The 55,825-nt window shown below is 65.4% G+C and carries 59 protein-coding genes and 4 tRNA genes (2 of these 63 cut by a window edge); 40 read left to right on the top strand and 23 right to left on the bottom strand.

What is annotated here, in order from left to right; all coding sequences use genetic code 11:
• Both resB and ccsB read left to right on the top strand, forming a co-directional pair.
• Positions 1-669, top strand: the 3' end of a protein-coding gene (gene resB / locus ACLMAJ_RS34160; RefSeq protein ID WP_412018015.1) for a cytochrome c biogenesis protein ResB. It extends 1,041 nt beyond the left edge of the window; 669 of the gene's 1,710 nt are visible here — the last part of the coding sequence; its start codon lies beyond the left edge, outside the window; its stop codon occupies positions 667-669.
• A 2-nt stretch (positions 670-671) separates the two neighbouring features.
• The gene (gene ccsB, locus ACLMAJ_RS34165) at positions 672-1,643 is read left to right on the top strand and encodes a c-type cytochrome biogenesis protein CcsB (protein ID WP_412018016.1); all 972 of its coding nucleotides are present in this window, start codon (positions 672-674) and stop codon (positions 1,641-1,643) included.
• A 43-nt stretch (positions 1,644-1,686) separates the two neighbouring features.
• Here the strand turns inward: ccsB and ACLMAJ_RS34170 are convergent, their stop codons facing one another.
• From ACLMAJ_RS34170 to lppU, 3 genes are all read right to left on the bottom strand, one after another.
• Positions 1,687-1,911 (bottom strand): hypothetical protein, encoded by a 225-nt coding sequence (locus ACLMAJ_RS34170; protein WP_412018017.1) that lies wholly within the window; start codon positions 1,909-1,911, stop codon positions 1,687-1,689.
• Positions 1,887-2,765 (bottom strand): hypothetical protein, encoded by an 879-nt coding sequence (locus ACLMAJ_RS34175; protein ID WP_412018018.1) that lies wholly within the window; start codon positions 2,763-2,765, stop codon positions 1,887-1,889. The genes ACLMAJ_RS34170 and ACLMAJ_RS34175 overlap by 25 nt, the downstream gene beginning before the upstream one ends.
• Positions 2,766-3,228: 463 nt before the next feature.
• Positions 3,229-3,879 (bottom strand): LppU family putative lipoprotein, encoded by a 651-nt coding sequence (gene lppU / locus ACLMAJ_RS34180; RefSeq protein WP_412018019.1) that lies wholly within the window; start codon positions 3,877-3,879, stop codon positions 3,229-3,231.
• A 302-nt stretch (positions 3,880-4,181) separates the two neighbouring features.
• Here lppU and ACLMAJ_RS34185 point away from each other — a divergent pair, with 302 nt between their 5' ends.
• Positions 4,182-4,790 carry a DUF8020 domain-containing protein gene (locus tag ACLMAJ_RS34185; protein WP_412018020.1) on the top strand — a complete coding sequence of 203 codons (609 nt, stop codon included), beginning with the start codon at positions 4,182-4,184 and terminating at the stop codon, positions 4,788-4,790.
• 246 nt (positions 4,791-5,036) lie between these two features.
• Complete coding sequence (locus ACLMAJ_RS34190; protein ID WP_412018021.1) at positions 5,037-5,240, top strand: hypothetical protein; 204 nt, start codon at positions 5,037-5,039, stop codon at positions 5,238-5,240.
• Positions 5,241-5,258: 18 nt separating this feature from the next.
• Here ACLMAJ_RS34190 and ACLMAJ_RS34195 read toward each other — a convergent pair whose 3' ends face one another.
• Together ACLMAJ_RS34195 and ACLMAJ_RS34200 are read right to left on the bottom strand one after the other, a co-directional pair.
• A complete protein-coding gene (locus ACLMAJ_RS34195) occupies positions 5,259-5,468 on the bottom strand; it encodes a hypothetical protein (RefSeq protein WP_412018022.1) in 210 nt (69 codons plus the stop codon).
• A gap of 142 nt (positions 5,469-5,610) precedes the next feature.
• Entirely contained in the window at positions 5,611-5,820 is a 210-nt protein-coding gene (locus tag ACLMAJ_RS34200) for a BldC family transcriptional regulator (protein WP_378686382.1), read from the bottom strand.
• A 181-nt stretch (positions 5,821-6,001) separates the two neighbouring features.
• Between ACLMAJ_RS34200 and ACLMAJ_RS34205 the strand changes: the two genes are divergently transcribed.
• The 5 genes from ACLMAJ_RS34205 (at position 6,002) to ACLMAJ_RS34225 (ending at position 8,850) form a co-directional block, all read left to right on the top strand.
• Positions 6,002-6,358: a DUF4229 domain-containing protein gene (locus ACLMAJ_RS34205; RefSeq protein ID WP_412018023.1), complete on the top strand. Its 357-nt coding sequence runs from the start codon at positions 6,002-6,004 to the stop codon at positions 6,356-6,358.
• Positions 6,355-7,440 (top strand): L-cysteine desulfhydrase Cds1, encoded by a 1,086-nt coding sequence (gene cds1 / locus ACLMAJ_RS34210; RefSeq protein WP_412018024.1) that lies wholly within the window; start codon positions 6,355-6,357, stop codon positions 7,438-7,440. Before ACLMAJ_RS34205 ends, cds1 begins: the two co-directional genes overlap by 4 nt.
• Before the next feature lie 143 nt (positions 7,441-7,583).
• A complete protein-coding gene (locus ACLMAJ_RS34215; protein WP_412018025.1) occupies positions 7,584-7,805 on the top strand; it encodes a helix-turn-helix domain-containing protein in 222 nt (73 codons plus the stop codon).
• Positions 7,805-8,389: a Clp protease N-terminal domain-containing protein gene (locus tag ACLMAJ_RS34220; protein WP_412018026.1), complete on the top strand. Its 585-nt coding sequence runs from the start codon at positions 7,805-7,807 to the stop codon at positions 8,387-8,389. Before ACLMAJ_RS34215 ends, ACLMAJ_RS34220 begins: the two co-directional genes overlap by 1 nt.
• A gap of 77 nt (positions 8,390-8,466) precedes the next feature.
• On the top strand, positions 8,467-8,850 hold the full coding sequence (locus ACLMAJ_RS34225) for a phage holin family protein (protein WP_412018027.1): 384 nt from the start codon (positions 8,467-8,469) through the stop codon (positions 8,848-8,850).
• Positions 8,851-8,972: 122 nt separating this feature from the next.
• Here the strand turns inward: ACLMAJ_RS34225 and ACLMAJ_RS34230 are convergent, their stop codons facing one another.
• The gene (locus ACLMAJ_RS34230; RefSeq protein WP_412018028.1) at positions 8,973-9,845 is read right to left on the bottom strand and encodes a 1,4-dihydroxy-2-naphthoate polyprenyltransferase; all 873 of its coding nucleotides are present in this window, start codon (positions 9,843-9,845) and stop codon (positions 8,973-8,975) included.
• A 45-nt stretch (positions 9,846-9,890) separates the two neighbouring features.
• Positions 9,891-10,346 carry an SRPBCC family protein gene (locus ACLMAJ_RS34235; protein WP_412018029.1) on the bottom strand — a complete coding sequence of 152 codons (456 nt, stop codon included), beginning with the start codon at positions 10,344-10,346 and terminating at the stop codon, positions 9,891-9,893.
• A gap of 112 nt (positions 10,347-10,458) precedes the next feature.
• On the opposite strand from ACLMAJ_RS34235, the gene ACLMAJ_RS34240 reads away from it, so the two are divergent.
• The gene (locus tag ACLMAJ_RS34240; protein WP_412018030.1) at positions 10,459-14,010 is read left to right on the top strand and encodes an AfsR/SARP family transcriptional regulator; all 3,552 of its coding nucleotides are present in this window, start codon (positions 10,459-10,461) and stop codon (positions 14,008-14,010) included.
• Positions 14,011-14,095: 85 nt separating this feature from the next.
• On the opposite strand, the gene ACLMAJ_RS34245 is transcribed toward ACLMAJ_RS34240, so the two are convergent.
• The 5 genes from ACLMAJ_RS34245 to ACLMAJ_RS34265 form a co-directional block, all read right to left on the bottom strand.
• Positions 14,096-14,935 (bottom strand): ABC transporter permease, encoded by an 840-nt coding sequence (locus tag ACLMAJ_RS34245; RefSeq protein ID WP_412018031.1) that lies wholly within the window; start codon positions 14,933-14,935, stop codon positions 14,096-14,098.
• Entirely contained in the window at positions 14,932-15,915 is a 984-nt protein-coding gene (locus tag ACLMAJ_RS34250; protein ID WP_412018032.1) for an ATP-binding cassette domain-containing protein, read from the bottom strand. The genes ACLMAJ_RS34245 and ACLMAJ_RS34250 overlap by 4 nt, the downstream gene beginning before the upstream one ends.
• Before the next feature lie 136 nt (positions 15,916-16,051).
• The gene (gene menE, locus ACLMAJ_RS34255; protein WP_412018075.1) at positions 16,052-17,188 is read right to left on the bottom strand and encodes an o-succinylbenzoate--CoA ligase; all 1,137 of its coding nucleotides are present in this window, start codon (positions 17,186-17,188) and stop codon (positions 16,052-16,054) included.
• A 363-nt stretch (positions 17,189-17,551) separates the two neighbouring features.
• Complete coding sequence (locus ACLMAJ_RS34260) at positions 17,552-17,944, bottom strand: VOC family protein (RefSeq protein WP_412018033.1); 393 nt, start codon at positions 17,942-17,944, stop codon at positions 17,552-17,554.
• A 35-nt stretch (positions 17,945-17,979) separates the two neighbouring features.
• Entirely contained in the window at positions 17,980-18,873 is an 894-nt protein-coding gene (locus ACLMAJ_RS34265) for a 1,4-dihydroxy-2-naphthoyl-CoA synthase (RefSeq protein ID WP_412018034.1), read from the bottom strand.
• A gap of 114 nt (positions 18,874-18,987) precedes the next feature.
• Here ACLMAJ_RS34265 and ACLMAJ_RS34270 point away from each other — a divergent pair, with 114 nt between their 5' ends.
• The 3 genes from ACLMAJ_RS34270 to menD all read left to right on the top strand — a co-directional run bounded on the left by ACLMAJ_RS34270 (position 18,988) and on the right by menD (position 21,993).
• A complete protein-coding gene (locus ACLMAJ_RS34270; RefSeq protein ID WP_412018035.1) occupies positions 18,988-19,644 on the top strand; it encodes a PaaI family thioesterase in 657 nt (218 codons plus the stop codon).
• An 86-nt stretch (positions 19,645-19,730) separates the two neighbouring features.
• Positions 19,731-20,177 (top strand): DUF6918 family protein, encoded by a 447-nt coding sequence (locus ACLMAJ_RS34275; protein WP_412018036.1) that lies wholly within the window; start codon positions 19,731-19,733, stop codon positions 20,175-20,177.
• 172 nt (positions 20,178-20,349) lie between these two features.
• A complete protein-coding gene (gene menD, locus ACLMAJ_RS34280; RefSeq protein ID WP_412018037.1) occupies positions 20,350-21,993 on the top strand; it encodes a 2-succinyl-5-enolpyruvyl-6-hydroxy-3-cyclohexene-1-carboxylic-acid synthase in 1,644 nt (547 codons plus the stop codon).
• 57 nt (positions 21,994-22,050) lie between these two features.
• On the opposite strand, the gene ACLMAJ_RS34285 is transcribed toward menD, so the two are convergent.
• Positions 22,051-22,275 carry a hypothetical protein gene (locus tag ACLMAJ_RS34285; RefSeq protein WP_412018038.1) on the bottom strand — a complete coding sequence of 75 codons (225 nt, stop codon included), beginning with the start codon at positions 22,273-22,275 and terminating at the stop codon, positions 22,051-22,053.
• A gap of 160 nt (positions 22,276-22,435) precedes the next feature.
• Positions 22,436-23,056 carry a TetR/AcrR family transcriptional regulator gene (locus ACLMAJ_RS34290; RefSeq protein WP_412018039.1) on the bottom strand — a complete coding sequence of 207 codons (621 nt, stop codon included), beginning with the start codon at positions 23,054-23,056 and terminating at the stop codon, positions 22,436-22,438.
• Between the two features lie 82 nt (positions 23,057-23,138).
• Between ACLMAJ_RS34290 and ACLMAJ_RS34295 the strand changes: the two genes are divergently transcribed.
• Positions 23,139-24,173, top strand: a complete 1,035-nt coding sequence (locus ACLMAJ_RS34295; RefSeq protein WP_412018040.1) for an aldo/keto reductase — start codon at positions 23,139-23,141, stop codon at positions 24,171-24,173.
• A 62-nt stretch (positions 24,174-24,235) separates the two neighbouring features.
• On the opposite strand, the gene ACLMAJ_RS34300 is transcribed toward ACLMAJ_RS34295, so the two are convergent.
• The 4 genes from ACLMAJ_RS34300 to ACLMAJ_RS34315 all read right to left on the bottom strand — a co-directional run bounded on the left by ACLMAJ_RS34300 (position 24,236) and on the right by ACLMAJ_RS34315 (position 31,340).
• Positions 24,236-28,495 (bottom strand): bifunctional nitrate reductase/sulfite reductase flavoprotein subunit alpha, encoded by a 4,260-nt coding sequence (locus ACLMAJ_RS34300; RefSeq protein ID WP_412018041.1) that lies wholly within the window; start codon positions 28,493-28,495, stop codon positions 24,236-24,238.
• 248 nt (positions 28,496-28,743) lie between these two features.
• Positions 28,744-29,454, bottom strand: coding sequence for a demethylmenaquinone methyltransferase (locus ACLMAJ_RS34305; protein WP_412018042.1), 711 nt, complete (start codon positions 29,452-29,454; stop codon positions 28,744-28,746).
• 224 nt (positions 29,455-29,678) lie between these two features.
• On the bottom strand, positions 29,679-30,821 hold the full coding sequence (locus tag ACLMAJ_RS34310) for a glycosyltransferase family 4 protein (protein WP_412018043.1): 1,143 nt from the start codon (positions 30,819-30,821) through the stop codon (positions 29,679-29,681).
• A gap of 90 nt (positions 30,822-30,911) precedes the next feature.
• Complete coding sequence (locus ACLMAJ_RS34315; protein ID WP_412018076.1) at positions 30,912-31,340, bottom strand: DUF3592 domain-containing protein; 429 nt, start codon at positions 31,338-31,340, stop codon at positions 30,912-30,914.
• Between the two features lie 76 nt (positions 31,341-31,416).
• Here ACLMAJ_RS34315 and ACLMAJ_RS34320 point away from each other — a divergent pair, with 76 nt between their 5' ends.
• Positions 31,417-31,923, top strand: coding sequence for a DUF2505 domain-containing protein (locus tag ACLMAJ_RS34320; RefSeq protein WP_412018044.1), 507 nt, complete (start codon positions 31,417-31,419; stop codon positions 31,921-31,923).
• A gap of 79 nt (positions 31,924-32,002) precedes the next feature.
• Here ACLMAJ_RS34320 and ACLMAJ_RS34325 read toward each other — a convergent pair whose 3' ends face one another.
• Genes ACLMAJ_RS34325 through ACLMAJ_RS34335 form a run of 3 tightly spaced genes read right to left on the bottom strand, consistent with a single transcriptional unit; the run spans position 32,003 to position 34,216 of the window.
• A complete protein-coding gene (locus tag ACLMAJ_RS34325) occupies positions 32,003-32,440 on the bottom strand; it encodes a VOC family protein (RefSeq protein WP_412018045.1) in 438 nt (145 codons plus the stop codon).
• A gap of 56 nt (positions 32,441-32,496) precedes the next feature.
• Complete coding sequence (locus tag ACLMAJ_RS34330; protein ID WP_412018046.1) at positions 32,497-32,910, bottom strand: helix-turn-helix transcriptional regulator; 414 nt, start codon at positions 32,908-32,910, stop codon at positions 32,497-32,499.
• Between the two features lie 4 nt (positions 32,911-32,914).
• Positions 32,915-34,216 (bottom strand): geranylgeranyl reductase family protein, encoded by a 1,302-nt coding sequence (locus tag ACLMAJ_RS34335; protein WP_412018047.1) that lies wholly within the window; start codon positions 34,214-34,216, stop codon positions 32,915-32,917.
• A gap of 220 nt (positions 34,217-34,436) precedes the next feature.
• On the opposite strand from ACLMAJ_RS34335, the gene ACLMAJ_RS34340 reads away from it, so the two are divergent.
• Positions 34,437-35,522, top strand: coding sequence for a polyprenyl synthetase family protein (locus ACLMAJ_RS34340; RefSeq protein ID WP_412018077.1), 1,086 nt, complete (start codon positions 34,437-34,439; stop codon positions 35,520-35,522).
• Between the two features lie 240 nt (positions 35,523-35,762).
• Entirely contained in the window at positions 35,763-36,644 is an 882-nt protein-coding gene (htpX, locus tag ACLMAJ_RS34345) for a zinc metalloprotease HtpX (protein ID WP_412018048.1), read from the top strand.
• A gap of 53 nt (positions 36,645-36,697) precedes the next feature.
• Here htpX and ACLMAJ_RS34350 read toward each other — a convergent pair whose 3' ends face one another.
• Together ACLMAJ_RS34350 and ACLMAJ_RS34355 are read right to left on the bottom strand one after the other, a co-directional pair.
• Positions 36,698-37,159 (bottom strand): MarR family winged helix-turn-helix transcriptional regulator, encoded by a 462-nt coding sequence (locus ACLMAJ_RS34350; RefSeq protein WP_412018049.1) that lies wholly within the window; start codon positions 37,157-37,159, stop codon positions 36,698-36,700.
• Between the two features lie 114 nt (positions 37,160-37,273).
• Positions 37,274-37,359, bottom strand: a tRNA-Tyr gene (locus ACLMAJ_RS34355).
• A 174-nt stretch (positions 37,360-37,533) separates the two neighbouring features.
• On the opposite strand from ACLMAJ_RS34355, the gene ACLMAJ_RS34360 reads away from it, so the two are divergent.
• The 23 genes from ACLMAJ_RS34360 to ACLMAJ_RS34470 form a co-directional block, all read left to right on the top strand.
• A complete protein-coding gene (locus ACLMAJ_RS34360) occupies positions 37,534-38,025 on the top strand; it encodes a YajQ family cyclic di-GMP-binding protein (RefSeq protein WP_412018050.1) in 492 nt (163 codons plus the stop codon).
• Between the two features lie 122 nt (positions 38,026-38,147).
• Positions 38,148-38,220, top strand: a tRNA-Thr gene (locus tag ACLMAJ_RS34365).
• Between the two features lie 88 nt (positions 38,221-38,308).
• Positions 38,309-38,384 (top strand) — tRNA-Met (locus ACLMAJ_RS34370).
• A 41-nt stretch (positions 38,385-38,425) separates the two neighbouring features.
• A complete protein-coding gene (rpmG, locus tag ACLMAJ_RS34375; protein ID WP_378686333.1) occupies positions 38,426-38,596 on the top strand; it encodes a 50S ribosomal protein L33 in 171 nt (56 codons plus the stop codon).
• Positions 38,597-38,781: 185 nt separating this feature from the next.
• Positions 38,782-39,849 (top strand): fused (3R)-hydroxyacyl-ACP dehydratase subunits HadA/HadB, encoded by a 1,068-nt coding sequence (locus ACLMAJ_RS34380; RefSeq protein WP_412018078.1) that lies wholly within the window; start codon positions 38,782-38,784, stop codon positions 39,847-39,849.
• Between the two features lie 246 nt (positions 39,850-40,095).
• A tRNA-Trp gene (locus ACLMAJ_RS34385) sits at positions 40,096-40,168 on the top strand.
• 29 nt (positions 40,169-40,197) lie between these two features.
• A complete protein-coding gene (gene secE, locus ACLMAJ_RS34390; protein ID WP_412018051.1) occupies positions 40,198-40,587 on the top strand; it encodes a preprotein translocase subunit SecE in 390 nt (129 codons plus the stop codon).
• Positions 40,588-40,772: 185 nt separating this feature from the next.
• On the top strand, positions 40,773-41,570 hold the full coding sequence (gene nusG / locus ACLMAJ_RS34395) for a transcription termination/antitermination protein NusG (RefSeq protein ID WP_412018079.1): 798 nt from the start codon (positions 40,773-40,775) through the stop codon (positions 41,568-41,570).
• A gap of 55 nt (positions 41,571-41,625) precedes the next feature.
• On the top strand, positions 41,626-42,060 hold the full coding sequence (gene rplK / locus ACLMAJ_RS34400) for a 50S ribosomal protein L11 (RefSeq protein ID WP_412018052.1): 435 nt from the start codon (positions 41,626-41,628) through the stop codon (positions 42,058-42,060).
• 102 nt (positions 42,061-42,162) lie between these two features.
• Complete coding sequence (gene rplA / locus ACLMAJ_RS34405; protein WP_412018053.1) at positions 42,163-42,876, top strand: 50S ribosomal protein L1; 714 nt, start codon at positions 42,163-42,165, stop codon at positions 42,874-42,876.
• A gap of 521 nt (positions 42,877-43,397) precedes the next feature.
• Entirely contained in the window at positions 43,398-43,943 is a 546-nt protein-coding gene (gene rplJ, locus ACLMAJ_RS34410) for a 50S ribosomal protein L10 (protein ID WP_412018054.1), read from the top strand.
• Between the two features lie 53 nt (positions 43,944-43,996).
• Complete coding sequence (rplL, locus tag ACLMAJ_RS34415; RefSeq protein WP_412018055.1) at positions 43,997-44,371, top strand: 50S ribosomal protein L7/L12; 375 nt, start codon at positions 43,997-43,999, stop codon at positions 44,369-44,371.
• A gap of 254 nt (positions 44,372-44,625) precedes the next feature.
• A complete protein-coding gene (locus ACLMAJ_RS34420; protein WP_412018056.1) occupies positions 44,626-45,702 on the top strand; it encodes an ABC transporter ATP-binding protein in 1,077 nt (358 codons plus the stop codon).
• Positions 45,703-45,800: 98 nt separating this feature from the next.
• Positions 45,801-46,508, top strand: coding sequence for an MlaE family ABC transporter permease (locus ACLMAJ_RS34425; RefSeq protein WP_412018080.1), 708 nt, complete (start codon positions 45,801-45,803; stop codon positions 46,506-46,508).
• 69 nt (positions 46,509-46,577) lie between these two features.
• A complete protein-coding gene (locus tag ACLMAJ_RS34430) occupies positions 46,578-47,378 on the top strand; it encodes an MlaE family ABC transporter permease (RefSeq protein WP_412018081.1) in 801 nt (266 codons plus the stop codon).
• Positions 47,379-47,412: 34 nt separating this feature from the next.
• On the top strand, positions 47,413-48,762 hold the full coding sequence (locus ACLMAJ_RS34435) for an MCE family protein (protein WP_412018057.1): 1,350 nt from the start codon (positions 47,413-47,415) through the stop codon (positions 48,760-48,762).
• Complete coding sequence (locus tag ACLMAJ_RS34440; RefSeq protein WP_412018058.1) at positions 48,759-49,835, top strand: MCE family protein; 1,077 nt, start codon at positions 48,759-48,761, stop codon at positions 49,833-49,835. Before ACLMAJ_RS34435 ends, ACLMAJ_RS34440 begins: the two co-directional genes overlap by 4 nt.
• Positions 49,836-50,855: an MCE family protein gene (locus tag ACLMAJ_RS34445; RefSeq protein ID WP_412018059.1), complete on the top strand. Its 1,020-nt coding sequence runs from the start codon at positions 49,836-49,838 to the stop codon at positions 50,853-50,855.
• Between the two features lies 1 nt (position 50,856).
• Complete coding sequence (locus tag ACLMAJ_RS34450) at positions 50,857-52,125, top strand: MCE family protein (RefSeq protein WP_412018060.1); 1,269 nt, start codon at positions 50,857-50,859, stop codon at positions 52,123-52,125.
• Entirely contained in the window at positions 52,122-53,366 is a 1,245-nt protein-coding gene (locus ACLMAJ_RS34455; protein WP_412018061.1) for an MCE family protein, read from the top strand. The genes ACLMAJ_RS34450 and ACLMAJ_RS34455 overlap by 4 nt, the downstream gene beginning before the upstream one ends.
• A complete protein-coding gene (locus ACLMAJ_RS34460) occupies positions 53,363-54,604 on the top strand; it encodes an MCE family protein (RefSeq protein ID WP_412018062.1) in 1,242 nt (413 codons plus the stop codon). The genes ACLMAJ_RS34455 and ACLMAJ_RS34460 overlap by 4 nt, the downstream gene beginning before the upstream one ends.
• Before the next feature lie 121 nt (positions 54,605-54,725).
• Positions 54,726-55,511: a hypothetical protein gene (locus tag ACLMAJ_RS34465; RefSeq protein ID WP_412018063.1), complete on the top strand. Its 786-nt coding sequence runs from the start codon at positions 54,726-54,728 to the stop codon at positions 55,509-55,511.
• A 12-nt stretch (positions 55,512-55,523) separates the two neighbouring features.
• On the top strand, positions 55,524-55,825 hold the start of the coding sequence (locus ACLMAJ_RS34470; RefSeq protein WP_412018064.1) for a hypothetical protein. Its footprint extends 460 nt past the window's final position; 302 of the gene's 762 nt are visible here — the first part of the coding sequence; the start codon lies at positions 55,524-55,526; its stop codon lies beyond the right edge, outside the window.

Raw genomic sequence — 55,825 nt, forward strand, 5'->3', positions numbered from 1 at the left:
ACTATCCAGTGGCGTCCCGAGGACGCGCGGACCTTCCTGTCCAGCGGTGTGCTGCGGATCGATCCGCCCGGCGGCATGTACGCCACCGAGGCCGAGCGCCGCAAGAACCAGATCGCCGTCGAGGGCCTGTTCGCGCCGACCGCCCTGCTGCACGGCAACCTGCTGACCTCATCGTTTCCGGTGATGAACGATCCGGCCGTCGCGGTGGACGTCTACCGCGGCGACACCGGCCTCGACACCGGCAAGCCGCAGTCGCTGTTCTCGCTGGATTCCGAGCAGATCAAGCAGGGCAGGCTGACCAAGGAGGCCAGGGTGAACCTGCGCCCTGGTGAATCGACCACCTTGTCCAACGGCGCGAAGGTGACCTTCGACGGCGCACAAGAATTCGTGAACCTACAGGTGTCGCACGATCCGGCGCAGCAGTGGGTGCTGGTGAGCGCGCTGGCCATGATGGCGGGGCTGCTCGTCTCATTGCTGGTGAAGCGGCGGCGCATCTGGATCCGCGTCTACCCCGCCGATGGCGAAGCCGGTACCGTAGACCAACGACGCACCGTAGTAGAGATGGGCGGGCTCGCGAGGACCGACCAGGCCGGCTGGGGTAGCGAGTTCGACAAACTGCGTGCGCGGCTGCTGGATCAGCAGTCCGGTACCGAAAAAACGGGAGAGTGACCATGCCGATCGACGAGAACATCGCGCACTACAGCGATCTCGCCTTCAAGTCGGCGATCGTGGTGTACGCGCTGGTACTCGGGCTGCTCATCGTGCAGTACGCCTCGGCGCGGACACTGAAGGTCGTCGAGCGCGAGCTCGTCACCGCGGGCGGTGTGGTCTCCGATCGCCCCGCTATGCCTGGCCGTATCGAAACGCCGCAGCCGAGGCCCTTCTCGGAGCGTGCGGGCAACATGGCGTTCTCGGTGCTCATCGTCGCGATCGCCCTGCACGTGGCCTCGATCGTGTTGCGCGGCTTCGCAACCCACCGCTTCCCACTCGGCAACATGTACGAGTTCGTCACCATGGCAACCGCGGCGGCCGCTGTCGTCGGCATCCTGTTCCTGCGCGAACAGCGCTACCGCTCGATGTGGGTCTTCCTACTCGTCCCGATCCTGATCCTGATGTTCCTCGCCGGAACCATGCTCTATGCCGACGCCGCCCCCGTCGTCCCCGCCCTGAGATCCTTCTGGCTCCCCATCCACGTCACCATCGTCAGCATCGGCAGCGGCGTCTTCCTGGTCTCCGGCATAGCAAGCCTGCTATTCCTCTTTCGCCTACGCCAACCAGACGGCCAGGAATCCACCAACATCCTCGGCACCATCGCCCGCCGCCTCCCCGACGCCCGAGCCCTGGACCGCCTCGCCTACAAAACCACCATCATCGGGTTTCCATTGTTCGGCGCGGGTGTAATCCTCGGCGCGATCTGGGCCGAAGCGGCATGGGGCCGTTTCTGGGGCTGGGACCCGAAGGAAACCTGCTCATTCATCGCCTGGGTCCTCTACGCCGCCTACCTGCACGCCCGAGCCACCTCCGGCTGGCGCGACACCAAGGCCGCGTGGATCAACGTGGCCGGTTTCGTCGCGATGCTTTTCAACCTCTTCATCATCAATATCGTGATCAGCGGGCTGCACAGCTACGCGGGGTTGAACTAGACGGAGAAAGGGCGCTCTGACCTGGAACGGAGAACTGAACTGGTCAGCAGCCGAAGGTGTTGTGGGCGCGGGTCTTCCACTCCTCGATCAACTGGCGTGCTTGCCGATCGAACTCCCCGCGGTCGGTGTCGGGCCAAGTGTCTGGATCAGTGTCGAGGCCGCGTTCGGTGACGAACCGCATGAAGTGGGTGGAGCTGGCTTTGCTCCGTGCCCGGATGAATTCGCGTTCTTCCTCGGTGATGTTCACAGCGTCTTCATCCCGTGCCATGTCGACCCTCTCATCAGATCGTCGCCCAATTTCGGATTGTCACCTGCGAGCATGACCAATTCCTGTGGTGAGGGAAACCCTGTCGACGGTCCGTCGAATCGGGTCCTCATGTCACGAAGCAACGCCGCGTCCCTGTCGCTGATCGGGGCGTCGAGCTCATCGAGGAACTCACCGATCCGCGCCTTCATATTGCCGATCGATGTCGCCAGATTGTGGGGGTCATCGTCCCAGTCATAGCCCGCCTTGGCCCATGCGGCGCCGCCGTCTGCCAGCGCCGCGGTCACCAGGATTCGGTCGGCTCCCGAGCGCCGGAAGTACTCCTCGGTGGAGCCGGAGAACGCGGTGGAGAACCCTTTGCCCCGAAAACCGTCGTTGAGCTCGGTCAGGTTGTTTTTGACGACGAGTCTGCCGCGGTCGTCACGATAGAAGCTGTAGAGCACTGATCCGGCGTCGGCGCCGTCGGCGTCTCGGAGCTGGCCGGTAAAGCTTACTTCGGCGGGCTTGATACGGCCGTCGTCGTAGATCCAGCTCTCTTCATGCCAAGCGGCGACGTCCTCGAGGTGGTACGGACCGTACTGGTGTTCCAGGCCGCGGAATGCCACCGTCAGGTCGTAGTCGTCGAGATCACCGCGCAAACCGCCGTCGACCAGCTCGCCCAGCGGCGGCATATGCGACAGATCGGTGGTCGGTGTCCGGGGCCGCGCGGCGTCTGTAAGTCCATCTCCGTCCATCGTGCCGGAGACCTCGCGCGCGCCGTGACCATCCTCGACGCGGGCCTCACGCACCGTGTCGGTAATGGTTTCAGTGTTCTTGTTCGTCCACTCACTCTCGGCGTGTGTCCAGCGGTGCAGCAACGCGGCCAGGCCATTACGAATCTGGCGAAATAGTTCACCGCCTGCTCCGCCTTCTATGGCGACCTCACCGATGTTCGTGTCAGCCCGAGAGCCACGGTCCGACGTGCCATGCCTATTCGATTCCTTCGATCATGCTAACGATCGGGCATCGATATTTCGGTGGCATCGGCCTGTGCGGTAAGGGATTTCATATCTCACCATCGCGACCTCGGAAAACAGCACGCCGCTACCCTCCTGGCAACGGGCTCGGACGAGCGAGTATCGCAGTCGAGCACTACCGAGCGCCGACGTCGTTCCGATTGATGGATCTCGGCGCGAATCGTTGTGAGGCGCGCTGGGTAGGGCTGGATTGTCTCGTCCGCCACGGATACGGTTGTCGGGGCTGATAATTCGACAAATTGCATTATCAACGGCAATGCCAGGGATAACGCCGGTAGGTGGTGCTACCTCTGACGGTCTGTACTCAGACTCGTGCGACGCACACCACGAATTTGCGTTCGTGGTAGACGATTCCGCGGTCGCCCTTCGAGCAGGTGTTGACGTCGATGGTGTTTTGTTTGACTTCCACGACCCGGGCTCCGTCGTGGGAGCCAGGGGTGGCGCAGTCGATGCGCTTCGGGTTGTCGGGGGTGAGTTCCATGCAACCGCCTACCACCCAGTCGATGTCGAGGCAGAGGGCGGAGTCGGGGGTTTGGTGGAAGGTGCGGTCGGCATCGGTCGGGCATTGGGCAGCTTTAGCGATGATCTTGTAGGCGGAATTCGCACTGCCGCAGGCGGTTTTGCCGAGGGCGGTGGTGTCGCCCGCACCGGTCAACTCGACGCAGTCGCCTGGATTGATGTCCAGCCGGACGATCTGTTTGCCGGTTTCGCCACGCGCCCCCGCCGTGGTGGTCGGCGGGGGTAACGGCTCCTCGAGGGTGGTCGGCGGATCCGAGGCCGGAGCCGTGGACGTGGTTGCCGCGCTGTTGTTCTCGTTTGCCTGCGCCTGTTCCTTGACGTCCGGGCCAGGTTTGCCCATCGACAGCGCGATGACGCCCACGAGAACTGCTGACATCGCGGTTGCGGTCACGAAGGCCGCCAAGATGATGGCGGCACGGGTACGTTTGCGCGACACGGGTGATCCTCCAGAGCTGTGAGCGCTTCGAACTTACCCCACCCGAGGTTCGAAGTTTTGAAACGTGCAGTTTGCAGATCACGCAATGCTTACACCATGCGACCGGTGCGCGTCGAGTCGTTGTCCGGCAGCGTATTTCGTACGCCCTCGGTCCGTCGGCCCCAGGTCGTATGTCCAGGTCACAATAGGGCAACGATGGCCGTCGACGCGTATGGTCCTTGCCAGGTCTGGAAACAAACTACTGTCGCTGTACACGTCATCCGGTCGCCTGGGCCGGAGGTCTCGTGAGAAGGAAACACCTGATGAAGCTCGGCATGTTCGCCGCCACCACTGTTTTAGCTGTCGCGGCGGTGGGAATCGCCGCGGGAACTGTTAATGCGAAGCCTGCGGAGGTCGTAAAAGAGGTTTCGACGTCGGGCGTGGAGCAGGGAATCGGTTACCGCACCGTCCTTTCCGACGTCGCCGGAGTGATCACGACGGCCGTCGACGGCGGCACCTTCGAGCTCGTCGACAATGGCGCGAAGGTAGCGCTGAAGTCTGTCAGCGGCGTCGTCGTCACCGAGGTGCCGCTGACCTTCGATATCTCCGGAAGTCGGATGTCGGTGGCGCACGAGATCAGCGACAACGGCACGAAGCTCGCGCTCACCCCGCAGGTCGATGCCAAAAATATCGGCGAGATGCAGCCCATCAGCTCGATGGCCCGGTTTGTCACCGAGATCAACAAGAACGTCGTCGGAGTGGTCGCAGGAGGCGTGCTCGGTGGACTCATCGGCGCCGTGATCGGTCTGGGCTTCTTCAGCATCATCACCGGTCCGATCGGCCTGTTGGTCGGCGCGATCGCGGGCGGCTACGTGATGGGCGGGCAGTCGTTCATCGATGCCATGTCGGCAGTCGTGCGGGGCGAGCCCTGATCGTCTCGACACGCCAGAAGTCCTGGGTCAGCTGAATCAGCCGCCCAGGGTGGCGTAGGTCACCGGGAAGCGGCGTGAGCTTGCGGTGGGAGCTGTGTCTGAGAGTTAGGCGGATCCGAACCTGCGTAAATTGATGCGCGGGTGCGGAGTGCCTACCCGTGCGACGGGCATCAGGTCCGTTGCGTCGGGTTATCTATCCCCGGTTATTCGGTGCGTCTTTGCCGATGTCGCTAAGGAGACAGACTCTTGGATTCCGAGCGTTTCACCTACGTCCAGCCTGAGGTCGTCGACGCGGATGGCACTCTGGTTTCGAGACTCAATGATGGCCCGTTGCGTCAGCTGGCGCGCAACGCGGCCGATCTCTCCCTCGAGGCACAGCAGTACCTCGTCCTGGTGGCCAACCGCCTTCGGATGGATGAGGGATTGCCGCTGCGCGCAAGCGAGATCTAGGCGCGACCGGGGGCGTTCTCAGCGCTCGGTCGGGTTCGAGTCGCCGTCGCGGTGCTGGCGGCCGAGTCGCCAGAGGAACTCTGGGTCGTCGTCGGGACCCTTGATCTGCTTGCGCTGTGGTGCGCGCGTGGATGGGGTGGTCGGACCTGACGACTTCTCCGGGCCGAACGCCTTCCAGCACAACACCGCGACCGCCACGACCGCGATGAGTGCCAACAGGTACGTCACGTCGCTCACCTCCTGCTATCGAGGGTAGCCGCGTACGTAGTCTTCGGACACAGCGGACACGAAATTGGTGAAACAGCCTTGCACGGGCCCCTGGACAGCGGGCCCGCGCGGGCGGACGGGTCAGCGCGTGCCGACCCTTCAATCAGCGAGCAGTGGCCTCTGTGGTGAGGGACCTGAGCAGTTGTAGAACCTCGGACTCACGGAACCGGCGATGTCCGCCCGGGGTGCGCAGCGACCCGAGACGCCCGGCATGGGCCCAACGGGTAACGGTCTTGGGATCGACGTGGAACATGGCGGCCACTTGTCCTGGGGTCAGCAGGGTGTCCTGGCCGCCGACGGTAAGCGCAGTCATAGCAAACCTCTCCGTTCTCGACAGTTCCCTCATCAGTGGCGTCATCGTTGCACTGCGACCCCTACGTAGTCGAACCACCTACAGTTGGTAAAGGGGAAGTAATAGACAAATCGGATACGCCGAACTCTCGCGCGCGAGGTCTCGCCGAAGGTGGCCGCGGGCTTCGCATAGGCTGATCGACGTGAGTGACGCAACTCCACCGGAAGGTGCAAACCGACAGCAAACCCCTGGCGCAGGCCGGCGGCTGGCCCGCAATCTGGCGTTATACACCCTCGCCAGGCTCGGCTTGGTCGTGGTCATCACGCTGGTGATCATCTTTATCGCCCGGCTGGTGTCCGTCGACATTCCGCTGGTGGTCGCGGCCCTTTTCGCGCTGCTCATCGCGATGCCGCTGTCGCTGACGCTGTTCAAGAAGCTGCGCACCCGCGTCAACGAGGACATCGCGGTGGTCGACGAGAAGCGCCGCAAGGACAAGGCGCAATTGCGGGCCAGGCTGCGCGGCGAAACATCGGACGGGGACGGGGGAGCGTCCGCGTGAAGCATTGCGACCGCAGTACACCGCGCGACTGGGTCGACAACGCCGTCCGGCTGATCGACGCGGACACTCAGCGCAGCGCCGACACCCATCTGCTCCGCTACCCGCTGCCCGCCGAATGGCACGTCCAGCTCTACCTCAAGGACGAATCCACCCACATCACAGGCAGTCTCAAGCATCGGCTCGCCAGATCCCTTTTCCTGTATGCGATTTGCAATGGGTGGGTCACCGATGGCACCACGGTGGTGGAGGCGTCGTCGGGTTCGACCGCCGTCAGCGAGGCATATTTCGCGAAGCTGCTCGGCCTGGATTTCATCGCGGTGATGCCTGCGAGCACCTCGCCGCAGAAGGTGGAGCTGATCGAAGCCCAGGGTGGCCGTTGCCATTTCGTGCAGCGACCACCGGATATGTATACCGAGGCGGCCCGGCTCGCCGCCGAGTGCGGTGGCCACTACATGGATCAGTTCACCCATGCCGAACGGGCCACGGACTGGCGCGGCAACAACAACATCGCCGAATCCGTCTTCGAGCAAATGACATTGGAGACCAACCCGGTGCCGGACTGGATCGTCGTCGGTGCGGGCACCGGCGGTACCAGTGCCACTATCGGTCGCTACATCCGTTATCGCAGGCATGCGACGAAGCTGGCCGTTGTCGACCCGGAGAACTCCGCGTTCTACGGCGGCTACGAAACCGGTGACATCGGCTACGAGACCGGAATGTCTTCGCGCATCGAGGGAATCGGCCGTCCGCGGGTCGAGCCGTCCTTCGTCGGCCAGGTGGTCGACCGCATGATCGAGGTTCCCGATGCTGGTTCCATCGCGGCAGCGCGGCACGCGAGCGGTGTAATCGGCCGCAGGGTGGGCGGTTCCACCGGGACCAACCTGTGGGGTGCGTTCGCGCTGATCGCCGAAATGATGGCCGCAGATCGTTCCGGCAGTGTGGTGACGCTGCTCTGTGACGGCGGGGATCGTTATGCCGGAACGTATTTCAACGACGATTGGGTCGCTGGTCAAGGCATGAGCCTCGCGGAACCCGCGTCGATCCTCGACAAGTTCCACAGCACCGGCAGCTGGGGCGGATAGCCACGGCCCGACCGATATTTCGCTACCCCGTCAGCCCGGATTTTCCTGGGCGGCGGGGTTTGCTGTTTCTCCGGGAGTGAACCGCCGCCACCGATCGTCAATTTTTGTTGACAGACTCGCGGTCGTCAATGAAAATTGACGGCATGACTGAAGCAACCACATTGGCGGCCGCCGCGGGCAGCCCCGACCCACGGGTCGGGCTGCGCGCGGTGCTCGCACTGCGTCGGCTGCTCGAGCGTCTGGAAGCGATCCAAGTGACCAATGCCAGGGGGCAGGGCTGGTCATGGCAGCAGATCGCGGAGGCGCTCGAGGTCAGCAAGCAGGCCGTCCACCACAAATACTCTCGGAGAGGCGGGAACCGCTGATGTTCGAACGGTTCAGCAAAGAAGCGCGAATGGCCATCGTCCTGGCCCAGGAGGACGCGCGCGAGCTGCGGTCCTCGACCATCGAAATGGAGCATGTGCTGCTCGGTGTCCTGTCGCAGGGCGGGCCGGAGTTGTCAGCGCTGCTCGCCGACACCGGAATCACCCATGAGGGTGTGCTGAGCAGCCTGGCTCGGACCGGCAAGGGACAGCCGCTCGGCGAAGAGGACGCCGAGGCATTGCGCTCCATCGGCATCGATCTGGACGCGGTGCGGGAGAGCCTGGAGGCCAACTTCGGCGAGGACGCGCTGGACAGGGCGGCGCCCGAGCGGGAGCGGCGCGGGCCGTTCGGCCGTGGTCGTGGCGGGAACTTCGGGCACATCCCCTTCGCTCGCGACGCCAAGAAGGTGCTGGAACTGTCGCTGCGGGAAGCACTCGCACGCAAGGACAAGACCATCGAATCCGGGCACCTGCTGCTCGGGATACTGCGCGCCCCCAACGCAACGACCGCCCGCCTGCTCGGCGGCTCCGAGGTCGTCGCCGACTTGCGGCCCAAGGTGCTGGCCCTACTCGACCGTGTCGCCTGACCCGGTGTGCGGGTGCTGCCACCAGGATTCGCGTTTTGGGGCAGCGCACGTGAGCCCGGCGGGCCTAGCATGGGGCCATGCAGCTTCTGATTCGGTTGATCATCAACGGTGTGGCCATCTGGCTGGCCGCCGCCTGGGTCGACAAGATCAACATCATCAGTCCGGACGACGGCACCACCGGGAAGATCATCACCGTGCTGGTGATCGCCGCGATCTTCACGGTGGTGAACGCACTGGTCAAGCCGGTCATCAAACTACTGTCGCTGCCGCTGGTGATCGTCACCCTCGGCCTTTTCCTGTTGGTGATCAACGCGCTGATGCTGTGGCTCACCGCGAAGATCACCGAAACCACCGAGTACGGCCTGCGTGTCGACGGCTTCTGGGCCGCGGTCTGGGGCGGCCTCATCGTCTCGGTGGTCAACTGGGTGCTCGGCGTCCTGGTACCGGACGGCGACGACTGACCCGGTGCGCTGAAGTCCCTGGCGGACTGCCGCACATCATCGGACAAAATCCGCTATGCCCGCGCTCATCCGAGCGCGGGCTGGTTCTTTCGAGCGACCTGCAAGCAGTCGCGACATATCGCTCAGCCCGCGATCCCCAAGGCGATGGCGGTTGCCACCGACCAGAGCAGCAGGGCAAGGCCCGAATCGCGGAGGGCGGGAATGAGTTCCAGGCCGCCCTTGCCGGATCGGACCGGCGCGTTGGCGCGGACCGCGAGTGGGATCGCGACCAGGCCGACCAGGGCCCATGGGGTCCTGGCCACCAGGATCAGCGTGGCGATGAACGGGATCGCGAGCATCGCGAGATGCAGTGTGCGGGTGCGCGGGTCGCCCAGTTTGACCGCGAGCGTGACCTTCCCGGACTCGGTATCGGTCGGGATATCGCGCAGGTTGTTCGCGACGAGCACCGCGCTGGAGAACGAGCCGACCGCGACAGCGAGCACCGCACCGGCCCAGTCGATCTTGTCGGCCTGCACGAACTGGGTGCCGAGCACCCCGATCAGACCGAAGAACACGAAGACCGCGATCTCGCCGAAGCCGCTGTAGCCATAGGGCTTGCTGCCGCCGGTGTAGTACCACGCGCCGGCCAGGCAGGCGGCACCGACGAGGATCAGCCACCATGCCGTCAGCGCGACGAGCACCAGGCCGAACACCGCGCCGATCGCCAGGCTGATGATTGCGGCATTCTTGACCGCTGCGGGCGAGGCGAGCTTCTGTCCGACCAGGCGCAGCGGGCCGACGCGCACGTCATCGGTGCCGCGGATACCGTCGGAGTAGTCGTTGGCGTAATTCACCCCGACGATCAGCGCAAGCGAAACCAGCAGCGCGAGAATCGCTTTCCACCACACCGCGCCATCGATGGACGCGGCGGCGCCGGTTCCGGCAATGACAGGGGCGATCGCGTTCGGCAGAGTGCGGGGCCGTGCGCCCTCGATCCATTGCGCTGCTGTAGCCATGTCGGCAGCCTAACGGGTGCGGCCGGGCGGGGCCGTCCGGTAGGACTACGCCTCGGCGGCCGCTTTCAGTTGAACGAGCCCCTTGTCGAAATCCTTGCCGATCATGTTGTCGATCGGGAACACCTTTCCGATCAGCCCCATCAGGCCCTGGTGCTGCCCGGTCATCCGCCACACCACCTCGGTGCCGCCATCGACCGGGTTCAGCTCGAAGGTGGTCTGGTTGGTGGCCTTGAACGGCTTCTCGAACACGAGTCGGATACCGATTTCGCGGTCGTCGCTGGAGGTGATCTCCATGCTGCCGCGCCCGGCTTTGCGGTTGCCGTCCCAGGCATATTTGGCGCCTACACCGGCGTCGGCCCCGGTGTAGCTCCGCTGCAATCGCGGATCGAGGTCCTCCCACGGCGACCACTGCGTCCACTCGTGAAAGTCATCGATCAGCCCATGAATACGCGAGCGCTCGGCCGTGATCACGGCCTGCCGAACTACTTCGAACTCAGCCATGTGCTCAGCCTAATAGGCGCAGCCGGACGTAGTTCGTCCTTTGACCCGCGCATGGCCGGAGCGCAGGCGGAGGTACGCCCGGGACCGACCGGCCGGAACAGGGGCGAAAACCATGACGACCTGGTCCGTGTTGCTCGCATACGATGACCACGGAATGTTTCCTGATCAGAACGGCCATGACAGCCGAACCTTGACGACGCCCGCAGGCGAATCGGTCGTAGTGGCCCTGCTGGGCGAGATCGCGCTACACCGAAACGGTGCACTCGCGGCACTGCCGGGAGCCAGGTCGCGGCTGCTGCTCGCGGCACTTGCCCTACACCCCGGCCGCAGCCGCAGCGCGCAAGCCCTCATCGAGGATGTGTGGGGCGAGCAGCCGCCCCGCGCGCCGATGAACGCGCTGCATACGCAGGTGTCACGACTGCGGTCCGGGCTGCCGGAGGGTGCGCTGGAGATCGGTCCCGCGGGCTACCGGCTCATCTTGCGCGCCGATCAGGTCGATCTGACATTGGCCGACGAACTGGTGCGTGAGGCGCGGCGGTGTCAAGCGGCCGGCGACCTCGTCGGTTGTTCGGCCGCGGTAGCGCGGGCCAGGTCGTTGTGGCGAGGTGAGCCCGGCGCGGACCTGCCCGCCGGGGAGATGGCCGACGAGCTACGCACTGCGGCAGCGCAGCGGTTGGCCGAGCTCGAGACCATTGAGGTCTTCGCGCGGGTAGCCGGAGGCGACATCGACGGTGCGGTAGCGATCACCCGACGCGCCGCCGCCGCCAACCCGCTCGACGAGGCCGCGCACGCCACGTTGATGCGGCTGCTTGCCACAGCGGGCCGGTCCAACGAGGCATTGGATGTTTTCGCGTCGATCCGTGGTCGACTGGTCGAAGAACTCGGCGCCGATCCAGGGTCTGTGCTGGTCGAACTGAATACCGCGATCCTGCGCGGAGATCCGGTTCCTGGTCTCGCCGTCGGCTCGAATCACCCGATGTCGTCGCCGCATAACAGCACCTCGGACGGGGCTGTGCCGAGTGGGTCGGCGACGGACTCCGCCGCGGCCGACTCGGCGACCGGAGACCTACGGAATTCGGCGGCCCAGATCACCGATCCGGTCCGATCTCCGAGCGCCGTCGCGGCGATCGGATTGCGTGCGCCCCCCAACGCGCTGCTCGGTCGTGCCGCCGATCTGGAAGCGCTCGCGGCGCTGCTGCATCGCTCGCGGGTGACGACCGTGCTCGGTCCCGGCGGCACCGGAAAGACCAGGGTCGCCAATGAATTGGGTGCTCGGGTGGCGCGCGCCGAGCCGGTGGTGCTGGTAGAGCTGGCCTCGGTACGCGCCGATGCCGGCCCCGATGCCGATCCGCGCGCCGATATCGAGGCCGCGATCAGCACGATGCTCGGTCTCGGTGAGATCGTCCGTGAGTCGGCGCTATTGCGCCCGGCACGCCCGGTGAATGCCGGTCGCAGACTTCGGGATGCGCTCTCGGCCCGTCCGATGCTGTTGATCCTGGACAACTGTGAGCACCTGATCGACGCGGTGGCCGAGGTCGTCGCCGATCTGGTCGGCAGCTGTGATCAGCTCAGCGTGCTCACCACCAGCCGGGCACCGCTGGCGATCACCGCTGAGACGGTATATCCGTTGTTGCCCTTGGCAATCGACGCGGGTGGATCACCTGCCACCGATCTCTTCATGGCCAGAGCGCGTGCGGTGCGCCCGACGGTGCGGCTGGAGCCGGAGGTGGTTGCGCGGCTGTGCGGGACGCTGGACGGGCTGCCGCTGGCGATCGAGCTGGCGGCCGCGCGGGTGCGGACCATGAGCGTCGAGGAGATCGAGACCAGGCTCGAGCATCGTTTCGCCTTGCTGCGCAGTGGAGATCGCTCGTCACCGGAGCGGCACCGGACCCTGCACGCGGTGATCGCATGGAGCTGGAACCTGCTCGAAGAGCCGCAGCAGATTGCATTGCGCAGGCTGTGCCGGTTCCCGGCCGGGTTCACCCTCGCGGCCGCGGAGGTGGTGGCGGGCGGGCCCGACGTCGACGACGTGCCGACGGCCGTGGACGGGCTGGTGAGCCAGTCGCTGCTCACCGTGCTGGAGGACGCCGAAGGTCTCATCGGGACGCGATATCGGATGTTGGAGACGGTCCGCGAATTCGGCGAGGAACAGCTCACGCTGACCGGATCCGAAGCGGCGGCGGGGGTTCCGGGCGCGGTCGACGAGCGCCTACTGGTGATGGATCGAATGTCGCGCTGGGCTCGTGACTTTTCGCTCACTGCGGCGCGGCGATACCGGACCGACGCGCAGGTGTCCACGGTGCTGGCGGTCGCGGCGGATTTGGACAATCTCGTCGCGGTGCTCCGGTACGCGCTCGAGCGCAGAGACGCACGCACCGTATATCGGGTTTTCCCGGTGGTGGCGACGCTGTGGGTGATGCGCGGCGCGCACATGGAGCTGAGCGGTTGGGCGCGCAGAGTTATTACGCTGGCGCCCGAACCCGGCCGGGCACGCGGTCTTGTCGCCGACTTGCAGATGTTCTCGCATCTGGTGACCGGTCTGCACCTGGTGTACATGGGCAACGACCTGCGCGCGATGGGAACAGTGCGAGCGCGGACACGTCGATTGCTCAGCACCGCTATCGATCTCAATAGCGGCGCGCGATTCCTCGGGGTATCGGCGTGCGCGAAAACCTCGGGTGCGGGGATGGCCAGACTGTTCGCTGACGCCGTGCGGTCGGCGGATCCAGACGTTCGCGCCGCGGCATACTTCATGCGCGCGAATGTCAGGGAGAACGCTGGTCAGGTCTATGGCTCCACTCAGGATGCGTTGGCCGCCCTTCGCCTTGTGGAAGACAGCGACGTCTGGGGAACGGCGATGATTTCGCAGCATCTCGGTCAACTCGCCGGGCAGACCGCGCGCTACGCCGACTCGATGGGGTACTACCGAAGGACCGCTGAACTCATGCGGGAGTTGCGTGCGCACGAGGAAGTCGTCGAAATGCGCTGCCTGCTTGCGGTGTCGCTGGTCGGCATGGGCGAGCTAGAGCAGGCCAGGAAGGAGCTCGGGTTCGCCACCGGGTCTTCGGATGCTGACCAGGCACATGCGCCGATCGACGACCCGGGCATCCGGCGCAACCATCGCTTGGCGCCGGTGGTCTCCGCGTTAGCGGAACTGGAACTGGCGGAGGGCGATATCGAGGCCGGATTTCGGCACTATCGCCGGTCGCTGGAACTGTACGGATGGCCGGAGGACGAGCCGACGCCTGGACCGGACATCATGATGACCTCGAGCGCGGCGATCGCCGCGTGTGTCCTGCACGGGCGACCGGAGGCAGCCGAAGATATCGTCCGCATTCTGGCTCGCCACGCGGCCGGCCGCCTCGGCCAGTTCTACGATCTACCACAGATCGGTGCGGTCGCCAATGCGGTCGGGTCGTATCACCTTGCGACCGAACAGGGTTCGAGCGTCGGCTTGGAATTGCTCGCGTTGTCAACCAAAGTCGTCGCGCGGCAAGACTATCCATCGACGGAGCTGCGCCGCCACCACGAGCTACATCGGGCCGCGATCGGCGCCGAGCGAATGGACGAAGCGCTCGGCCTTGTTGCCGGATTGCGGCGGCGAGACGCCGCGGAACGGATTCTGCGACTGCTGCGCGAATTGTCGGGCATAACCGACGATTGAGAATATCGTCGCCACGGAACGCCGAAAGTCGCGGTGGGGACTCGGAGTCTCCCACCGCGACATTCGGGCAGTTGGTGTGCGGCGCTCACGCCCTTCGCATGTACGCCTTGATGCTCAGCGGGGCGAAGATCGCGATCACGACCACCGCACCGACCAGCGAGTAGACCAGGTCGCCGCCGTACTCGTTGCCGTTCATCAGCGCACGGGCCGCGTTCACCATGTAGTAGACGGGGTTCACGTGGTTGATGCCCTGCAACCAGCCGGGCATGGTGCTCGTCATGGCAAAGGCGCCGGACATGAAGGTCAGCGGGAACATCACCATCATCGAGATGCCCTGCACGCCTGCGGCACTCTTGCCGGTGACACCGACAAGCGCCCAGATCCAGCTGACCGCGAACGAGCACACCACGATGACGACACCGGCGACCAAGACGCCGACAACGCCGCCCTGCGGGCGATAGCCGATGGCGAGCCCGACCAGGATGGTCAGGGTGGTCGCGAGGACGTAGCGCACCATGTCGGCGACCAACGCACCCGCCAGTGCCGAGATACGTGCGATGGGAAGGGATTTGAACCGGTCGAAGACGCCCTTGTCCATATCCTCACGCAACTGGGTGCCGGTCACGACCGAAGTCAGGATCACCGTCTGCACCAAGATGCCGGGGATAAGGACCGGTAGATAGTTGCTGACGTTGCCGCCGATGGCACCGCCGAAGATGTAGGCGAACAGCGCGGTGAACAGGATCGGCTGCACCGTCACATCGAAGAGCTGCTCGGGGTTGTGCTTGATCTTCAAGATGCCGCGGTAGGCCATCGTGAGCGAGGTCGAAGCGGTCTGCCGGAGGCTGATCTTATTGCTGACCTCGGGAATCGCGGTGGGCGCCGTCGGCTGCGCGGTGGGGCTCGGTGCGGTAATGGTTGTCATGCCGCGCTCCGTTCTGTGTCGTCGTCGGCCGGGTGGCCGGTGATGGTGAGGAAGACCTCGTCGAGGGTCGGCTTGCTTACGGTGATCTCGTCGACCGCGATCTCCCACTCGCGCAGGCGAATCAGCAGATCGGCGGTCATACCGGTGTCGTCGAGCGGTGCCGTCAGCCGACCGGTCTCCGGCGTGATCTGCACCTCGGTGTCGAGGAAGTCGCCGACGACGCGGCGGGCCTCATCGAGCTGAGCTCGATCGACGAGCGTCAGGTGCAACGAGGAGCCGCCGACTGAGGCCTTGAGCTCGTCGGTGGTGCCGTCGGCGATCACTTTGCCGTGGTCGATAACGGCGACCCGGTCGGCGAGCTGGTCGGCCTCATCCAGGTACTGGGTGGTGAGCAGCACCGTCGCGCCCTCGCGGACGAGGCGGCGGATGGTCTCCCACATCTGGGCGCGGGTGCGCGGGTCGAGGCCGGTCGTCGGCTCGTCGAGGAAAAGCAGCGGCGGCGTCGCGATCAGGCTGGCGGCCAGGTCGAGGCGTCGGCGCATGCCGCCGGAGAAGTTCTTCAGCGGCTTGCTCGCCGCTTCGGTCAGGTCGAATTCCTCGAGCAGCTCGGCGGCCTTACGGCGGGCGTCGACCCGGCTCAGGCCGAGCAGACGAGAAAAGATGATCAGGTTCTCGGTGGCCGAGAGGTCCTCGTCGACCGAGGCGTACTGCCCGGTGACGCCGACGAGGGAGCGCACGGCCGTCGGCTCCGCGACAACGTCACGGCCGAAGATCCGCGCGCTGCCGCCGTCCGGCCGCAACAGGGTGGCCAGCATTTTGATGGTGGTGGTTTTGCCTGCGCCGTTCGGTCCGAGCACGCCGTATACCGAGCCCTGCGGAACCGCAAGGCTCACACCGTCGACGGCACGCTGTTCCCCGAACACCTTGACCAGGCCGTCCGCCTCTACGGCGAGCGCTGAAGTTGGTGCGAAAGAAGTCATACACAGACTGTGGCGGGCCGGTCTTGCACGGCCCTTGCACGACGATGTCGCGCTCACTTGCGGCGGCATGCACGTGCTTGCAAGCCGAGGACCTGGACCGACGGGGACGAGTTGGCGGGTTCGGGCCTGGTGTGAGCTACCGGTGCGTCGACTCGGCAAGCAGGTGCGCGCGCAGCTTGGCGCGATTGGGCTTGCCTGGGCCGAGCAGGGGCAGCTCGTCGAGCAGCGCCAATTCGCGCGGCGCCGCGATGGAATCCAGCTCGCGCACGACGTGCTCGCGCAGCTCCTCCAGGGTCGGCGTCGTTCCGGCGACCGGTACGACCACGACAGCGACGCGCTGTCCCAGTCGTTCGTCGGGCAGCCCGAGCACCACGCATTCGCTGATCGATGGGTGCGTTCCGAGCACGGCCTCCACCACCTGCGGGATCACCAGCAGGCCGCCGGTCATGATCGCCGCGTCGAGGCGGCCGGTGATGCTGAGCACGCCGTCGTCGTAGGTGCCCGCGTCTTCGGTGCGGAACCAGCCCGGTTCGGCGAATGCGGGATGATCCGGCTGCTTGCGGTAGCCCACCGCGATCATGGCTCCGCCCAGCAGCACGCGGCCGTCCTCGATGCGCACCTCGGTGCCTGCGAGCGGAACACCGTCGTACACGCACCCGCCGCAAGTTTCACTCATGCCATAGGTGCGAACGACGTTGATACCGGCGGCTTTCGCGCGTTCGTAGAGCGGAAGCGGGGTGGCGGCGCCACCGACCAGCACCGCGTCCAGTTCGGCCAGTGCGGCCGACGCGATGGGTGTATCGAGTGCCTTGACCAGCTGGGTCGGTACCAGCGCGGTGTAGCGACGTGGCCCGCGCATGCTCGAGACGGCGCCGGCGAGAGCTTCGGGAAGGAAGCCGCCGGAGACGTCGAGAACGGTGGGTTCGGTACCGGCCTGGATGCTGCGCAGCAGCACCTGGATGCCTGCGATGTGATGGGTCGGCAGGGCAAGTAACCAGCTGCCGGGCCCACCGAGCCGTTCGTGGGTCGCCGCGCCGCTGGCCAGCAATGCGGAGGCGCCGAGCATCGCGCCCTTGGGGACACCGGTGGTGCCCGAGGTGGTCACCACGAGCGCGACGCCGTCCTCGATCTGCTCGCCGGGCGAGAGTGCGTCATTGAGCCGCTGGGCCTCACGACGGTCACTGGTGGGAATCGGCAGCCACGCGGGCCCGTTCCCCTCCAACGCTTCTCGCAGGTGTGGCAGCACGTCACCGACCCGGGATCCGGTCGGCATCGGCAAAGTCCGCAGGGTGGTGCTCACGACCCCACCTCGCTGACGCTCGGCTCTGTCGTGCCCACAGGCGCAGTGCTCATGGCTCGCTCGCTCCGCTCCCTCACGAACTTGATCGTGTCATGCCCGCGACGCCACACGCGGAACGGGTCGGTTTGCTGGATCGACGCGCGAGGGGGTGTGTTCGCCGCGCGGAAAAGGGGTTCGGTACGCCAGGCATCGAGACTGCGATTCACTCGTCGGACGGGGTACACGGCGGCGGGCCCGGACATCGGCGGTCGGGTAGCCACGCGATCGTCATCGTCCTCGCAGGGCTCGGCATTGGCAACTCGGGCCGGCGATACCGTAGCGCGTGCTATGTGGCCGTCAGTCCGGTGACCTGCGTGAATCTCGCCGGATCGGATGCTCGGCGGGCACTTCGACGAGCACGATCGGCACCCCGTCCGGATCGCGCACCCACATCTCGATCAGGCCCCATGGCTCGCGCACCGGCGGTCGTTCGACCGGGATCCCGTTGCGCGTCAGCTCGGCGGCGGCATCGGAGACATCGCGGACCTGTAGCCAGATCGCGCCGCTGAAGGCCGCCGAACTTCCGGTTCCGCCGTGCGCGGCGACCTCTATCAGCGACTGTCCAGCGAAGAAAACCGTGCCGCCCGGATATTCCCTGGCAATGGCGAGCTGGAGTCCGTCCCGATAGAACGCGAGCGTTTTCGGATGGTCAGCAGGGCGCAGGATTATCCGACTGCTCAGAATGTCCATTTCACACCATCTGTCCGATTGGTCCTATAAAGCGGTCAGAAGTACCAGGGATACGGTGTCCAGTCCGGTTTCCGCTTTTCCAGGAACGAGTCGCGCCCTTCGACGGCCTCGTCGGTCATGTAGGCGAGGCGGGTGGCTTCACCAGCGAAGAGCTGCTGGCCGACCAGGCCGTCGTCGACCAGATTGAAGGCGTATTTCAGCATGCGCTGGGCCTGCGGGGATTTGCCGTTGATATCGGCAGTCCATTCCAGTGCGACATTTTCCAGTTCGGCGTGATCGACAACCTTGTTCACCGCGCCCATCTGGTGCATTTCCTCGGCGGTGTACGGGCGGCCGAGGAAGAAGATCTCCCGTGCGAATTTCTGGCCGACCATTTTCGCGAGATAGGCGCTGCCGTAACCGCCGTCGAAGCTGCCGACATCTGCGTCGGTCTGCTTGAACTGGGCGTGTTCGCGACTGGCCAGCGTGAGGTCGCAGACCACGTGCAGGCTGTGCCCGCCGCCCGCGGCCCAGCCGTTGACGAGTGCGATGACCACCTTCGGCATGAAGCGGATCAGCCGCTGCACTTCGAGGATGTGCAGCCGGCCTGCGCGGGCCTTGTCCACCGTGTCCGCGGTCTCGCCGCTGGCGTACTGGTAACCGTTGCGGCCGCGAATGCGCTGGTCACCACCGGAGCAGAAGGCCCAGACGCCGTCCTTCGGCGCCGGTCCGTTGCCGGTGAGCAGCACGGCGCCGACGTCGGGGGTCATCCTGGCGTGGTCGAGCGCGCGATAGAGCTCGTCGACGGTGTTGGGCCGGAACGCATTGCGCACCTCAGGGCGATCGAACGCGACGCGGACGGTGCCTTGATCGATATGCCGGTGGTAGGTGATGTCGGTCAGGTTCTCGAACCCGGGAACGGGTCGCCACAGCTTCGGATTGAACGTCACGCCAGTGATTATCGCTCTCGCCCTTGTAGCGGTTGCCAGCGACTTCCCACGGGCGAGGCCCGGTCATCGGATTGTTCGACTTGACGGTGTAAAGCTACGCGTTACCGTGCAGGTATGAGTGAGCGAGTGGAACCGGTTATCGACCGGAGTGCGGTGGATGAGTCTCGGTACGAGAAGCACGGCGGCTTTCCCAAGGTCTCGCGCGCGACGATCGGGGCCAACTTCGGGCCGTTCGTCGAGGCGATGCGCACGCTGCAAGACCTGGCCGTCTCCGTCGACGCCACCGACGAAGTCTTCGGTGAAGCACTCGGGCAAGCCCGACAGCTGATCGAGCTGCTCGAGCCGCATCGCGCGCCAGAACTCCAGGGCCCCGCGGGCCGCGCGGTCCAATTGCCAGGGCGCGGCAGCCTTTTGCTGCTGCCGTGGCAGGTGTCCGAGGCCGGACCCGACGGAATTCGGATGACCGGTGAATTCCGTCGCTTCCACCTCGGCGGCAACGGCGCCGCGCACGGCGGCGTGCTGCCGCTGCTGTTCGACGACCTGCTCGGGATGATCGTGCACTATGCGGGCAGACCCATAAGCCGCACCGCATATCTGCACGTCAACTACCGAAAAATCACTCCACTGGAGACTCCGCTCACGGTGTGCGGGCGCGTCGATCGGATCGAGGGACGCAAGACTTTCATCACCGCGGAGCTGCTCGATGACCAGGGCGAAGTGCTCGCGGATTGTGAAGGTTTGATGGTGCAGTTGTTGCCGTGGCAACCCTGAGCCGGGTGAGTGCCGTGTGACCTTCCGCACCAGTGCGTATAGTTGCCAACGCTCGTTCATCGACATCGATCCGGAGGAACCTGAAAGTGGTTGCAGCACTGTCTGAATCCCTGCTCGACGACGCCAAGCGCACGGCCTTCCTTGCCGACGCCAAGGAGGTTCTGGACGCCGAGGTGTCGGACAAGGGTGGTGCGTCTGGCCTGGCAGTTAAGGGTGGATACGCAGCGGTCAAGAAGATCAGCCCGTCCATCGTGCCCGACGGTCTGGAGTCGTTGGCGCCCAAGCTCATCGCGCAATTGGAGCCGTTCTGGCAGGAGTACACGGCCGGCGGCACCGGCAAGTTCGCCGATCTGCTGGTCGCCAAGTCCGACGAGGTCGCCGAGGCGTTGCTCACGGTCACCGACGAGCGTGCCGACTCCTCGACCAGGCCGGCGCTGAAGAAGGTCTACTCCTCGATGCGTTCCTCAGCGAAGAAGAACGTCATCGAGGCCCTGCCTCGGCTGGGCGACCTGGTTCAGAAGCACGCCAACTGAATTCGACAACGCGTGTCGCACACCACCGTCATCGGCAGCGCCGATGACGGAGTGTGTGCGCATCTGCGCCGCCCGCGTCCGGTGGTGGACGCGGGCGGCGACCCCCCTTCGAACGCCTGTGTGTGAGCAGGGTGACGGAGACGTCGGGACAACTGTCTGAGAGGCTGGAGTCGTGAATCCGTCTACAGCACAAGCGCGGGTGGTCGTCGACGAACTCGCGCGCGGAGGCGTGCGAGACGTGGTTCTGTGCCCTGGTTCGCGGAACGCGCCGCTGGCCTTCGCGCTGCAGGCGGCCGACGCGGCGGGCGTGCTCCGGCTGCATATGCGCATCGACGAGCGGACCGCGGGATTCCTCGCCGTCGGACTCGCGGTCGCCAGCATGCTTCCGGTTCCGGTGGTGATGACCTCGGGAACCGCTGTGGCCAATCTCGGTCCCGCGGTGCTGGAGGCCAACTACGCGCGGGTGCCCCTTGTCGTACTCAGCGCCAACCGGCCATACGAGATGCTCGGCTCCGGCGCCAACCAAACGGTGGAACAGCTCGGCCTGTTCGGTAGCCAGGTCCGTGCCACCATCAGCCTCGGCCTTGCCGAGGACGAATCGGCCAACGCCGACTGCGCGCCCTACGGGCATCAGAACAGCCTGTGGCGCTCGGCGGTCTGCCGGGTGCTCGCCGCGGCCCGTGGCACTCGCTCCGGCAACGCGGGTCCGGTGCATTTCGACATCCCGCTGCGCGAGCCGCTGGTGCCGGACCTCGCGCCGGGTGAGTCCGCGCCCGAGGGGCGCGCTGCCGGCCGAGCGTGGACGCTTACCCAGTACGCGACGCTCGACGTGCCGCTCGACATCGACCTGACTCCCGACACCGTCGTGATCTCCGGACACGGCGCCGGGCTGCGGCCGGAATTGGCCGCGTTGCCGACTGTCGCCGAGCCGACCGCCCCCATGCACGGCCCCTCGTTGCACCCGTTGGCGCTGCCGCTGCTGAAGCCCCGCCAGGCCGTCATCACCGGACGTCCGACCCTGCATCGCCAGGTCGCACGGGTCCTCGCCGATCCCGACGTCACTGTGTTCGCGTTGACCACCGGGCCGCGCTGGCCCGATGTCTCCGGCAATGTCGTCGGTACCGGCACCCGTGGGGTGGTCACCGGCGCGCCGCGCCCGGAATGGCTGGCGCACTGCAAGGAACTCGACGCGCGCGCGATCGAAGTGGTGCGGGCCGAACTCGCCACGCACCCGAAGGCGACCGGCCTGCACGTGGCCGCGGTGGTGATGGACGCGCTGCGTCCGGGTGATCAGCTGCTACTCGGCGCGTCCAACCCGGTCCGCGACGCGGCCCTTGTCTCGCGCCCGAGGCCCGGTGTCCGGGTGCTGTCCAACCGCGGTGTCGCGGGCATCGACGGCACCGTCTCCGCCGCCGTGGGCGCCGCGCTGCATCACGAAGGCCGCACCATCGCACTGATGGGCGACCTCACCTTCTTGCACGACGCCTCCGGCCTGCTGATCGGCCGTGGCGAGCCGCGCCCTGCCGACCTCACCATCGTGGTCGCCAACGACGACGGCGGCGGCATCTTCGAACTGCTCGAGCAGGGCGATCCGCAGTACGCCGGGGTCTTCGAGCGGGTGTTCGGCACCCCGCACGGTATGGATCTCGCCGCGCTGTGCGCCGCGTACCGCATTCCGCACCGCCAGGTCGATCCCGAGCAGTTGGCCGTCGAGCTGAGCGGCCAGGCACACGGAACACGGGTCCTGGAGGTGGCGACCGAACGGTCGAGCCTGCGCGAACTGCACGCCACCATGCGCGCCAAGATCGCGCCGTGAGCAAGCTTCCGACCGCGCCGAGGTGAGCCGAACAGCGCGGTGGATTCGGCCAGTGCGTCAGTAGGCGGGGCCGAATTGGTGGTCGTTGTCGAGTGGCTCCGGAATCGATTGCTCGATAACGTCGGCCGGGTCCGCGCTCAACGCGTCCCTATCGACCGCTGCGGCAATCTCCTTTTCGTCGGTCTCCTCCACGTCATCGTCCGGATAGGCCGGTACTGATTGCTCGACGAGATCGGCTTCGGGAACCATGTCGATGGCGTCGGACCTGCTGCGATCGGTCATGTGTTCGTTCCTCTCCGCTGGTGCCTCCCACATGGGGTTACCCAGGACGGAGGCGGACAACAGTCGGACAGCATCGAGGATGCTCCGCTGTCGCCGCTGCGGCAACCCCGCTGCCACTCGCCCTCGGCCGCACCGGCTCCCTTCGCGGGGTGCGGGCGAACTATTCGACAACAGTCACGAACAGTCCCGCCGCCGCTGCGCTCGCTGCGGCTCTGGCGGCCGTGGACGCGGCGAGGTCGTCGATAGGGTCCCCCGAGGCAAGCAGGCGGTAGTAGAGCGGCGCCGAGACCGCGGACAGGACCGCGCGTGCGTCGGTGCCATCGGGCGCCTCGCCGCGGGTGATCGCGTTGTGCACGCAGGGAGCCCATTCGGTGAGGCGGATGTCATAGAAGCGGTGCAGGGCGGTGGCGGCTACGTCGTCGCAGGTGGCGGCGGAGATGACGGCCTGGAAGACCCGTCCTTGGCGTGGATCGGTCAATGTCTCTGCCACCAGCTGTGCGTTGGCGGTGAGGTCGCCGAGCAGCGAGCCGGTGTCGGCGTGTGGAAGCGACTGGTCCGCCATGTCCGCGAGCAGGTCGATGACCAAGCCGGTAGGTGTGCGCCAGCGTCGGTAGGCGGTGGTCTTGCCGACCTCGGCCCGAGCGGCCACCTCGGCGAGATCGAGGTGGAAGAAGCCGCGTTCGGCCAGCAGATCTCCCGCCGCTTGCAGCACGGCTTCCCGCACGCGTGCGGTGCGCCCACCGGGGCGAACCGAGCCGGGGGTGAGCTCTTCGGGGGTCATAACGGGACTCCAGTTTCGTTTATGTCGCATCGGGTGTACTGTCAACCATGTTAACGGAACTATAGACCCTTTAGGAGTCATCATGGAGTACCGGCGGCTCGGCGCATCAGGTTTGCTCGTCCCGGCCTTGAGCTTCGGCGCGGGCACCTTCGGTGGACGAGGTGAACTCTTCAGCGCCTGGGGAGATACCGATGCCGAACAGGCACGGCACATGGTGGACATCAGCCTGGAGGCGGGCGTCACCATGTTCGACACGGCCGACGTCTACTCCGAAGGAGCCTCCGAGGAGGTGCTCGGCGCGGCCATCAAGGGCAGGCGCGATCAGCTGCTGCTCTCGACGAAGGCCGGCCTGCCGACCGGCCCTGGCCCCTATGACGCGGGTTCCGGCCGGGCCAGGCTCATCAGCGCGGTCGAGGGTTCGCTGCGCAGGCTCGGCACCGACTACATCGACCTGTTCCAATTGCATGCCTTCGACGCGCACACTCCTGTCGAGGAAGTCCTTGCCGCACTGGACGATCTGGTGCGTGCGGGCAAGATCCGTTACCTCGGCGCCTCCAACTTCGCCGGTTGGCAGCTGATGAAATCCCTTGCCGCTGCCGACCGTAACGGCGTGACCCGCTACATCGCGCACCAGGTGTACTACTCGTTGGTCGGTCGCGACTACGAGTGGGAGCTGATGCCACTCGGTCAGGATCAGGGTGTCGGCGCCGTGGTGTGGAGTCCGCTCGGCTGGGGCAGGCTGACCGGCAAAATCCGCCGCGGACAGCCGCTTCCGGACGGCAGCCGACTGCATCAGACGGCCCAGGCGGGACCTCCGGTCGACGACGAGATCCTCTACAACGTCGTCGACGTCCTCGACGAGCTCGCCGAGGAAACCGGCAAGACGGTTCCGCAGATCGCACTCAACTGGCTGCTGAGCCGTCCCACTGTGTCGACAGTCATCGTCGGTGCCCGCAACGAAGAACAGCTGCGCCAGAACCTCGGCGCGGTCGGCTGGCAGCTCACCGCCGACCAGATCGCCCGGCTCGACAAAGCGAGTGCGACCACGCAGCCGTACCCGTACTACCCCTACTACCGCCTCGCGGACTTCGCTCGCCTCAACCCGCCTGCGGTGTAAGCGAAATCAGCGTGTCGAACGCGTCGGTACGCCGACAGCTACGGTGCCCGGCGCCGGACCGCTCAGTACACGTCGCGCACGTAGCGCTTCTCGGCGACGAGTTGCTTCTTGAAGGCCAGCGCGCCGTCCTCGTCGAGCTTGCCGTGGATCCTGGCGATGCGCAGCAAGGCATCGTCGACATCCTTGGCCATCCTGGCCGCGTCACCGCAGACGTAGAAGTGGGCGCCCTCACGCAGCCAGGACCACAGCTCCGCGCCGTGCTCGATCATGCGGTGCTGCACGTAGATCCGCTCGCGCTGGTCACGGGAGAAGGCGAGGTCGAGGCGGGTGAGGAAGCCGGAGCGGAACATATCTTCCAACTCGGCCCGATAGTAGAAGTTCTTCGCGGCGTGCTGTTCGCCGAAGAACAGCCAGTTGCGGCCGGTGCAGCCGAGGGCGCGCCGCTCATGGAGGAAGCCGCGGAACGGGGCGATGCCGGTGCCGGGGCCGACCATGATCATCGGCGCTGTCGGATCGAGCGGTGGCCGGAAATGCGGGGCACGGTGCAGGAAGATCGGCACCGTGTCGTCGGGATACCCCTCGGCGCCGACCCGATCGGCGAGGAACGTCGAGGACACACCGCCGCGACGGGCCGCCGATCCGGTCGCCGCCGGGTCGCCGTAGCGAACGACGCCGACCGTGAGCTGCACCTCCTCCGGGCTGACCAGCGGGCTGGAGGAGATCGAATACTGGCGCGGCTGTAGCTTTTTCATGGTGCCGAGCCAGTCGACGAGATCGGCCCGCACCGGGAAGTCGCGCAGCACGTCGACGGCCTGCCGGTCCCACAGGTAGTTGGCGAGTTCGTTGCGATTGTCGCGGCGAAGCAGCTTCGCCAGCCGCGCGCTCTGGTTACGTTCGGCGATGAAGCCGAGCAGGTCATGGCCGACCCGGGTGATGTCGTAGCGCGTCCGCAGCGCCTCGGCCAATGGCAGTTCCCCTTGGTCGATTTCGATGGTCCTGAGGCCGTCGAGCCCGGTGGTATCGAGCCATTCGCTGACAAGCGACTCGCAGTTGGCAGGCCAAACGCCCAGCGAATCGCCGACCTCGTAACCGGATTCGACACCGCGCAGATCGAAGCCGAACCGCCGCACTTCTTTCGGTGATCCGGCACTCGAGAGCAGTTCGTTGCGCACCAGTGCCGCCGCGACGGGGGCGTTGCGGGTGAACGGCGCTGGTTCGGAGCGTTGGTCGCGGCCGAGCGTCGGCGCGGCGGCGCGGGTCAGCACCATCGTGCCGGTGCCGCCGGAGCGCAGCGGTGTCCGAGGTGCCGGTGCGCCCGGACCTCGTGTCGGCGGTGGGGTCGTTTCGGACGCGTCGTCGTTCGCGGAACCACTGAGCGCGGCAACGACATCGTCGAGCCAGCGCGCCGCGGGCCCTTCGTAATCGGGCTCGCTGTCGACGCGTGGAAGCAGCCGTGTCGCACCGTGTTCGGCGAACTTCTCGTCCAGTTTGCGCCCGTGTCCGCAGAAGTCGTCGTAGGAGGAGTCGCCGAGCGCGAGCACCGCGTAACGAACGCCGGAGAGCCGGACCGCGCTCTCGTCGAGGCGGCTCCAGAAGTCGGTTCCGTTGTCAGGGGGACCGCCGTCGCCGAAGGTGCTGGTAATCAACAACACATCACCGGCGAGCGTGCTCAGCTCGCACGAGTCCATATCGATCAGCCTTGGGAGGTAGCCGTATTCGGCGAGGTGTGCTGCGGTCGTCGCCGCGAACTCCTCGGCGTTGCCGGTCTGTGAGGCCCACAGGATCGTGATCGGTAGCGCGGCGGCGAACTCCTCGGTCCGTGCGTTGCCTGCCGAGGCGCGGGAGTACATCCCCGCGAGCATTCCGTCGATCCACAGCCGACTGTGCGTGGACATCGGCGCGGATTCGGGCAGCACCGGCTGCCCGGCGACGGGAACAGATTGCAGTGCGCTGAGGTATCCGGCGAGGTAGATCCGCTCGTGCTCGGCGAGCGTCGGCGTCGTGGCGCCGTCCAATCCGAGCGCGATCGCCAAGGGATGGGCGATGGCGCCGCTCGGCGCGGCCCCGGCGAACAGGTCGGCGGCGACGGGAGCCGGCGGCGAACCGAAATCCTCCGGTGCGTCGGTAGCTTCCGACATCGGCGCGACCCGGCGCAACGACACCGCGCACGCCTTGAATTCCGGCTGCAGCGACGCGGGGTCGACGGCGTCGTTGGTGACCGCATTGATGGTCAGGTATTCGCCCTGTTCGTCGTTCCAGTGGAACGGCGCAAAGCAGTCGCCGGGCCGTACCCGGTCACTGATCTGTGCGGGCAGCACCGCGCGCCCACGACGCGATGCTATTTCGAGTTGATCGCCCGCCCGGATATCGAGCCGCCGCGCGTCTTCCGGATGCACCTCGACGAAGGGCCGCCCGTTCAGTTTGGTCAGCTTGTCGATCTTGCCGGTCTTGGTCATCGTGTGCCACTGATGCTGCAACCGGCCGGTATTGAGCACGAACGGGTAGTCGTCGTCGGGCATTTCCGCCGGATCGAGGTGCGGGCGCGGCCAGAACACCGCGCGCCGGCTCGGCGTCGCGAAGACCAGCCGCGGCCGATTGCCCGCTTCGTCGACGAAAAGCTGTTGGCTGACACCATCGTTGCGGTAGCGGATCGGGTTGCGCCGTTGGCCGGGCTCGGCGCACGGCCACTGCATCGGGCCCTCGCGCAGCTGGTCGAAGCTCATACCGCGTAGGTCGTATCCGGTCGCGGGATTGGCGAACCCGCGAATTTCGGCGAAAACCTCTTCACTGGAGGTGAAGTCGAAGCCATCGAATCCCATCGCGGTGGCCACCTGCGCGATCAGCAGCCAGTCCGGCCGCGCCTCGCCGATCGGATCGATGGACCGCTGCAACAGCGTGACGTTGCGTTCCGAATTCACCATCACCGCATCGGCTTCGGCCCACAGTGTGGCGGGCAGCAATAGATCGGCGTAGGCATTGGTCGCGGTCTCGGCGTACGAGTCCTGGGCGATCACCAGCTCGGCCGCCTCCAATCCCGCGATGACCGTCTTCCGATTTGCGACGGTGGCAACGGGATTGGTGCAGATGATCCATGCGGCCTTGATCTGCCCCTCCGACAGCTGCCGGAACATCTCGATGGTGCCCGGTCCCGCCTCGGTACGCAGGGTGCCGGGTTCGATACCCCACGCGGTTTCCACGAAGGACCGATCCTCGGCGGCGAGCAGGCTGCGCTGGCCGGGTAAACCCGGTCCCATGTACCCCATTTCGCGCCCGCCCATGGCGTTCGGCTGGCCGGTGAGCGAGAACGGTCCGCTGCCAGGGCGGCAGATGGCGCCGGTGGCCAGGTGCAGATTGCAGATCGCGTTGGTGTTCCAGGTGCCGTGGGTGGACTGATTGAGTCCCATCGTCCACAGCGACATCCATTCGCCCGCCTCGCCGATCCAGCGTGCGGCGGTACGGATATCGTCCGCGGCGAGGCCGGTGATCTCGGCGACCTTCTCCGCGGTGTAGTCGGCGAGGAATTCGGGCATCGCCGCCCAGCCCTCGGTGTGCTCGGCGATGAAATCCGTGTCGATATCGCCGTTTTCGACGAGCAGCCGTAGCAGCCCGTTCAGCAGCGCCAGATCGGTTCCCGGCGCGAGCTGTAGAAATAGGTCGGCCCGCGCGGCGGTGTCGGTGCGCCGCGGATCTACCACGATCAGCTTCGCGCCCGCCTTGAGCCGATCGGCCATCCGCAGGTACAGGATCGGGTGGCAGTCGGCCATATTCGCGCCGATAACGAAGAACAGATCGGCCTGCTCGAAGTCGTCATAGGATCCGGGCGGCCCGTCGGCGCCGAGCGACTGCTTGTATCCGGTTCCAGCACTGGCCATGCACAGCCGCGAATTGGCCTCGATATGCATCGTCCGCAGGTATCCCTTGGCCAGTTTGGTCGCGAGGTACTGCGCTTCCAGCGACATCTGCCCCGACACGTACAGCGCGATCGCGTCCGGCCCGTGCTCGTCGTGGATGGCCCGCAGCCGTGCCGCCGCCTCCAGCACTGCCTCCTCGACCGGAACCGCCGCGGGAGCCTGATCGCGCGTCGGCCGACGGTAGGCGGTCTCCATCCGACCGGGCGTCCGCATCAAATCGAGATGGGTAGCGCCCTTCGTGCACAATCTGCCCGCGTTCGCCGGATGCAGTTTGTCGCCGCTCACCTTCGCGATCACCGTCGCGCCGGACTCGTCGGTTCGCGTCTGCACGGTGATGCCGCAGCCGACGCCGCAGTAGGAGCACGCCGTCCTGGCCGTGCCCGGTGCGGTTCCCGTCCCTGCATCCGACATGCCCTCGATCATGTCGATCGCCAGTTGCGGCGTATTTACCCAGCGTTATCGCTAGGTGACAATTTTCCTCACTGCGGGATCCGCGGCCGGTGAGGTGCGGGGGTCAGCTGCCGCCGGCTTGCCCATCATGAGACGCCTACCTGGGTAAACATCGATTTGCGCCGCCGATCGCGCCGGCCGGGCAGCCGAGGCCGCAGGGTGGCAGGGCGGTCGAGACAAGGGGGTGAGAACTGTCACCCCCGAGCCGATCAGAGCTTGTATCCGCGATGCAGTGCGACGATTCCGCCGGTCAGATTCCGCCATTTCACCGACGACCAGCCCGCCTCGGCGATCCGGATGGCCAGTTGTCGCTGGTTCGGCCAGGCGCGGATGGATTCGGCTAGATACACGTACGCGTCCGGATTGCTGCTGACCGCCCGCGCCACCTTGGGCAGCGCCTTCATCAGGTACTCCATGTACACCGTGCTGAAGACCGGGATGATCGGCGTGGAGAACTCACAGACCACCAGCCGCCCGCCCGGCTTGGTGACCCGCAGCATCTCACGCAGCGCGGTGCTGCTTTTGGAGATATTGCGGAGCCCGTAGGAGATCGTCACCGCATCGAACGAATTGTCGGCGAAGGGCAGCGCGGTCGCATCGGCCGCGACCATCGGCACATCGCGGAACTTTCCCGCTGCGAGCATGCCTTGGGAGAAGTCGGCCGCCAGACACCAGGCACCGGATTTGGCCAGGTCGAGCGTGGAGACCCCAGTACCCGCCGCGAGGTCGAGCACGCGCTCACCCGGGCGCGCCGCGACCGCTTTGCGCACTGCCCAGCGCCAGTATTTATCCTGACCCATCGAAATGACGGTGTTGGTCAGGTCGTACCGCTTCGCGACCCCGTCGAACATCGACGCGACCTCGTGCGGCTGCTTGTCCAGCGAGGCCCGAACCGACTCCCGCTGCTCTGTTTTCGCCACCCCCCGACAGTAACGTCCGTCCAGTCCGCCCCGGCATGATCCTGGGCACAACTGCCCCAGACAATGACCGCGGCCAGTTCGGACGCCGATCAGGGCGTACCTCCGCCTTCGCTCCGGCCATGCGCGGTTTGGGACGGACTTCGTCCGGCTGCGCCGATCAGGCGTACCTCCGCCTTCGCTCCGGCCATGCGCGGTTTGGGACGGACTTCGTCCGGCTGCGCCGATCAGGCCGTGTGTGGAAGGCGAATCCGCGTGCCTGTCACATCCGCGTAATGGCCCATCAATTCGGTGCAGATCGCGGGCCAGGTGCGGTGCAGCACCGACTTGCGGGCGGATGTGGCGAATCTGGCTCGCAGCGCCGGATCATAGAACGCGCCGATGGCACTCGGTAATAACTCGGTGAAGCGGTCGACCGGGAGCAGGTATCCGTTGCGGCAGGGTGCGATGAGGTCGCGCGGGCCGCCCGCGTCCGGTCCGATCACGGGAACACCCGCCGCAAGCGCCTCCTGCACGCCCTGGCAGAACGTCTCGTGTTCGCCCGCGTGCACCATGACGTCCAGGCTGGCGTAGGCCTGCGCCAGTTCTTCTCCGCCGAGTTCACCGGTGAACACCGCGGTCGGCATCATTCTGGCCAGGCGCGCCCGCTCCGGACCGTCCCCGACGATGACGAGCTGGATGTCCTGGTCGGCCGCGAGCACCGCGAGTCGTTCGACATGCTTTTCCGGAGCCAGCCGCCCGACGAACCCGACGATCAGCTTTCGCTGCCCCGACAGCCAGGTTTCCCGCAGCCCCTCCCGCCGCTCCGACGGAGCGAATCTGGCGATATCGACGCCGCGACCCCACCGGTGCACTCGTGGAATGCCATGTCGCGCGAGATCTTCCGCGGCCGCTCGCGACGGCGCCAGCGTCCGGGTCGCGCCCTCGTGGATGCGCCGGGTCCAGCCCCAGGCCGCCCGGCTGGCCAGCCCGAGGCCGTAGCTCTTGGCGAACCCGGCCACATCGGTCTGATAAATGGCCACCGTCGGCAGGTCCAGTCGCATTGCCGCGGCGAGCCCACCGGCGCCGAGCAGGAACGGCGAGGCCAGATGCACCACGTCCGCGTCGAAATCGGCGATTGCCGCGGTGATGCCGGGTTGTGGGAGGCCGACCGGCAGTGAACTGATCTTCGGCACATGCACAGCAGGGACCCGGTGCACCGGGAAGCGACCGTAGTAGCGCGGGGCGGCAGGCAGGCCACGGGTGGTATCGGGCGCGACGACGAGCGCCTCGTGGCCATGCCGGTCCAGATGGTCCAACACCTTCAGCACGGAATTCACGACGCCGTTCATATTCGGCAGGAACGACTCCGAAACGATGGCTACTCGCACCATTCAAGACTGACCGGTGCAGCGCGCCGTGCCGTCACGCCGACGTGACCAGGACGGAAAGTTCCGGCGAACTGTCGGGGGCACCGGCCCTCAGCGCACCGGGACCGGCTTCGCCCTGCGGCGCGCGACCCGCAACAATATCCACAGCGTGGGCAGCGCGATCAACCACACCACCACGATCACCGAGAGCGCGGGCAGCACGGCGACGCTCGCATCGCGTCCCGCCACCCGGACCAGATCAGGGTCGTCGCGGTTGTACTCCACATTGATGCGCTCGCCTGCGGTCAGATTGGTCGGATACAGCACGCCGACCTTCGGATTGTGTGTCTCTCCGTCCGGCGTGACGAACATGACCGCCGAGCGCAGCCTGCCCGCCGAGAGCACCTCCGCGGTGGTCACGCCCTTATCCGAGCTGATCAGATAGTCATTGCGCCAGGCCGCGAACACGAGCAATACGACGAGGGTGCTGATGACGATCGCGACCGTGAGGATGGTGATCCTGGCCCGCCGAAGGCGGATCGACCGCCGCCTTTCGGACTGGCTGGTTTCCGACACCGCAACAGGCTACGTGCCGACTCCGATACCGTGTGCGCCCATGTCCCGAAAATTCAGCTTCACCGTGCAGTACAGCGTCCCGGTCGAAGATCTTCACCGGGCACTCACTACCGATACCGTCTGGGAGTCGCGGTTCGCCGACGCCAAGACCGCCACGCTGGATCTCTCGCATCCGGGTGGTGACGGAACAATTCGCATTCATATGACCGAAAAAGCAAGCCAGGACAAGGTTCCCAGCATCGTCGGCAAGGTGCTCAAGAGCGAACTCGTGCTCTCGCGCACCGACAACTGGGAGGCACTCGACGGCGAGGTCGCCAAGGGTACCTTCGAAGGCGCCACCGGCGGCATCAACACCGAGATGTCGGGTACCTATGAGCTGCGCCCGACCGCGGAGGGCTCGGAGGTCGAGGTCGTCGGCACTGTGCGGGTCAAGGTGCCGCTGGTCGGTGGCGCCATCGAGCCGCTTGCCGAACAACTGCATCATCGCGTGCTCAACAGCGAGCGCAAATTCTTCGAGGTATGGCTGGCCGGCCAGGCCACCGCCTGACCACGTGTCCGCCCGATGGCCCCCGCGCAAGCCGGGGCCATCGGGCGTTCTCGGGCCGGACTCGGTCCGGCCGTACCCGTTACGCGAATGCTTGCGGATCGAATTCCTTCGGCTCCACCAGCACCAGCCAGTTACCGGAGTTGTCGCGAATGATCGCCTCGGTACCGTAGGGCCTTTCGGCAGGTGGCTGGATGAACTCGACGCCCTTGGCGGTGAGCTCCTCGAAGGTTTTCTGACAGTCCACGGTCTTCAGGCCGAGCGCGCCGTTGGTGCCGTTGGCAAGCGCGCGCCTGATCGCCTCGGCGAGGTTGTCGTCGAGCGGCGGTCCCGGAATCATCAGCGTCACCTCGAGCTCGGTGTGATCGGGGTGCGCGACGCTGACCCAGCGGAAGCCGTTCTCCCCCATGGTCACGTCGGTCATCTCGACGAACCCCAGCTTGTCGATGTACCACTGCTTCGCTTCGTCCTGGTCGGTGACGTACACGGTGACCAGTGAGACGTTCGAAATGCTTGTCATGAATACAGGCTATTGCCGCACCACACCCCCTGGCTTCTCCGAAATTGCGGTGTCGGTCAGCTCGGCGGTTTGCGATCGGACAGTCCGTGCATGAATACGTAGCAGCCGGGAATCCGCGGCGCGCCATCGGCGAATTCGGCCTGATACTCCGACGGGGTCACCCCGACCAGCTGCCGGAACTTGCTGCTGAAGGATCCGAGACTGCTGTAGCCGACCAGCATGCACACCTCGGTCACCGTCAGATTCGTCGCACGTAGTAGATCCTGCGCTCGCTCGATTCGCCGCTCGGCCAGATACACCGCGGGCGTCTTCCCGTACACCGCAGCGAATGCCCGCAGGAAATGAAACTTGGAAACACCTGCCGCGGCGGCCAGTTCATCGAGTTTCAACGGGTCGGCGTAATTCCGATCCGCGAGGTCGCGCGCCCGGCGCAAGTGCGGAAGCAAATACAGCGCGGGCAATCCGGTCATGGTCTCAGCTGAACGGCGCGAGCTCGTCGAAACGCATGGAGGTCCGTCCGGCCGCGCGCCAGACCCGTGCTGTCATATCCACGTCCTCGTCGGTGACCAGGTTTCCCATGACGCGAACCGCGGTGCGCTGTAGGTACTTCGACCGCATCACCGGCGGACCGCCCACCGGCACCATCCGCGGATGGGTGGCCAGCCCGGCGATCCGGCGAGCCACCGAGAAGGTCCGCCCATAGCGTGCGCGCAGCAGTTCCGGCCAGACCCTGCTGACATCCGGCTCGTCGAGCAGCTCGGCGAGCATGTGCCCGCCCTCGAGGCCGTAGTCGATGCCCTCACCGTTGAGCGGGTTCACACAGCCCGCCGCATCGCCGGTCAGTACCCAGTTGCGTCCCGCGACATTCGAGACCGCGCCGCCCATCGGTAGCAGCGCGGAGGCGACCGCGCGCAGCGAACCCTCGAACTGCCATTCCTCGCGCCGCTGCGAGGTGTAGTGCTCCAGTAGCGGTTTCAGCGCGATGTGCGAAGGCCGCTTCTCGGTCGCCAGCGATCCGACGCCGATATTCACCTCGCCGTTGCCGAGCGGGAACACCCACCCGTAGCCGGGAACCAGCTCGTTGTTCTCATCACGCAGCTCCAGATGCGAGGTGATCCACTGGTCGTCGCTGCGGGCGGATTTGATGTAGGCGCGGGCCGCGACCCCGTAGGCGTACTGCCGATGCCACGTGCGGCCGAGTAGTTTGCCGATCGGCGAGCGCACGCCGTCGGCGACGATCAGCGTGCCGCACCCGATCGACCGAGTGCCCTCCGAGGTCTTGACCGTCACCGCGGTGACCCGGTCGCCCTCGCGGGTGACATCGACCACTTTCGTGCTGTCGAGCATCCGCGCGCCGGACTTGACCGCGGTCTCGCGCAGTTTGTCGTCGAGTTCGGTTCGGGGGACGGCACTTCCGTAGGTCGGGAAGGAACCGCTCGGCCACGGCAGCAGCGCCTCACGACCGAAGCCGGTCATCCGAAGGCCGTGATTCACCGTGTGTGCGCGCACCCAGTCGCCGAGCCCGAGGTGCTCGAGCTCCGCCGTCGCGCGCGGGGTGAGGCCGTCACCGCAGGTCTTGTCGCGCGGGAAGACCGCCGAGTCGGTGAGCAGCACGTCGCGGCCTGCCCTCGCGGCCCACGCCGCGGCCGCGGACCCGGCGGGTCCGGCACCGACCACGAGCACATCGGCCCGTGCCGGTATCGCGCTCGGCACATCTGGATGGCCGGTCCGCGCGTCCCCGTCGCGGCCTGCGGGTGTGACATCCGGTGAACCCATGCACGCAATACTTACAGGGCGGTCTCGCTACTGTCGACGCTGCCTACGTCACTACGGAACCCAGCTGCGACGATGCGGTCATAGCCCACGGAAAACAATGTGCGAAAGTGTCTGATACACCGCATAGTGACGGTGTTCATGGGCCATTCGGCGGGGACAGGCTAGGTTCTTAGCCGTGGGGTCGGACGCATCGCTGGGAGACGAAATGAGTGCTTTTGCAATGAGCGAGCGGAGCGAGCGAATCGATGACGCGGCGCGCCTCGCGAAAAGCGGAGCCGAGCGCCGGCGGGGAGGGGCTTCGAGCGACGAGAGCACGGTGGTCGCCGGGGTCGATCTCGGTGATAACGAGCTCGCGGCGACGGTGCGCAACGGCCTCGAAAACGTCGAGAAACTCCTGATAGACGAGCTGTCCGACGGCGAGATCTTCCTACAGGAAGCGGCGTTGCATCTGGCCAAGGCGGGCGGCAAGCGATTCCGGCCGCTGTTCACCATCCTCACCGGCCAGCTCGGTCCGCGCCCGACCGATCCCGCGCTTATCACCGCGGGCACCGTTGTCGAACTGGTGCACCTGGCGACCCTGTACCACGACGATGTGATGGACGAGGCCTCGATGCGCCGCGGCGCGCCGAGCGTGAACGCGCGCTGGGGCAACAACATCGCCATCCTGGCGGGCGACTATCTCTTCGCGCACGCCTCACGGCTCACCTCCACCCTCGGACCCGACGCGGTGCGGATCATCGCCGAAACCTTCGCCGAGCTGGTCACCGGCCAGATGCGCGAGACCATGGGCGCACGTGACGCCGAGGACCCGGTCGAGCACTACCTGCGCGTGGTGTGGGAGAAGACCGGTTCGCTGATCGCCGCCGCCGGCCGTTTCGGCGGCACCTTCTCCGGTGCCGATGACGAACACGTCGAGCGGCTCGCCCGCCTCGGTGACGCGGTCGGCACCGCCTTCCAGATCTCCGACGACATCATCGATATCTCCTCGGTCTCCGAGCAGTCCGGCAAGACGCCGGGCACCGACCTGCGCGAGGGTGTGCACACGCTGCCGGTGCTCTATGCGCTGCGTGACGAGGGCGCCGAGGGCGACCGCCTGCGCAAGCTGCTCGCCCGACCGCTGGAGACCGACGACGAGGTCGAGGAGGCGCTCGCCCTGCTCGGACGCTCGCGCGGCATGGTGCTCGCCAAGGAAAAGTTGCAGGGCTACGCCGACGTCGCGCACACGGAACTGTCCGCGCTGCCCGCCGGCCCCGCCAACGACGCACTCGAGCGCCTGGTCCGCTACACCATCGAACGCGTGGGCTGAGGCGCTTCTCCGCGTATTCAGGCCGGACTCGGGTGCCGCGAGGGTGGTGTCGGCGGGCGGACTGCGAAGGGTGGGGCCGAGTTGGCCGGTGCCCGGTGAGTTACCCATGTACGTGCGAGATCAGTTGTCACTGGAATAGCAGTGATGTGGGCGGTGACTCACTCCGGAACCTGGACTGCGCTTCTATCGTTGAGCTGCTGTAAGGCACACAATGAACCAGGGGAGTGGGCAAGGAGACCTATGCACGGGCACGGGTATGCGAATGGGTTGAAGACGTTTGGGCTCATGGTCGGGCTTTCGGCGTTGATCGTGTTCGCCGGTGCGATGTTCCGCAGCCCGATGATTCTGATCCTGGCGATCGTTTTCGCCGTCGGCATGAATGCCTACGCGTACTTCAACAGCGACAAACTCGCGTTGAAGGCGATGCACGCGCAACCGGTCAGTGAGCTGGAGGCGCCGATGATCTACCGCATCGTGCGCGAGCTCGCGACCGCGGCGCGCCAGCCGATGCCACGGCTCTACATAAGCCCGACAAACGCCCCCAACGCGTTCGCCACCGGGCGCAGTCCTCGGCACGCGGCCGTCTGCTGCACAAGCGGCATCCTGCAAATCCTCGACGAACGCGAATTGCGCGCGGTACTCGGCCACGAGCTGTCGCACGTCTACAACCGCGACATCCTCATCTCCTCGGTCGCGGGCGCGCTCGCCGCGGTTATCTCCGGCCTGGCCAACCTGGCTTTCTTCGCGTCGATGTTCGGTGGCAACCGCAGCGGCGGTGGCCCCAATATGTTTGGCGTACTGCTGATTTCGTTACTGGGACCGATCGCGGCGACGCTGGTCAGACTGGCCGTCTCCCGTTCCCGCGAGTACCAGGCCGACCAATCAGGCGCCGAACTGACCGGCGACCCGCTCGCTCTCGCGTCGGCTCTGCGCAAACTGGAGCGCGGTGTACAGGCCGCCCCCCTGCCACCTGAGCCGCAACTGACCGCCCAGTCGCACCTCATGATCGCCAACCCTTTCCGCGCAGGTGAGAAGGCCGCCCGCTGGTTCTCCACGCACCCGCCGATGGCCGAACGCATCGCCCGCCTCGAGGAAATGGCCGGCGGTCCGCGTAACTACTGACTCGGGTAGCGCTGCCGTCCATAGGCTGTCTCGGCGCACGATGGGTGCTGCTTTTATCCCAGTTCCTGCTCGTAGGCGCGCAGCGTGTCGACGAACAGTTGCCGCTGCTCGGGCGTCAACGGCCCGAGCACTGCACGCCAGGCCCGCGCGCTGCCGCCGAGCCAGTCGTTGACCGACTTCTCGTGTGCCGCAGCGATACCAACGATGGTGCGGCGACGGTCGGCCTCGTCGGTGTGCCGCTCCAGCACGCCCTGACGGCTCAGGTCTCCGACCATCAGACTGACCGTGGTCGGCGCAACCTCGAGACGTGCCGCGAGATCATTCACCGTCATCGGTCCCTCGAAGACCAAATTCGCCAGCAGTGACAGGTGCCGCGGCGCGAGGGAGAACGATTGCAGCTCTTCGGGAACACGCATCTTCTTGGCCCGCCCCACCACCCGCGGCATGAGCAGCAGCAGGCTGCGGATGCCCTCTTCCACCGCGATGCCCGCAGGCTCCCGCTCATTGGTTGACACCGCCGACACCTCCAAGCGGCAAATAGTATTCCCTCGGGCAGGGTTGATGCCCGGTGGTCGGTGAAAGCGTGACAGCAAAGCAAAACCCCCGTCGATCATGATCGACGGGGGTTTTGGTGGCAGATGTAGGATTCGAACCTACGTAGGCTTGCGCCGACAGATTTACAGTCTGCTCCCATTGGCCGCTCGGGCAATCTGCCATTGCGCTTTTCGGCGCGCAGAGAGCTTACAACGAACCACGGCCCTGGATGCAAACCGGCTGGCCAACGGGCACGCGACGGGACTACGGTCGGGCTTGCGGGTAGAACTTACGATGATTGGGGAGCGCCCGGGTGTGGGTGAGCCCATCGGGTAGCCAGGAACAGGAGCGCAGTGTGGCCGATTCGTCTTTCGATGTCGTCAGCAAGGTCGACCGGCAGGAGGTCGACAACGCTTTGCATCAGGCAGAGAAGGAGCTGACCACCCGCTACGACTTCCGTGGCACCGGCGCGAGCATCGAATGGTCCGGTGAGGACAAGATCGTGCTGACCGCCGAGGCGGAGGAGCGGGCCAAGGCCGCGCTCGACGTGTTCAAGGAGAAGCTGATCCGCCGCGACATCTCGCTCAAGGCGTTCGACGCGGGCGAGCCGATCGCCTCGGGCAAGCTCTACAAGATCACCGGGACGCTGGTGCAGGGCATCGATACCGAACATGCGAAGAAGATCACCAAGAAAATCCGCGACGAGGGCCCGAAGGGCGTCAAGGCGCAGATTCAGGGCGAAGAGCTTCGGGTGAGCAGCAAGAAGCGCGACGACCTGCAAGTGGTCATCGCGTTGCTCAAGGGTGACGACTTCGGTATCGCGCTACAGTTCGTCAACTACCGCTAGCTGGTCGATTAGAAACCTTCCTGACCACGCGGTTTGGTAGTGCGGCCGGTGAGTGTGTAACCTCGTTCAAGACTTCGCCGCGCCGGGGTTGTGATCCAAGATCTTGGTGCGGATGTCGTCATGCCCCCTTAGCTCAGTCGGTAGAGCGTTTCCATGGTAAGGAAAAGGTCAACGGTTCGATTCCGTTAGGGGGCTCGCCGGATTGCCGGTGGTGACCGACTCGGCATCGCAATATTCTCCACTTGTGTGGGGCCGGGCGCGGCATCAGGCAATGCGACCCCGTGGCGGTGTAGCTCAGTCGGTAGAGCAAACGACTCATAATCGTTGTGTCGCCGGTTCAAGTCCGGCCATCGCTACCATCAAGATCAGACCATCTGGTTGACCCGAAAGAAGGAATATCGTGGCCGCGAAGTCCACCGATGTCCGGCCAAAGATCACCTTGGCCTGCGAGCAGTGCAAGCACCGCAACTACATCACCAAGAAGAACCGGCGTAATGACCCCGATCGGCTGGAACTGAAGAAGTTCTGCCCGAACTGCGGCACGCACCGGGCACACAAAGAGTCCCGCTAGTCCGTCACGCGTGCCGCTGCCGCGTGGATCGACTCCGGGAGATCGAGTCCCGGTTACTCGGACTGTGACAAATGCGAGGGCCGGACGTATGTCCGGCCCTGACGCATTTCACGGTGCCGAGTGCGGTGGTGCATGCTCCGCCGACTCCGACAGCGGGGTCAGATAGGTACAGTCCTCCCGTGACAATCAATACCGGTACAGACGAAGCGGTCGCAATGGATGAGACTTTCGATCCGGCAGCACACGCGGCGGCCATGGTCGGCCACCACTACCGTGTCGGCGACTACTACGAAGTCGGCCGCGAGAAGGTCCGCGAATACGCACGCGCCGTACAGGACTATCACCCGCTGCACTGGGAAGAGGATTCCGCGCAGGAGTATGGCTACGATGGCCTGCTCGCCCCGCTGACCTTCATCTCGCTCGTCGGCATCCTCGCGCAGCGCAAACTGTTCGAGGAGATCGTCACAGGCTATGACCTGAGCCAGATCATGCAGACCGACCAGATCCTGGAACTGCACCGGCCGATCAAAGTCGGCGACCGTCTGATCTGTGATGTCTATCTGCACTCGTTCCGGCAGGCGTTCGGTGGCGACATCATCGTCACCAAGAACATCGTCACCGATCAGAACGACGAGCTGGTGCTCACCACATACACCACCCTGATCGGGCGAAGTGGCGGCGACATCGACCCGAACCTGCAGGGTGCGGTGCGCAATGTGCTGATGCACGGCATCGGCGAGGACGCACCGACCCACCACCCGCGCACGCAGGCCGCCGACGCCCCCGCGCCCGCGCCGACGACCACGATTCCCGATGTCGCGCCGAGCAAGCGCGCGCTCGGCTTCGACCAGGTCTCTGTCGGCGACGAGCTGCCCTCGCGCACCGTCCGGCTGACCCGTGGCGACCTGGTGAACTACGCGGGCGTCTCCGGCGACGCGAACCCGATCCACTGGAGCGACGAGGTCGTCAAGCTCGTCGGGCTGGAGAACGTGGTCGCGCACGGCATGCTAACCATGGGCCTCGGTGGCGGTTTCGTTACCTCCTGGCTCGGCGATCCCGGCGCGGTCAAGGAGTACAACGTCCGCTTCACCAGCCCGGTCTACGTCGGCTCCGACCAGCCTGCCGAGGTCGAGTACACGGGTAAAGTGAAGTCGGTGGACCCGGAGACGCGGACCGCCGTCGTCGCCATTGTGGCGAAGTCGGTAGGGCGCAAGATCTTCGGTCGCGCGACCGCAACGGTGCAACTGGCCTGAGTACAGCCTGACCTGGTCGGCTGCCCCTGATTGGCAAATGGCGCTGACGGTGAAGTACACTCAGATTTCTGGGGTCACCAGCCGTTGCGCGCTGCTCTGTGGGGCTGGTTCCAGGCGATTCGGAGGAGCTTCCGAGGGATCGCCGACGGGGCCGGTAACTGCTGGAGCGGCGCGTGTGTTGTGTGACGCCAGAACCGCAAAACTGAATATCGAACAGTGGTTGGACAGTCGACATCGTCCAATCAAAGGGGCGTAGCTCAACTGGCAGAGCAGCGGTCTCCAAAACCGCAGGTTGCAGGTTCAAGTCCTGTCGCCCCTGCCCTGGATGTCAGCGACGAAAGGATGGACGTGAGCGACGAGCGTGACATTCGCCACGGCGCACATTCGGCCGACGATGGCGATGACTCAGCCGCAGTGAGTCGGCCGAGCGGCAAGCGGTCCGCCCGGCGCGGTCGCAATGCGTCGGATTCGGGCGGGGTTGCCACCATCGAGCGGCCGTCGCTGAGCAAAGCATCCAAGAAGACCGATCGGGCCGAGCGCAAGTCGGGTAATCCGTTCAAGCGCTTGATCAAGTTCCTCCGCGAAGTTGTCGCGGAACTGCGCAAGGTGATCTGGCCCAACCGGAAACAGATGATCACCTATACGAGCGTTGTTCTGGTGTTCGTGATTTTCATGGTCGCGTTCATCAGCGGAATGGATCTGGCGTTCATCAAGGGTGTCGACTGGCTGTTTGGCTAAGCTGAACGTCGCTGGTGACTGCTTGCGGGTCGCTCGAAACGATCAGCTGGCGACTGCTCGCAGATCGCTCGAAACGATAAGCCGGTAGCCGATCCCGTGGCGGACACGGGCGGAGTGATATTCCGTCACACGCCCGGCCCGGCACGCAAAGGATGTACGTGACGACACAGGAAGCGAGTTCCCCAGTGAGCACCCCGGAGAACGACACAACCGACGAGTTGGCGGTCGACGACGCGGTGGTCGAGGCCACCGACTCGGTCGAGGAATCCGCGACCGTCGAAGCGGCCGAAGAGGCTGTGGTCGACGAATCCGAGGCCGCTGATGACGAGCCCGCTACCGACGCCGCCCCCATCGATGCCGAGCCCGCCGATCCCGTCGCCGAGATGAAGGCCGCGCTGCGTCGCGCCCCTGGCGACTGGTACGTCATCCACTCCTACGCGGGTTACGAGAACAAGGTCAAGGCCAACCTCGAGACCCGTGTGCAGAACTTGGATCTGGAGGAGTACATCTTCCAGGTCGAGGTGCCGACCGAAGAGGTCACCGAGATCAAGAACGGCCAGCGCAAGCACGTCAACCGCAAGGTGCTGCCCGGCTACATCCTGGTCCGGATGGAACTCAACGACGAGTCGTGGGGCGCGGTGCGCAACACCCCCGGTGTCACCGGATTCGTCGGCGCGACCTCACGTCCCTCGCCGCTTTCCATCGACGACGTGGTGAAGTTCCTCGTCCCGGCCGCGCAGCAGCAGAAGAAGCCCGCTGCCGCGACCGCCGATGGCGGCGGAACCGACGTCGTCTCCAAGCCGACCATCGATGTCGACTTCGAGGTCGGCGAGTCGGTGACAGTGATGGACGGCCCGTTCGCGACGCTGCCCGCCAGCATTTCCGAGATCAACGCCGAGCAGCAGAAGCTCAAGGTGCTCGTGTCGATCTTCGGTCGCGAGACCCCGGTCGAGCTGGCGTTCACTCAGGTCGCGAAGATCTAAGACCCACCCCCAAAACTTGCAAAGAGCAAGGAAAACAGACACCTAGGAAAGAAAGATGCCCCCCAAGAAGAAGAAGCTCGCCGGGATCATCAAGCTTCAGATCCAGGCCGGCCAGGCGAACCCCGCCCCCCCGGTGGGCCCCGCGCTCGGTCAGCACGGCGTCAACATCATGGAGTTCTGCAAGGCGTACAACGCCGCGACCGAGTCGCAGCGTGGCAACGTCATTCCGGTCGAAATCTCGGTGTACGAGGACCGGTCGTTCGACTTCAAGCTGAAGACCCCGCCCGCTGCCCGGTTGCTGCTCAAGGCCGCCGGTATCCAGAAGGGTTCGGCCGAGCCGCACAAGACCAAGGTCGCGAAGATCACCATGGACCAGGTCCGTGAGATCGCAAAGACCAAGGCGGAAGATCTGAACGCTACCGATATCAATCAGGCGGCGAAGATCATCGCGGGAACCGCTCGCTCGATGGGTATCACCGTCGAGGGCTGAGCGCAGCGAAGCCCGCAGTGTGCACGGCAGGCTGATCATTCGCTCAGTGGGAGGGCCGGCCAGGCCCGATAACCACTTCTGACAGAACAAGGACAGAGAATCATGGCAAAACGAAGCAAGGCGTATCTCGCCGCGGCCGAGAAGGTCGATCGCGATAACCTGTACTCCCCGCTCGCCGCCGCGCGGCTGGCCAAGGAGACCGCCACCACCAAGACCGACGCGACCGTCGAGGTCGCCGTTCGTCTCGGTGTGGATCCCCGTAAGGCCGACCAGATGGTCCGCGGCACGGTCAACCTGCCGCACGGCACCGGTAAGACCGCCCGCGTCATCGTGTTCGCGGCAGGCGAGAAGGCCGCCGAGGCCGAAGCCGCCGGTGCGGACGCCGTTGGCGCCGAGGACCTGATCGAGCGGATCCAGGGCGGCTGGCTCGATTTCGACGCCGCGATCGCCACCCCGGATCAGATGGCGAAGGTCGGCCGGATCGCGCGTGTCCTCGGACCGCGTGGCCTGATGCCGAACCCGAAGACGGGCACGGTCACCAACGATGTGACCAAGGCCGTCAACGACATCAAGGGCGGCAAGATCAACTTCCGCGTCGACAAGCAGGCCAACCTGCACTTCGTCATCGGCAAGGCGTCCTTCGACGACGCCGCGCTGGTGGAGAACTACGGTGCCGCACTGGACGAGATCCTGCGCGCCAAGCCCTCGACCGCTAAGGGCCGCTACGTCAAGAAGGTGACGGTGTCGACGAACACCGGACCGGGCATCCCGGTGGACCCGAACCGCACCCGCAACCTCCTCGACGAGGACGCGTAGCGACTGCTTGCGGGTCGCTCGAAGCGGCCAGCGTAGCACCAGGAACGAAACCGCAACGGCGGGAACGCGATTCGCGTTCCCGCCGTTGCGGCTTTTCGGACTGAACCACGCCATTGGTAGCACCTTCTTGGGGCGACATCGGCCGCAATGGCACCTGGAATGTGATTCGGAACATAGTAATTCGGGGCGATATCGGTCCCGATTCGGCCGCCGAGACCCTCGTTTTGGCGGTTGGCGACCTGGCAGGTACTCTGGACGACAGTTATCGACCAGTTCGATTACTACCCAATCCGTTCTACCGAAGACCGTTGGTCGCCGTTCCCGTATGGGTTCGGTCGAAGGTCCGGCAGCAGCCGGCGGCCCACGCAGGGAGATCTGAGGCTGGGAATTGGTCCGAATTATTCGGGTCGATCCTCTATTACGCCCCGGAACGCTCTGCGTTCGGGGCGTTTGCTTTATCGCTGGCCCCTGGCACTCGGTAGTTCGCGTATACGAACCGACATCCAGAGAGGAGGCGAAGTATGGCAAAACCCGAGAAGGTCACTGCGGTCGAAGAGATCGCGGAGCAGTTCAAGAGCTCGACCGCCACCGTTATCACGGAATACCGTGGTCTTTCGGTCGGTAAGCTCACCGATCTGCGTCGCGCGCTCGGCGCGGGTGCCACGTACTCCGTCGCCAAGAACACCCTGGTCAAGCGTGCGGCCGCGGAAGCGGGCGTCGTTGGGCTTGACGACTTGTTCGTCGGACCGACCGCCATCGCCTTTATTCAGGGCGAGCCGGTCGACGCAGCGAAGGCCATCAAGACCTTCGCCAAGGACAACAAGGCGCTCATCATCAAGGGCGGGTACATGGACGGCGCCACGCTGTCCGTTGCCGAGGTCGAGAAGATCGCCGACCTCGAGTCCCGTGAGGTGCTGCTGGCCAAGCTGGCAGGCGCCATGAAGGGCAACCTGGCGAAGGCCGCCGGCCTGTTCAACGCTCCCGCATCGCAGGTGGCCCGTCTGGCCGCCGCGCTCGTGGAGAAGAAGCAGGCCGAAGCCGGTGGCGAAACCGCCACCGCTGAATAACTCGATGCCGGGCCTCGCCCGCATAGACAACATTTACCGAAAGGAACAACATCATGGCCAACGTTGATGAACTGCTCGAGACCTTCGGCAGCATGACCCTGCTCGAGCTGTCGGACTTCGTCAAGAAGTTCGAAGAGAAGTTCGAGGTCACCGCCGCTGCTCCCGTCGCCGTCGCCGCTGCCGGTGCCGCGCCGGTCGAGGTCGCCGAAGAGCAGGACGAGTTCGACGTCGTCCTCGAGGGTGCGGGCGACAAGAAGATCCAGGTCATCAAGGTGGTCCGTGAGATCGTCTCGGGCCTGGGCCTGAAGGAAGCCAAGGACCTGGTCGAGAGCGCCCCGAAGCCGATCCTGGAGAAGGTCGCCAAGGATGCCGCCGAGGCTGCCAAGGCGAAGCTGGAAGAGGCCGGCGCCAAGGTCTCCGTCAAGTAATTCGAGACCGGCTGGCACGAATGGTCGCGGAACGGGCGGTCCCCATCGGGGGCCGCCCGTTTGCGTCGTCTGGAGGCATACGACCGTAGTTCGAATGTGAAGAGCGTTTCGCGGGTTACTCTTCAGTCAGGTTGGGGTGTGCCGCGTCTCGCCCATGGGCTACAGTGACCGAACCCACTGTGACGCGACACATCACGACAGCCGAATTGCGTGGTACGCCGGTGGGCTGCTCGCTGAGAATTGTGGAGGTTGGCGTGGGCGTCGAGGTCAGGACCGAGGGTGTTACCAAGTCTTTTGGTTCCCAGCGAATTTGGCAGGATGTCTCACTGACACTGCCTTCGGGTGAGGTCAGCGCGCTGCTCGGCCCTTCGGGTACCGGTAAGTCCGTCTTTCTGAAGTCCCTGATCGGTCTGCTGCGCCCTGAGCGCGGCTCGATCTTTATCGGCGGCACCGATATCACCACGTGCTCCAATAAGGAGCTCTACGAGATCCGCAAGCTTTTCGGTGTGCTGTTCCAGGACGGCGCGCTGTTCGGCTCGATGAATCTCTACGACAACATCGCCTTCCCGTTGCGTGAGCACACCAAGAAGAGTGAATCCGACATCCGCAAGGTTGTCATGGAGAAGCTGGAGCTGACCGGTCTGCTCGGGGCCGAGAACAAGCTGCCCGGCGAGATCTCCGGCGGTATGCGCAAGCGTGCCGGTCTGGCCCGTGCCCTGGTGCTCGACCCACAGATCATCCTGGTCGACGAGCCGGACTCCGGCCTCGACCCGGTCCGCACCTCGTACCTGAGCCAGCTGCTGCTCAACATCAACGCGCAGATCGACGCGACGATCTTGATCGTCACACACAATATCAACCTCGCTCGCACCGTGCCGGACAACATCGGCATGCTGTTCCGCCGCCAGCTGGTCATGTTCGGCCCACGCGAGGTGCTGCTCACCAGTGACGAGCCGGTGGTCAAGCAGTTCCTCAACGGCCGCATGATCGGGCCGATCGGTATGAGTGAGGAAAAGGACGAGGCGCAGATGGCGCGCGAGCAGGCGCTCGCCGACGCCGGCCACCACCACGGCGGCGCCGAAGAGGTCGAAGGCATCATTCCGCAGATGAAGGCCGAGCCGGGTATGCCCGTGCGACAGGCCGTTTTCCGCCGCAAGGAACGGGTCCGCGAGATCATGCACACCCTGCCGCACCAGGCGCAAGTCGCGATTCGTGAGTCACTTGCGGAGAACGACGACACGCAAGTGATGGCCTATAACAACGGCGACCTGGCAGGTTACCAAGGCGGCGCGCACGACGCCACCGCGCGCCACAACACAACTAACGGGTAACATCTGCGATCGTGAACTCCACCCTGGCGCGATTGCGGACTCCATTGGAGTCAGGGTTTGCCCAGGCCGGCAACATCTTTGCGCTCTTCATCGACGTCATGCGCAAGACGTTCAAGCGGCCTTTTCAGCTGCGCGAATTCATCGAACAGTCGTGGTTTATCGCGAGTGTTTCGATTCTGCCGAGTGCGCTGGTGGCAATCCCCTTCGGCGCAGTCGTCGCGCTGCAAACCGGTTCGCTGATCAAACAGCTCGGTGCCGAATCCTTTACCGGCGCGACCAGCGTGCTCGCTACCGTGCAGCAGGCCGCACCGGTGGTGACCGCGTTGATCATCGCGGGAGCCGCCGGGTCGGCGGTAGCCGCCGACCTCGGCTCGCGCACCATCCGTGAGGAGATCGACGCGCTCGAGGTGCTCGGCGTCGATCCGGTGCACAAACTGGTCGTGCCGCGCGTGCTCGGCATGACCCTGGTCGCGCTGCTGCTCAACGGCCTCGTGTCGGTGGTCGGTATCGCCGGTGGCTACTTCTTCAACGTGCTGTTGCAAGGCGGCACGCCCGGCGCCTACCTGGCCTCGTTCTCCGCGCTCGCCCAGCTGCCCGACCTGTGGATCGGCGAGATCAAAGCACTCGTGTTCGGCCTGCTCGCCGGCGTGATCGCCTCGTACAAGGGTTTACACCCCAAGGGGGGCCCGAAAGGAGTCGGTGACGCGGTGAACCAATCCGTGGTGATCACGTTCCTGGTCTTGTTCTTCGTGAACTTGGTTCTGACCCTGGTGTACCTCCAGGTCGTCCCTGCCAAGGGCGCCTGACCCGTGGCTACTCCTTACCGCAACCCGGTGCTGGCCAAGACCGCCCGCCGGGCAGGCGAACTCGCCCGCATGCCACTCAATGTGGTCGATCGTGCCGGCGAGCAGATGTCGTTCTACTCGCGCACCATCGCCTGGATTCCGCGCACCGTCGTGCATTACCGCAAGGAGGTCATGCGGCTGCTCGCCGAGGTGACCTTCGGTAGCGGCGCGCTGGCGGTCATCGGCGGCACCATCGGCGTCATCGTGTTCATGTCCGGTTCGGTCGGCGTCGTTGTCGGCCTGCAGGGCTTCAAGGCGCTCGACTCGCTCGGCAGCTCGGTGCTGACCGGCTTCCTCACCGCCTATATCAATACCCGCGAGATTGCGCCGCTGGTCGCGGCTCTCGCGTTATCGGCAACGGTGGGGTGTGGTTTCACCGCCCAACTCGGCGCTATGCGAATTTCCGAGGAGATCGACGCGCTCGAGGTGATGGCGGTGCCCGGTGTGCCATTCCTGGTCACCACGCGCGTGATCGCCGGATTCCTCGCGGTCATTCCGCTCTACATCGTCGGACTGCTCGGCACATTCCTGGCATCCCGAATGATCAGTATCTGGTTCAACGGGCAATCCAGCGGTTCATATGACCACTATTTCAGTCTTTTCCTACCACCTGAGGACGTGTTGTATTCGTTCCTCAAGGTGCTGGTATTCGCGTTCGTGATCATCTTGGTGCACTGCTATTACGGCTTCCATGCCACCGGAGGACCCGCGGGTGTCGGCGTCGCGGTCGGCAGGGCGGTGCGCGCGGCGATCGTGCTCGTGAACGTGCTCGACTTCTTCCTGAGTCTGGCGATCTGGGGGACCACCACGACGGTGCGGGTGGCGGGATGACCCGCATCCGTGGTGAGCGAAGCGAGGCGCGGTCATGAGTTCAGTCCAGGCCTGGCGCGCTACCGAGAAGGTGCGCACACGGGTCCTCGGTATCGCTTTCTTCGTGATCTGCGCGCTGTTCCTCTGGACGACCGTCGCGATCTACAACAAGCAGTTCGTGAAGACCGTCGATGTCGATCTGATCACCGACAGCGTCGGCAATTCGCTCACCCGCAACGCGGACGTCAAGGTCCGTGGTGTCAATGTCGGTGAGGTTCGCTCCAGTGAGTCCGAGAACGGCAAGGTCACCCTCGCGCTCGCGCTGAATCCCGGCAAGGCCGAACAGATTCCGGTGAACGCCACAGCCCGGTTGCTGCCGAAAACGCTCTTCGGCGAGCGGTACGTGGATCTGGTGATCCCCGACGAACCGAGCGCCCAGCACTTGACCAATGGCGTGACACTGCATCAGGACACCAGCGGCAACGCGATCGAGATCAGCAAGCTGCTCGACGACCTGTTGCCCCTGCTGCAGGCGATTCCGCCGCAGGATCTCGCGGCTACTCTCGGCTCGCTCTCGCAGGCGCTGTCCGGTCAGGGGCTCGCGCTCGGCGAGACGGTCGACAAGCTGGACAACATCTTCCGCGAGGTCAACGTGGTGATGCCGGATCTGCAAGCCGATCTTGCGAGCTTCGCCGACGTGGCCGCCACCTACTCCGATGCCGCGCCGCAGCTCGTCGACGCTTTGAACAATCTGCGCACCACCAACGCGACCATCGTGCAGAAGCGTTCACAGATCGATACTTTGATGGCCTCGCTCACCCCGACCGCGGCCACCACCGCCGATTTCCTCATCGCCAACCACGACAACATCATCGATCTGGCCGCCGACTCCCGGCCCGCGATGGAGTTGCTGGCGACCTACTCGCCGACCTACGCGTGTGCGTTGGCGAACTTCGCGAAGATGAAGCCGCGCATCGACAAGATCTTCGGCAAGGGCACCGATCGGCCGGGCTCGCGGGTGACCATCGAACTGGTCAACACCCGCGGCAAATACCTGCCCAACCAGGACGAGCCGCGCTGGCTCGACACCAGGGGACCGTGGTGTGTTCCGGAGTACCCACTCGGTGTCGACCCGGGCCAGTACACGGGCGGTCCCGCGAACGAAGGCTCTTATCAGGTGCCCAGCCGCAACCCCGGCGATCAGCAGACCGGGTACTTGGAAACTCCGCAGTTCGGCGTCTACCCGGCCGCAAGCGCGCCGAGCACGGCGGGCTCGCCGATGGAGCAGCAGACCTTGGGCGCGATCTACGGTGCGGCGAACGATGTTCCGCCGGAACAAGTGCCCGGCTGGGTGACTCGGATCGGCGCGCCCGCATTCCGCGGAAGTGAGGTGAGCGTGCGATGAAACAGAAGCTGCGTGGCATGGGATCGCCGCTGACCAAGCTGATCATCTTCGTGCTCGTGACCCTCTTCGCGACCACCGTCCTCGGCCTTTCCATCGCGAACTACGGCGGCGGCGGCACCGAGTTCAAGGCCAGGTTCACCGATGTCACCTCGCTGAACAATGGCGACGAGGTGCGCATCGCGGGCGTGCGAGTCGGCAAGGTCACCAGTGTCTCGATCGTGGACAAGCGGCTGGCCGAGGTGAAATTCGAAGTGGCCGACCGCAATTGGCTGCCCGCCTCCACCACCGCGACCATTCGCTACCGAAACCTGGTCGGCCAGCGCTATATCGCGTTGGAGCAGGGCGCCGGCGAACAGGGCCGCAAGCTCAACAAGGGCGCGACGATTCCGCTGGAAAATACGCGGCCCGCATTGAACCTGACCACGCTGTTCAACGGCTTCCGTCCGCTGTTCCACACGCTCACCGCCGACGACGTGAACAAGCTGTCCTTCGAGATCATCCAGGTCTTCCAGGGCGAGCAGGGCACCATCAAAGACCTGGTGACCAGCACCGCGAGCCTGACGAACAAGATCGCGGACAAAGACGCGGTCATCGGTGAACTCGTGAAGAGCCTGACCGCCGTGCTCGAGACCATCAATCAGCGCGAGGACAACTTCGACCAGCTGATCGTCAATACCGAGGCCCTGGTAAGTGGTCTTGCCGCCGAGCGCGACACGATCGGCCGTTCGGTGAGCTCGCTGGGCAAACTGGCCTCGGCGACCTCGGATCTGCTTGTCCCGACCCGTCCTTCGCTGCAAGGTTCGATCGCCGGGCTCAACCAGCTCACCGGCACTATCAACGAGCGCAAGGACGACGTGAACGAGGTTCTGCACAACCTCCCGATCAAGATGGAAAAGCTCGGCCGCGTCGGCAGTTACGGCTCGTGGTTCCAGTTCTATCTGTGCGGTATCGACCTCGTCGTCGGACCGGGCGTAGCGGATGGGCCGCAGCTCAACCTCCCGGCCGGGATGCCGACGATCAACCAGCCGCTCTACACCAACGCCGCACCGCGCTGCAGCGGGAAGGGGCGCTAGATGGACGACCGGATGCTGCTCGGCAAGCGCAGCCCTGCCTTCATCGGTGTGCTCGGCATCGCCATGGTGCTACTGGTGGCGATCTCCGCCTTCTTCCTCGACCGGTTGCCGATCATCGGCGCGGGCACCAAGTACACCGCGGAGTTCACCGAAGCGGCTGGCATCAAGAAGGGCAACGAGGTTCGCATCGCGGGCGTCAAGGTCGGTGCGGTGTCGGATGTCCGCCTCGACGGTGACCGGGTGCTCATCGACTTCCGCACCAAGGACGCGTGGATCGGCAACGAAACCACCGCGTCCATTCAGATCAAGACCGTGCTCGGTCAGAAGTATCTGGCGCTGGATCCGAAGGGCTCCGAGCCCGCGAATCCGAGTCAGCGAATCCCGTTGTCGCGCACGCTTTCCCCGTATGACGTTGTCGACGCGTTCAGTGACGCGGCGAAGAACATCGACGAGATCGACACCGCGCAGCTGGCCACCAGCATGCGGGTGCTCTCGGAAGCCTTCGCGACGACGCCGCCGGAGATCCGCGGCTCCATCGACGGCGTCGCAAGGCTCTCGGAGACCCTCGGCAAGCGCGACGAGGAACTGAAGCGGATGTTCGCCGCGACCAGGCAGACCACCAAGGTGCTCGCGGATCGCAATGCCGAGTTCGAGCGGCTGCTCGCCTCGGGCGGGCAGCTGTTCACCGAGCTCAATGTTCGTCAGCAGGCGATCTCGCAGCTGCTCACCGGCGCCAAGACGGTGGCGGCCGAGCTGAGCGCCCTCGTGCACGACAACGAGGCGCAGATCGGCCCGGCCTTGACCAATCTGAAGGCTTCCATCAACCTGCTCAACGCCAACCAGCAGAACATCTCCAAGACGCTGGAGCTCGCGGCGCCGTTCTACGGCCTCTACGCCAATGTGCTCGGCACAGGCCGTTGGTTCGACGCGGTGATCGTCAATCTGATTCCGCCGGCGCTGCCGGAGATTCCCGGCGATCGACCGCCGGTGCGCTCCCTCGGCCCTCTGGAAGGTAACTGACATGGCGACGAGCTGGCGCAATGAACCAGTGACCGCGCTGCGGTCCTCAGGCCGAGGCACCAAGATCCTGATCGCGTTGGTCGCGGTGGCCGCGGTGCTGGTCGCGGGGGTGCTGTGGTGGTTGTTCGACCGCGCGACCACCACCAAGATCACCGCGTATTTCGATCGTTCCGTCGGCATCTACGAGGGTTCCGACGTGCGGATCCTCGGCGTGCCCGTCGGTGCGGTCGACTCGGTCGAGCCGATGGGCGAGCAGGTCAAGGTCGTCATGAGTGTCGACCGCAAATATGACGTCCCCGCCGAGGCCAAGGCCGCGCAGATCACGCCGTCGGTGGTGTCGGATCGCTTCATCCAGCTGACGCCGGTGTACACCGGCGGGCCGAAGATGGGACGCACCGCGACCATCCCGCGCGAGCGCACGGTCACCCCGGTGGAGGTCGACCAGCTCTACAAGAGCATCACCGAGCTGTCGGACGCGTTGGGCCCCAACGGCGCCAACGCCGAGGGCGCGGTGAACGAGCTGGTGCGCACGTCCGCGGCGAACCTGGCGGGCAACGGTGAAGCGCTGGCCAACAGCATCACGCAGCTCTCGCATGCGGCGCGATACCTGTCCGACGCGCGCGGTGACATTTTCGACACCGTGAAGAATTTGCAGAGCTTCGTCACCATGCTGACCCAGAACGATTCGCAGGTGCGCCAATTCAACACGCAGCTCGCGGATCTGTCCGGCTTCCTGGCAAGCGAACGGCAGAATCTCGGTGAGGCGTTGAACCTGCTGTCGATCGGCCTCGGCGATGTCGCCCGGTTCGTCGACGACAACCGCGACCTGATCGCCGACAACGCGCAGGCACTCACGGAACTGACCAAGACCCTCGCCGATAAACGCGACGATCTGGCCGCCGCGCTTCCGGTGCTGCCGCTGGCGCTGAGCAATCTGATCAACGTGCACAACGGCGAGTCGGGCACCCTCGACATGCGCGCCAACTTCACCGATCTGCAGGACCCGTTCGGCGTCGTCTGCAAGATGCTCGACCTGAGCAAGCTGATGCCGGGCGATCCGAAATTCGAGGCGATCGGCAAGCAGATGCGTCCGCTGCTCGACCGCTGCAAGGAGATCACCGACCAGATCACCGCCGGTGTGAAGACGCCGACGCTGATCCTGCCGTTCGGCATCCTCAGCGGTGAGAACGAGCAGCGTGACCCGGTACCCGGAACCGTGCCGGGAACTCCTTCCAACCAGCTTCCGCCGTCGCAGGGAGGTGGCCGATGATCGGTCACAACAGGATTCGTCGTGGCGTCGCGACCGTCGCACTGAGCGCTGTCGGCCTGCTGGTCGCCTCGTGCGCCTCCGATGGCATCTACAGCGTTCCGCTGCCGGGTGGCGCCGATGTCGGCAAGCATCCGATGCACATCGACATCCAGTTCGACGATGTACTCGACCTGGTGCCACAGTCCGCGGTGAAGCTCGAAGGTGTGCCGGTCGGCCGGGTGGAGGAGATCGCCCTCGGCAAGGACCAGTGGACCGCGAGTGTGCGGACGGTGGTGAACTCCTCGGTCGAGCTGCCCGCCAACGCGAAGGCCGAGGTGAAGCAGACCAACCTGCTCGGTGAGAAGTTCATCGAACTGACAAGGCCAACCGCGGGCGCGGACCCGGCGAAGCTGGCCGACGGTTCGGTGATCCCGGTCGCCAACACCAGGCACGCCACCGAAATCGAGCAGGTGCTCGGCGCGATGTCGTTGCTGCTCAACGGTGGTGGCGTCGCACAGTTGCAGCCGATCGTCACCGAGCTGAACCGGACGCTCGGCGGCCGCGAGGACAAGGTGCGTTCGCTGCTCGAGCAGGCGAATACCCTCATCGCGGGGCTGGATGAGCAGGTCGGCAATATCACGAGGGCCATCGATGGTCTCGCGACGTTGAGCGGCAGGGTGGCTACCCAGACCGATCAGATCGGCAAGATTCTCGACGAGCTGCCCAAGGGCATCAAGATCCTCAATGAGCAACGCCCGCAGCTGATTTCGATGCTGGCCCAGCTCGATCGGGTCGGTCAGGCCGGTTTCGAGGTGCTCGACCGCTCCAATCAGGACCTGATCACCGATCTGCGTGCGCTGCGCCCGACGCTGCAGGAACTCGGCCGCGCGGCGCCGGATCTGATCACCGCGCTGCCGCTTGTTCCTACCTATCCCTTCCCGGACTCGACACTGGAAAGCACCTTCGGTGGCCAGGTGAACACCTGGCTTTCGGTGGACCAGCAGATCGGCGTGACGCTGAGCAATCTCGGTGTCGGCAAGGGTGATCCGGTATATATCCCGCCGAAAACCGGCCCGACGCCGGTGATCAACCCGACCAACCCGTACTACAACGGCAACGGTCCGCGACCGGGCTGGCCGACGGTATCGATCCTGCCGCTGCCGCCGAATATGGCTTTCGCGCCCGCGAACAGCGTTGTGCCGCCGACCGATCCGCTCGGTGCGATTCTCGACCAACTCGGTGTGGAAGGTCCTCGGCGATGACCCGCCTTGTCCGTAATCAGCTGATCGTCTTCGTTGTGCTCGCGGTGGCGGGCCTTGTACTGGTCAGCGCCAAGTACATCCGCCTCGACAACATGTTCGGCTTCGGTCTGTACACGGTGAAGGTCGAGGCGGCGCAGACCGGCGGCATCTACAAGGGCGCCGAGGTGACCTATCGCGGTGTTCCGGTCGGCAGGGTCGGCGATCTGGAGCTCTCCGACAAGGGCGTGGTGATGAACCTCGTCATCGACTCGAGCTCGCCGGACATCCCGGCCGCGGCCAAGGCCGTCGTCGCCAACCGCTCCGCCATCGGCGAGCAGTACCTGGATTTGCAGCCCGATTCCGATCGAGGCCCCTTCCTGCGCGACGGTTCGGTGATCACCTCGGCGACTACGCCGGTGTCGGTCCAGGAATTGATCGGCAGCGTGGACACCTTCACCAGCTCGGTCGACCTCGCGGCGCTGAACACCACCGTTACCGAGCTCGGCAAGGCTTTCAACGGCAAGGGTGACGATCTCCAGGTCTTCGTCGATTCGCTGAACAAGTTCACCACCACGTTCAGCGAGACGCTGCCGCAGACGATCAAGCTGATCAAGGACGGCCGCATCGCGCTCGGCACCCAGGCCGAGCAATCCGGCGCCATCCGCGAATTCAGCAATGGCCTCGACCTTCTGACCGCTCAGCTGCGTTCCAGCGACCCGGACCTGCGCAGGCTGATCGGGACGGGAACCGACGCGAGCGACCAGATCGGGGCACTGCTCAACGAGAGCGGCCCGGCGCTGACCGCGGATCTGGCGAACCTGCGCCAGCTGCTGCAAGCCATCTCGCCCAAGTTCTACGCGCTGCGGCCGCTGCTGATCATGCTGCCGTCGCTGTCGATCGGCGCATCCTCGACCGCGCCCGGCGACAAAACAAGCCATTTCGGCCTCGTGCTCGAAGCCAACAACCCGCCCGCGTGTACGCAGGGCTACGAGGGGACCCAGCGGATACTCGAGCAGATGAAGCGGGAAAACCCGGATTTCGACGACACGCGCGACGAGTTCCCGTTCAACCGGGACGCGAAATGCACTGTGCCGTTTGGTAATCCGACCGCCGTGCGAGGTGGCGAGCGGGCCGACCTCGCCGATCCGAGCATTGTGCAGCCGTGGGATTCCAACCCGAAGACCGATCCGGAAAAACTGAACCTGAACCCGATCGCCGTACAGATGGCCACCCTGCTGGGGGTTACCCCGAAGCGGTGACCACGACCGCCGCGGCGATGCCGTAATAAAAGACCGACGTTAGGCGTACCTCCGCCTTCGCTCCGGCCATGCGCGGTTGGCGACGGACTCCGTCCGACTGATTACATTAGGGTGTGCACTCGTGACCCCCGATCTTTCCAAGGAACAGCCAGAACCTGCCGAGCCCGATTCCACGGAATCCGACCCCGCGGTGGCCGTCCCTACGGAGGCTGCCGCCGAGTCGCCGACCGCTGATCCAACGAAGTCGGAGCAGGCTGTGAGTGCGTCCGATTCGGTGCCCGTCGATGCTGTCGATGACAGCCCGGGTGGACGGCCCCCGCTCGTAGTCACCGCGGTGGCCGCCGTCGCGCTCGTCATCGCGCTGGCCGCGGCGGCCTGGTTCGGCGCTGGCTGGGTGCGCGCCGCGTACTTCACCGACGGTCCGCGCACCGAGGCGCGTGATTCCGCGCTGACCGATGCCAGGCAAGCCGCGATCAACCTGATGTCGATCAATCCGGACGATGTGGACGGCTCGATCAAGATGATCCAGTCGTCGATGACCGGGCAATTGCTCGACGAGGCGACCAAGGGGCAGGAACAGCTACGGACAACGGCATCGGAGTCGAAGACCAAGCTGGATTCCAAGGTGCTCGGCGCCGCGCTGACCTCGTTGAACTCCGAGCGCGACCGGGCATCGGCGTTGGTTGTGCTGCAGGTGACGCGCAGCGTGCCCGATGTCGCACCGGTCAGCTTCCGGCAGTCGTGGACGCTGAACATGATCAAGGACGGCGACGTCTGGAAGGCGGAGAACGCGGAGTCGCTCGGGCAGCCGGTGCCGCTGGACGCACCGAACCCGGCCGGTGCCCCCGGCGCGCCGCAAGCGCCCGGTGCCCCCGCACCCGCGCCCCCGACCAAGCCCGGCTCGTAGGAGGACCGATTCATGGCATCCAAACGACCCGTCAACCGGGTCACACCCAGGAATCGCGCCGCAACCGACCGCGCGGTGTCCAGCGCGGGAGGCCGCAACCGGCGCCCCGCCACCGAGCAGGTCGCGCCGAGCCGTCGACCGACCGGCAAGATTCGCGCCGCCGACGAGCCGCGTACGGGTGGACGCTCCAGGGCGTCGAGCAATGCGGAGGCGGTCGAAAACGGGACGCCACCGCAGCGCGAAACAGGGTCGAGGCCCCCTCGTCTGCCACTGCGGCGCGCTGATACCGGCTGGTGGGTGGTCGTCGCGTGCAG

Origin of the sequence: Nocardia arseniciresistens, assembly GCF_046764875.1 — a bacterium.
Classification (GTDB): Bacteria; Actinomycetota; Actinomycetes; order Mycobacteriales; family Mycobacteriaceae; genus Nocardia; species Nocardia arseniciresistens.

Bases quoted from the DNA above. Each gene is read 5' to 3' on its own strand.
- ccsB (WP_412018016.1), top strand. From the start codon at position 672: ATGCCGATCGACGAGAACATCGCGCACTACAGCGATCTCGCCTTCAAG.
- ACLMAJ_RS34170 (WP_412018017.1), bottom strand. From the start codon at position 1,911: ATGGCACGGGATGAAGACGCTGTGAACATCACCGAGGAAGAACGCGAA.
- ACLMAJ_RS34230 (WP_412018028.1), bottom strand. From the start codon at position 9,845: ATGGCTACAGCAGCGCAATGGATCGAGGGCGCACGGCCCCGCACTCTG.
- rplK (WP_412018052.1), top strand. From the start codon at position 41,626: ATGCCCCCCAAGAAGAAGAAGCTCGCCGGGATCATCAAGCTTCAGATC.
- ACLMAJ_RS34425 (WP_412018080.1), top strand. From the start codon at position 45,801: ATGCGCAAGACGTTCAAGCGGCCTTTTCAGCTGCGCGAATTCATCGAA.
- rplL (WP_412018055.1), top strand. From the start codon at position 43,997: ATGGCCAACGTTGATGAACTGCTCGAGACCTTCGGCAGCATGACCCTG.
- ACLMAJ_RS34285 (WP_412018038.1), bottom strand. From the start codon at position 22,275: ATGACCGATCGCAGCAGGTCCGACGCCATCGACATGGTTCCCGAAGCC.
- ACLMAJ_RS34325 (WP_412018045.1), bottom strand. From the start codon at position 32,440: ATGACAAGCATTTCGAACGTCTCACTGGTCACCGTGTACGTCACCGAC.
- ACLMAJ_RS34435 (WP_412018057.1), top strand. From the start codon at position 47,413: ATGAGTTCAGTCCAGGCCTGGCGCGCTACCGAGAAGGTGCGCACACGG.
- rplJ (WP_412018054.1), top strand. From the start codon at position 43,398: ATGGCAAAACCCGAGAAGGTCACTGCGGTCGAAGAGATCGCGGAGCAG.
- ACLMAJ_RS34250 (WP_412018032.1), bottom strand. From the start codon at position 15,915: ATGACTTCTTTCGCACCAACTTCAGCGCTCGCCGTAGAGGCGGACGGC.
- ACLMAJ_RS34200 (WP_378686382.1), bottom strand. From the start codon at position 5,820: ATGACTGCGCTTACCGTCGGCGGCCAGGACACCCTGCTGACCCCAGGA.
- ACLMAJ_RS34225 (WP_412018027.1), top strand. From the start codon at position 8,467: ATGCAGCTTCTGATTCGGTTGATCATCAACGGTGTGGCCATCTGGCTG.
- ACLMAJ_RS34320 (WP_412018044.1), top strand. From the start codon at position 31,417: ATGTCCCGAAAATTCAGCTTCACCGTGCAGTACAGCGTCCCGGTCGAA.
- ACLMAJ_RS34245 (WP_412018031.1), bottom strand. From the start codon at position 14,935: ATGACAACCATTACCGCACCGAGCCCCACCGCGCAGCCGACGGCGCCC.
- ACLMAJ_RS34430 (WP_412018081.1), top strand. From the start codon at position 46,578: ATGCCACTCAATGTGGTCGATCGTGCCGGCGAGCAGATGTCGTTCTAC.
- ACLMAJ_RS34300 (WP_412018041.1), bottom strand. From the start codon at position 28,495: ATGTCGGATGCAGGGACGGGAACCGCACCGGGCACGGCCAGGACGGCG.
- ACLMAJ_RS34215 (WP_412018025.1), top strand. From the start codon at position 7,584: ATGACTGAAGCAACCACATTGGCGGCCGCCGCGGGCAGCCCCGACCCA.
- ACLMAJ_RS34460 (WP_412018062.1), top strand. From the start codon at position 53,363: ATGACCCGCCTTGTCCGTAATCAGCTGATCGTCTTCGTTGTGCTCGCG.
- rplA (WP_412018053.1), top strand. From the start codon at position 42,163: ATGGCAAAACGAAGCAAGGCGTATCTCGCCGCGGCCGAGAAGGTCGAT.
- ACLMAJ_RS34235 (WP_412018029.1), bottom strand. From the start codon at position 10,346: ATGGCTGAGTTCGAAGTAGTTCGGCAGGCCGTGATCACGGCCGAGCGC.
- ACLMAJ_RS34260 (WP_412018033.1), bottom strand. From the start codon at position 17,944: ATGGACATTCTGAGCAGTCGGATAATCCTGCGCCCTGCTGACCATCCG.
- ACLMAJ_RS34340 (WP_412018077.1), top strand. From the start codon at position 34,437: ATGAGCGAGCGGAGCGAGCGAATCGATGACGCGGCGCGCCTCGCGAAA.
- menE (WP_412018075.1), bottom strand. From the start codon at position 17,188: ATGCCGACCGGATCCCGGGTCGGTGACGTGCTGCCACACCTGCGAGAA.
- htpX (WP_412018048.1), top strand. From the start codon at position 35,763: ATGCACGGGCACGGGTATGCGAATGGGTTGAAGACGTTTGGGCTCATG.
- ACLMAJ_RS34270 (WP_412018035.1), top strand. From the start codon at position 18,988: ATGAGTGAGCGAGTGGAACCGGTTATCGACCGGAGTGCGGTGGATGAG.
- ACLMAJ_RS34440 (WP_412018058.1), top strand. From the start codon at position 48,759: ATGAAACAGAAGCTGCGTGGCATGGGATCGCCGCTGACCAAGCTGATC.
- ACLMAJ_RS34290 (WP_412018039.1), bottom strand. From the start codon at position 23,056: ATGACCCCCGAAGAGCTCACCCCCGGCTCGGTTCGCCCCGGTGGGCGC.
- ACLMAJ_RS34240 (WP_412018030.1), top strand. From the start codon at position 10,459: ATGACGACCTGGTCCGTGTTGCTCGCATACGATGACCACGGAATGTTT.
- ACLMAJ_RS34185 (WP_412018020.1), top strand. From the start codon at position 4,182: ATGAAGCTCGGCATGTTCGCCGCCACCACTGTTTTAGCTGTCGCGGCG.
- ACLMAJ_RS34295 (WP_412018040.1), top strand. From the start codon at position 23,139: ATGGAGTACCGGCGGCTCGGCGCATCAGGTTTGCTCGTCCCGGCCTTG.
- ACLMAJ_RS34450 (WP_412018060.1), top strand. From the start codon at position 50,857: ATGGCGACGAGCTGGCGCAATGAACCAGTGACCGCGCTGCGGTCCTCA.
- ACLMAJ_RS34220 (WP_412018026.1), top strand. From the start codon at position 7,805: ATGTTCGAACGGTTCAGCAAAGAAGCGCGAATGGCCATCGTCCTGGCC.
- ACLMAJ_RS34445 (WP_412018059.1), top strand. From the start codon at position 49,836: ATGGACGACCGGATGCTGCTCGGCAAGCGCAGCCCTGCCTTCATCGGT.
- ACLMAJ_RS34330 (WP_412018046.1), bottom strand. From the start codon at position 32,910: ATGACCGGATTGCCCGCGCTGTATTTGCTTCCGCACTTGCGCCGGGCG.
- ACLMAJ_RS34455 (WP_412018061.1), top strand. From the start codon at position 52,122: ATGATCGGTCACAACAGGATTCGTCGTGGCGTCGCGACCGTCGCACTG.
- ACLMAJ_RS34335 (WP_412018047.1), bottom strand. From the start codon at position 34,216: ATGGGTTCACCGGATGTCACACCCGCAGGCCGCGACGGGGACGCGCGG.